The sequence below is a fragment of the Salipiger sp. 1_MG-2023 genome, from assembly GCF_030547555.1.
Classification (GTDB): Bacteria; Pseudomonadota; Alphaproteobacteria; order Rhodobacterales; family Rhodobacteraceae; genus Salipiger.
In genome coordinates, this window is the sequence record NZ_JAUOQN010000025.1 from 1 (window position 1) to 57297 (window position 57297).

Below are 57297 nucleotides of genomic sequence, written 5' to 3' on the forward strand. Positions count from 1 at the left end.
CCGCTGTTCTACAAAGACAACACACGCATGTTCTACGGCGACGCAAAAGCATCCCTCGGCGAACTGCTCAGCAGGATATCGTGACAGGGGCGGCGTTGCCGGTAACAATCGGCCGGCAAGACTGGCCTGCAACATTGGGAGGAGAGGCAGGACATGGAGTATCTCGTCTACGCGAGTCAGGCGGCGGTGCCGCCGGACGCAGAGGATCTATCGGCGCTGCTGTCTTACAGCCGTCTGCGCAACCTGCAGGAGGGCATCACGGGCATGCTGATCTATCGCTTCGTGCCCGAGGCCGGGCGTGGCACGTTCATGCAATTGCTCGAAGGCCCGCGCCCGGCGCTGGATGCGGTCTGGCAGCGGATCTCGTCGGACCGGCGGCACCATTCCATCGTGGTGATCGAAGAAGGCACGGCCCCCGAGCGGACCTTTCCCGACTGGTCGATGGGCTTTCGCAATGTCGACGAGGCGGCGCTGTCGGGGATCGAAGGCTTTGCCGATCTCGGCTCGGATGCCTTCTGGGATCGTGTCAACTTTCGCGTGCCGACCGGCGGGTTGCGGCTGTTGCGCAGTTTCTACGAGCCGGTTTGATACTGGTCGGTTTGATGCGGGTCGGTCTGAAACGTCCTGTCGCGTGATCTGCCAGCTGGGTCCGTCAGAGCCACGTCGACGGACCTGCTTGGCGTGCATGATCAGGCGCAGCACCATGACCGTCATGTGATAGCGTGGGGCGCGATTGCCACGTTTCAGGCACGGCGCGCCGCCGCCCAGAGGGTATGCTGATGTCCCCGAAGATGCCCCTTGCCCTCGCGAGCCTTGGTGCGGGCAAGCATCAGCATAGCTAGCGGATGCCACATTCGGCGCGGAAACTCCTGGTCTGATCATCCGCGCCATGCCTTTCGACATTTCAAAGAGCTGCTCGCATTAAGCGGGACGCTGGCCGCTAGATGGAATTTCCCAAGAGTCAGCGCGACGATCCGCAAGGATCGCGCCGTTCCGATCCTGCCCCGGCAATGCAGACGGTTCAAGGCAAGCCGGGCGTCACGGCATGGCAGGGCGGCGGGGATGCCCAGAGGCTAAGCTGACAAGCGAAATCATCCGAAACGTTGCGAAACACCCGTTCCCTTGCAACCGGCAGATCTCCGCATTCTTGTCGGGAAATGGGGGCGACATTGGAAACGACATCTGCTGGGGATCATAGGCGCAGGCGATCGACCAAGACCCGGCCCCGATCTCACCCAGTTTGCTCCGGACGTCGTAAATCATCCACCAGAGCCGCCACGCGTGTTGCGGCATTGCCTGCAGTCCGGCGCGGGCGCAGTGATCTGCTGGCAAATCCCCGCCGACAAGAGATGCGCGCGGATGATATATCGATACTCTCAATCATCAACCGACTGTGCCGAACGCGCAAGCAGCAGACTGTTTCCCTGCATGTCTTGCGGGGCGGTCTGCAGGCCGGGCGTCTCATCAACCGGACCGGATTTGGCAAGGCTGAGCGGCCGAATGGCGCGCTTCAACACCCTGCGCCCGACGACGCGAGCCTTGACGCGAGACAGACCGGACAAGCGGTATGCTAGCTGTCCGGATGACACTTGGCTGATCCACAAACCAGTCGGACAGAGCATGACCACTCTACTGCGCAAGCCCTGAACTCGGCGCGGTGGCTGACATTGTCGATCGGTTGGGGATGTGCGCGGGCTTAGAGGGCCGGTGGTCGAGGCCTGAGGCACCCGCAGGGTTTGTGGCGAAGCCTTCCTCGGGGCAGCCAATCGATGGCAGGGCTGGCGCGCGGCGATTGTCCCGGCCCCGCGCGCGCCCTGAGGGCTGCGTGATCGTGCCCGCGCGCCGGCACTGCGCCCCATTGCGCAAGCTGCGCCTTTCACCCCGTTCGAAACACCCGTCAAGACCCGCGCCATGATGTTGCAACTTGGGCTGACGGTCTGCGCCGAGGCAGTGCCGGGGCTGGATATGCCGCTGCTGGCGTCGAACCTGCTGGGGCAGGTGCTGCGCGATCATGGCTTGCCATTTTGTACGAGCGCTGTGCGAGACCCAGCCGTAGTGCCCCGGCCTCCCCGCCTCTGCGCTCAGCCACCGCTCCCATGCACACCGCGCTGCCTGCGGCGTTCTGGGTTATGTGCAAAACTGCTACGAGTCCCTCGGCTCGCTGGTGCTGGGCCTCGCTTCAAGCGATCTTCTGAACGGTGCGCTGAGGGTATGCCTTTGGCGGCTGGTCGCGCGGCGGCGATCTTCACGTAGCACAGGACGCTGGCCCCGCCTGTCGCGCCGCGCCCTGCGTTTCTTCTGGCCCCAAATATCCCCGCCGGAGGCATCCTGACCGTCAACCGGGCGCATCGCCCGCAATCACAGCCCGCAGGCGGACGTTTGTTGCCCATCACAGATCTGCGAGCTCACGTCTATTCCCAGGATGATTGCTCCGGGCATCCGAAAAATTCCTTCGCCACACACGAGTCATCGCAGCAGGCGCGCGCCCTGCTGGAGCCCCGCCAATATCCGCGAATCTCAGGCAGGCTTTGGAACGGCGGCTCTGCCTGCAGGGGCAGGGGCGCAGATAGGCCCAAGCCTGATCCTGCAAGTCTACCAGCAGACCCCCCAAAAAAAGCACGGTCCGGGCCTGCGCCAGCAGCGCCACCGGTCGGGGACTCGCAGGGTGTTGGGGCAGGGAATGAATACCAATCCGTTTTCGGCGGCCAGCGTCTCGATGCGCAGACTCGCCTGATCGCAGCGCCCCGGGCTTCCGCGCCGCCGACCCTACGCCCGGAGCGCCTGCCCCGTGCAATCTCTGCGACATTGCTTCGCGCGCGGCGTGGTTGGGGCGAGGCACAACAACGCCGCGCGCCTAACTGGGCCGATGCTAGGCCAGTCGCCGAGCGTGCCCTTACAGATCCGCTGACCCTGCAAGCCGGACCGAAGAGGATCAGGCCAGAAGATCCGCCTTCGCGGTCTCGAACGCATCGGACGGATAGACTTGGGCGTCGATCCCCAGCAGTCTGCGCCCGACCCGGGCGGCGAGCCGCATCCAGGCGGCATCGGCGACGATCGCCGCCCGGTCGATAAGCTGGCGATGATCGCGGATCATCCCCAGATGGGCGTCCAGCGCCGCAAGACCCTGCCAGCCATCGAAATCGCGCAGGTCGAGCAGCAGGCGGAAACGGTCGTTGCGGCGGATGAAGGCGTTCATATCCTCTGCCTCGCCGTCATAGGCCGCAGCGTCGAGCTTGCCCAGCAGCGAGACCTTGAGCACGCCGTCGCCCAGATCCTCCTGATGCAGCGCACCAAGAGATTCGCGCAGCCAGCGGCGGGCGTCGTCTTCCTCGCCGGGGGCGAAGATCGCAACCGGGCAGGGGTAAAGCGCCGAAAACCCCCGCACGAGCATATTGATGCTGCGCAGGCCGCAGACCATCGCCACGCGGTCGAACCCGTTCCAGTGGCGCAGCCCGAGCCGCGCGTCCTCGAGCATCGCGTCAAACTCGTAGCCCTCGAAATCATCGGCGATGATGGCCAGTATGCGCACCCTGTCATTGGCCTCGATCGCGGCGTCCAGCGCGGGGGTCAGCACGTCTTCGTAGTCGTCGTCGGTGATCTTGCCCGAAAGCCTGACCTCCATCGGTGTGGCACCCATCTGTGTCATGAGCTTGATCATGGTCTCTTCCTCCCTGTTTTATTTACATGGGGATGACCCTCGCGGGCGCCAAGGCCCTGCGACACCATCACGCGCCGCCCTTGTACTGTGTTTTTAGGGGTTGTCGGGCTGTGCCATCGCACTTGCACCTTTGGCCGACGGGCTGCGCTCATGCCGATAATTGGCGTGTGTTGTGCAGTGCCGTGGTGGGCGCCGTGCAGCCTGTTTGGGCGCAGACCGATCAAGCCCGCCCCGATTGTTGCGATGGGTGCTCGCGGGCTGTTCCCGCGTTAAGCTTGTTTTCACGCGCCCCGGTCTAGGCTTTGATCGTGAAGCGCGTGACACGAGGAGACCGCAAGAGCGATGCAGATTGCCGAATACGGGTGCCAGGGGGAGGAACACGGCGTTCCTCAGGCCCTGATCGTGGATGATGACGACGCCGACCGGTTCCGGCTTATCAGGATGTGCCGAAAGGCCGGTCTGGGATTTGACTTCCACGAGGCAGAGAGCCTGTCGAAGATGAGGGCGGCGATGGACACGCGCCGCTTTGACATCGCCTTTCTCGATTACCGGCTTGGAATCGACAGTGGGCAGGAGGCGCTTGCGGCGCTGCGCGCGCACCCACGGCAGCGCGCTGCGATTGCGATCATGGTCACCAGCGTCGATCACCACGACGTGGTGATCGAGGCGATGCGCAGCGGCTGTGACGATTATCTTGTCAAGGAAGAGCTGGGGCTCGATGCCATCCTCAAGGCGGTGGCGACCTCGTTCGAACGCCGGCTGATCCGCGTCAGGCGCAGCGAAAGCATCGCTCGGCGCGCCGACCTCGAAGAGCGGATCCGCCGCCTAGGCAGCGGCCTTGCCCCCGAGATGGAGGCGGTTCTGCAACGGCTGTTCGGTCGGGTCTCGACTGCGACGCTGCAAGAGGATGCCGGCCCATGGCGCCCCGATCATCACGACATGACCGAGATGTGCCTCAACGGGCTGACAGCCCTGTCCGAAATCGAGGAGGTCTGTCGCTCAATGAGCGGACCGGACGCCGCAAAGGCGCCGCCGATCGCAGAAGGCGCGGTCTGACCGGAACGCCCGTATTGAGCGAGGTGCCTTGCGCGGCTATCGTGACCGCGCAAGACGGAGACCGCCATGACCACGCGCATCGACCAGATCCTCGCACATATCGATGCGCTCTACGACGAGCTTGAAAACGAGATCGCGCAGCGCCGCGAGGCGTTTCGCTACCGGCTGGACAAGGGCCGCGTGCGCTTCGAGGCCGAGGCCCGCCGCGTCCAGCGGGACGCCCGCATCGGGCTTGCGACCTTTCTGGTCCGCGCGCCGCTCTGGCATATCCTCACCGCGCCGTTCATTTATGCGCTGATCGTGCCCTTCGTGCTGCTCGATGCCTTCGTGACGGTCTATCAGGCGGTGTGCTTTCGCGCCTACGGCATCCCGCGGGTGCGCCGGGGCGATCACATCCGCATCGACCGCCAGCATCTTGCCTATCTGAATGCCGTGCAGAAACTGAACTGCATGTTCTGCGGCTATTGCAACGGGCTGCTGTCCTATGTGACCGAGATCGCCTCGCGGACCGAGGCGTTCTGGTGCCCGATCAAGCACGCCGCGCGGGTACGCGCGCCGCATGCGCGCTATCCCCAGTTTCTCGATTATGGCGATGCCGAGGGGTTTCAGGCCGGGCTGGAGGCCGCGCGCGAGGCGATCAGAAAGCCCGATTAGAACGCCTTGAAGGTCAGCGTGGTCAGCGTGCGCTCGATGCCCGGCACGCCGGACACCAGCTCTTCGTTGATGAAATGGCCGATGTCCTGACCCCCAGGGATGTACAGCTTGACCAGCAGATCCCAGTCTCCCGACGTGGAATACAGCTCGGAATGGAGTTCCTTGAGCGCGATCTGTTCGGCGACCTGATAGGGCGTGCCCGGGGTGCAGCGGATCTGGACGAAAACGCAGGTGGTCATGGCAATCTCCTTTGCGGGCAAACTGGCACGGGGCGCTGGCCCCGGCAAGATGTCCTTGGCGGGGGCAGGGCGCGCGCCTATAAGCGGGCGCAAATCAGGCGGCGCGCCGACACAGGGGCGCGACAGATCAGGAGACCCGACATGCGCAAGGCCAGCATCGCCCGCAACACCGCCGAGACCGAGATCGAGGTCAGCGTCGATCTTGACGGCTCGGGCGCGTATGACATGCAGACCGGGGTCGGGTTTTTCGATCACATGCTCGACCAGCTGTCGCGGCATTCGCTGATCGATATGACGGTGCGCGCCAAGGGCGATACCCACATCGACGATCACCATACGGTCGAGGATACCGGCATCGCGCTGGGACAGGCGCTGAGCCGCGCGCTTGGCGACAAGCGTGGCATCCGGCGCTATGGCGCCTGTCTGCTGGCGATGGATGATGCGCAAATTCGCTGCGCGCTCGATCTGTCGGCGCGGCCGTTCTTCATCTGGAACGTCGAGATTCCAACCCAGAAGATCGGCACCTTCGACACCGAGCTGGCGCGGGAATTCTTTCAGGCGCTGTCGACCCATGGCGGCATCACGCTGCACATCGACATGCTGCACGGGTTCAATTCCCACCACATCGTCGAGGCGACGTTCAAAGCCGTCGCCCGCGCCTTGCGCGAGGCGGTGGAACCCGACCCGCGCAAGCTTGATGCGATCCCCTCGACCAAGGGTGCGCTTTAACGCATCGTACCAGTGTCGATGAAGCGCTGGTGCCAGCTCAGCGCCTCGCCCGGCAGCGAGGGCGCGTGTTTGCCAAAGCTGCCGCTCAGCGCGCGGGCGTAATAATCATGGAGCGCATCGCGGTACTCGGGGTGGGCGCAGCGCTCGATGATCAGCTGCGTGCGCTGCTTGGGCGCAAGGCCGCGCAGATCGGCCAGCCCCTGTTCGGTGACGATCACATGCACGTCCTGCGCGATGTGATCCACATGCGACGCCTGCGGCACGATGGCCGAGATATTGCCGCCCTTGGCAATCGACGGCGTCATGAAGATCGACACATAGGCGTTGCGGGCGAAATCCCCCGAGCCGCCGATGCCATTCTGGATGCGCGAGCCCATGACCTGGGTTGAATTGACGTTGCCGTAGATGTCGGCCTCGATCAGCCCGTTCATCGCGATGCAGCCCAGACGGCGCACCAGTTCGGGATGGTTGGAGATCTCTTGCGGGCGCAGGATCAGCTTGCTGGCATAGCGCGCGGCGTCATTGTTGAACCGCTCTGCCGCGTCGGGCGAGAGCGAAAACGCCGTGGCAGAGGCCATGCGCAGCTTGCCCGCATCCAGCAGGTCGAGCATGCCGTCCTGAATGACCTCGGTATAGGCGGTCATGTCGTGGTAAGGGGCGTCCATCAGCCCCGAGAGCACGGCGTTGGTCACATTGCCCACGCCCGATTGCAGCGGCAGCAGATTGGCGGGCAGACGGCCTTGTGCGACCTCGTGGGCGAAGAACTCCAGCAGGTGGCCGGCGATGGCATTGGCCACCGCGTCGGGCTTGGCGAAGGGCAGATTGCGGTCGGGCGCATCGGTTTCGACCACGGCGACCACCTTGGCCGGATCAACCATGAAATGCGGCTGGCCGATGCGATCATCAGGACGGATCAGCGGGATCGGCACCCGGTGCGGCGGCAACGCCGTGCCGTAGTAGATGTCGTGCATCCCGTTCAGCGCGCCAGATTGCCAGCGGTTGAGTTCAAGGATCACCTTGTCGGCCCGGTCGAGCCACGTCTTGTTATTGCCGATTGACGAGGATGGGATCAGCGCGCCCTCGGCGGTGATGCCGGAGATCTCGACAACCGCCACGTCGAGCGGGCCAAGAAAGCCCTGCCACGCCATCGGCGCGACCTGGCTTAGATGCATGTCGAAATAGTTCATCTCGCCAGAGTTGATCTTTTCGCGGGCGATCGGGTCTGAGTTATAGGGCAGGCGCAGTTCGATGCCGTCTGCCTTGGCCAGCGCGCCGTCCAGTTCCGGCCCGGTCGAGGCCCCCGTCCAGACCTTGACCCGGAAGGGATCGCCAGCGGCATGGGCAGCCTCGATCCGCGCGGCCAGCGCGGTGGGCACCGATTTGGGATAGCCCGAGCCGGTAAAGCCGCTCATGCCGACGGTCATGCCATTGTGGATCAGTGCAGCGGCGTCTTCGGCGCTCATGATCTTGCTGCGGAAGTCGGGGTTCTGGATGCGGGCGTGCAGGGTCATGGCTCCTCCGGGCTACGGCCTTGCGACATATTCTGTCGTGTCAAGGCCGGACTGCGCTCATATGCTGCGCAGTATTTACGCAGTTATGCCCAGCGGCGACCAGATGTCGATGGGACCAGCAGAACGGGTATTCCTAAAACGCATATCTTATCGCAAAAGCCTTGCGTAAGGCGCATATCAGGCCACGATGCGCTTTTCGAACCCCGCCGCCTGCGCGCGCACCGGTTGCGCCGCCTTGACCTCGCGGGTTTCGGCGTAAGCGTCGTGGTATTTCTCGAATTTGGACAAATCGTAAAGGTAGTTGACCATCACCCCGCCGGATTGCCTCAGCCCGTTTTCCGACAGATCCGCGCCCGGGTGCACCGCCTGAATCCGCGCGCCGTTGCCAAGGTGAAAGCGCGCGACCGGATCGACCGGTTGGCCGTCGGGGCGTTTGGCGTGCAGCAGGTAATGCGCGGCGAGCATTGCCATAACCCTGTCATCCTGCGCATCGCAGGCGATGGATTGCGCGGCGAGCCAGCGCATCAGCCCCGGGATCGGAGAGAGCGTGACAAAGGTCTTCAGCCCGGGCAGAGCGGCGCTGATATCGCCGACCACCTGCTTGATCAGCGAATTGCCGAACGAGATCCCCGCCAGCCCCGGCTGACAATTCGAGATCGAATAGAACACCGCGGTATCGGCGTCTTCGGGCGGCATCGGGGCGCGGTCTTCGGCCAATAGCCGCTGGATCGAGCCGGGAATGCCCTTGGTCAGCGCCACCTCGACAAAGATCAGCGGCTCGTCGGGCATCGCGGGGTGGAAAAACGCGAAACAGCGCCGGTCGGTCGGTTGCAGGCGGCGGCGCAGGTCGGACCAGCTGTGAATGGCGTGGACCGCCTCGTAGGCGATGATCTTTTCAAGGATATGCGCCGGGCTTTCCCAGCTGATCGGGCGCAGCACCAGAAAGCCGCGGTTGAACCAGCTGCGCAGCAGGTGGCGCATATCGACATCCAGTTGCTGAAGCGTCGCATCGCCCGCGCCCAGCCGCAGCAGGTCGGCGCGCATCCGCACCAGCATTTCGGTGGCGCCGGGCACGGCGTTGAAGCGGCGCATCAGCTCCATCCGGGGCGGCTCGCAGGCGGCGGTGACGGCGCGGTAGCTGCGGCCCGAGGGATCGGATTCGAACCCGTCCAGTGCAGCGCGCAGGGCAGGGATGTCCAGCGTGTAGGCCTCGGCGAGGTGGTGGAAAAACCCCAGCTTCGCGGCGTCGTCCATTTCGGCAAAGCGCTGCAGGATGCGCGTTGCAAGCCACAGTTGCGCGGTTTCCGAGGTGGCGGCGGCAAGGTCTCTGACCAGCGCCTCGGTGCTGCGCGGGTCGCGCCGCAGGATCGGCCCGATCAGGGCGCGGCGTTCAAAGACGGTGGACAGCAGATCGGCGAACAGCGACATTGGGGCCTCCGCAGGCAATGGCTGCCAAAAAGATCGGCTGTAGCGCGGCGCAAATCAACCCTGCGCTGCGCGCTGCTGCCAATGGTTGCGCTGTCAGGCGGCGATGATGCGCGCCGTGCCCGACAGGGCGGCCGCCAGCGACTTGGGGTAGCGGATGAACAGGATCGCCGGATTCTGCACGCCCTGTTCCGCGATGCTCTGCGACATCTGGCCCAGCGTGGTCTGCACATGCCGCTCGCTTGGCGTGCTGGCGCGCTCGACGATGTCGACGGGGCAGGCGGCGGGGGCCCCGGCGGCCAGCAGATCGGCCTGCACCTCGGCCGCGCGCTGCACCGCCATGTAGAACGCCATCGAGGTGCCCGGATAGGCCAGCCGCGCGCGGTCGGGCGCAGCATCGCCGGGGCGGGCGGTGCCGGTGGTCAGGATAAGGCTGTCGGTCTCGCCGCGTTCGGTCAGCGGCGTGGCGATCGAGGCGGCAGCGGCCGAGGCGGCGGTGACGCCGGGGACGATCTCGACCTCGATCCCGGCCGCGCGGGCGGCGGCGATCTCTTCGCAGGCGCGCCCGAACACCGACGGGTCTCCGGATTTCAGCCGCACCACGCGCAGGCCCAGTTTCGCCTTGGCAACGATCAGCCGGTCGATGCGCCCCTGCGGCCATGCGCAGCGCCCGACCTCCTTTCCGACATAAATCCGCTCGGCCCCGGTCCGGGCCAGATCGACGATCGCTGGATCGACAAGGCGGTCGTACAACACCACATCCGCATCCTTGAGGCGGCTATGGGCGCGCAGGGTCAGCAGATCGAGCGCGCCGGGTCCGGCGCCGACAAGGGCGATATGGCCAATCTTGCGAGTCATGATCATGGCTCCGATGCAGGGGTCCAAACACAAAAAAAGCCGCCGACACGTCGCGGTTTGGCGACGGATCGAGCAGCCTTGCTCATTTTCCCAAAGGTGGGTGTCCGGCGCCGTTGCCGGATAGCATTGATTTTGCCTTGGCCGGGGGCACGTCGGCAAGCTCTTTTGCGCGTCAACGGTGCAAATCGGGGCAACCGCGGCAAATCTTCGCCGCGGCTGCATGTTTGTTGGGCGATCAGCTTAGGGCGTCGTCGCAGCGTGCACAGGTCGCGGGGTGCGTGTGGCACCCCACATCCGGCAGGATCTTCCAGCAGCGCTGGCATTTCTGGCCGGTCGCTTTTTCGAACACCACACCGACGCCGGGAACTTCCGCCATGCGGAATGCCTCGGCCGGGGCGGGATCGGCGGTCAGGGTGATGGCCGAGGTGATGCACAGATCCTCGAAGGCACCCGATTTGAGCGCCTCGAGCATCGCGGCATCCTCGACATGCACCACCGGCGCCGCCTCGAGAGAGGCGCCGATGACCTTGTCCGTGCGCTGGATTTCCAGCGCGGCGGTGACGACGCGGCGGGCGGCGCGCACCTTGGTCCATTTGTCGGCCAGCGCCGGGTTCAGCCAGTCGCCCGGCGTTTCGGGGAAGTCCTGCAGATGCACCGAGCTGTCATCGCCGGGGAAGCGGTCGAGCCAGACGTCTTCCATGGTGAAGGGCAGCACCGGGGCAAGCCATGTGACAAGGCGGTGGAACAGCAGGTCCATCACCGTACGCGCGGCGCGGCGGCGCGCGGTGTCGCCATCGCAATAGAGCGCGTCCTTGCGGATGTCGAAATACACCGCCGACAGGTCGATGGTGCAGAAGTGGAACACCGCGCTGAACACCTTTTGGAAGTCGAAGCTGCGGTAGCCCTCGCGCACCTGCGTGTCGAGCTCGGCAAGCCGGTGCAGCACCCATTGTTCCAGCTCGGGCATGTCTTTCGCATCCACCCGGTCGGCTTCGGTGAAATGCCCCAGCGCGCCCAGCATGAAGCGCAGGGTGTTGCGCAGGCGGCGGTAACCGTCGGCGGTGCCCTTGAGGATTTCCGGCCCGATGCGCTGATCGGCGGTGTAATCGGCCTGCGCCACCCACAGGCGCAGGATGTCGGCGCCGTATTGCTTTACCACGTCCTCGGGGGCGATGGTGTTGCCGAGCGATTTGGACATCTTGTTGCCCTTCTCGTCCAGCGTGAAGCCATGCGTCACCACGTTGCGATAGGGCGCGCGGCCCATGGTGCCGCAGCCCTGAAGCATCGAGGAATGGAACCAGCCGCGATGCTGGTCGGTGCCTTCCATATAGACATCGGCGATGCCGTCCGCCGTGCCGTCGGGCCGGTCGCGCAGCACAAAGGCGTGGGTCGAACCGGAATCGAACCACACATCCAGCACGTCGAACACCTGATCGTAGTCGTCGGGGTTGGCGGCATCACCGATGAACCGTTCCTTGGCACCGTCCTTGTACCACGCATCCGCGCCTTCGGCCTCGAACGCCTCGGCGATGCGGGCGTTGACCGACGCATCGCGCAGCAGGAAATTGGGGTCGGTGGGCAGGGTGTCTTTCTTGACGAAACAGGTGAGCGGCACGCCCCACGCCCGCTGGCGCGACAGCACCCAGTCGGGACGGGTTTCGATCATCGAATACAGCCGGTTGCGCCCGGTCTGCGGTGTGAACTTTACCAGATTGTCGATGGAATGCAGCGCGCGTTCGCGGATGGTGGTGCCGTATTGATCCTGCCCGTCGCCCACGGCGCGGTCGATGCTGGCGAACCATTGCGGCGTGTTGCGGAAGATCACCGGCGCCTTGGAGCGCCACGAATGCGGGTAGGAATGTTTCACCCGCCCACGCGCGATGATGCCGCCCGCCTCGACCAGCTTGTTGATGACGGCGGGGTTGGCCTTGCCTTCCTTGCCCTTGCGGTCGAACACCTGAAGCCCGGCAAAGAACGGCACATGCGGCAGGAATTCGGACTCCTCGCCAACGTTGTGGGTCATCCGGTCGATCCAGTTGCGCTTGACGAAGCACTCGTAGTCATCGGCGCCGTGGCTGGGCGCGGTGTGCACAAAGCCGGTGCCCGCGTCGTCGGTGACATGATCGCCGTCGATCATCGGCACGTCGTAATCCCAGAAGCCGTCTGCGCCGTCGATCCCGTGGAAGGGATGCTTGAGCATCATGCCCTCGAACTCGCTGGCTGCGACGTCGCGCACGCGGGTCCACATGCTGTCTTCGAGGCGGGCCTTGGCAAAGGTGTCAGCGGCCAGCGTGTCGGCGAGAAGGTATTTGTCCCCCACCGAGACCCAGCTTTCCTCGGGCGTGCCGGTGACCTCATAAAGGCCGTAAGCGACCTTGGGGTTGTAGGCGACGGCCTTGTTGGACGGGATGGTCCAGGGGGTGGTGGTCCAGATCACCACGCGGGCAGAGGCTAGATCACCAGTGCCACCGACGGCGCTGAATGGCACCCAGATCGTGTGCGACTGGTGGTCGTGGTATTCGATCTCGGCCTCGGCCAGCGCGGTCTTTTCGACCGGCGACCACATCACGGGTTTCGATCCCTGATACAACGTGCCGGTCATCAGGAATTTCATGAATTCCTCGGCGATGACGCGCTCGGCGTGGAAGTTCATCGTCAGATAAGGATCGGCCCAGTTACCGGTGATGCCAAGGCGCTTGAACTCCTCGCGCTGGATGTCGATCCAGCCCTCGGCGAACTTGCGGCATTCCTGCCGGAAATCGACAACCGGAACGTCGTCCTTGTTCTTGCCCTTCTTGCGGTACTGCTCTTCGATCTTCCATTCGATGGGAAGACCGTGGCAATCCCAGCCCGGAACATAGCGCGCCTCGTGCCCCATCATCTGGTGGGAGCGCACGATCATGTCCTTGATCGTCTTGTTCAGCGCGTGGCCGATATGCAGGTGGCCATTCGCATAGGGCGGGCCGTCGTGCAGGGTGAACGGCGTGCGCCCGGCGGCTTTTTCGCGCAGGCGGTCGTAGATGCCGAGCTTCTCCCAGCGGGCAAGCCATTCCGGCTCGCGCTTGGGCAGGCCGGCGCGCATCGGAAAGTCGGTTTTCGGCAGGTTCAGCGTGTCTTTGTAGTCAGGCACGGCGGTGGTGTCGGTGGTGTCGGCGCACATGATTTGCGGTCCCGGGGTCTGGAAGTCTGCGATTGGGTGTGTGCGGCGCGCGGCTTGCATACGCCTTGTCCCGGCGGCTCGTGTGATCAGAGCGCCGGGCAGGTAATTCGAATGAGGATCTCGGTACGGCCCATCATGGGCGGCGTTATAGGCGCGGCGCAAAGATTGGTCCAGTGCCCGCGCCATCGGCGGAAAGGGCGCTTGATGGCGGTGGTTTGCGCAAGGTTTCGCCGGTTCCGCCCATGCCGCATCGCGGCGCGGCGGAGCGGCGCCCATCCGGCAGGGCGATTTGGGCGGGCGCTCGCCGGGCACGGTGGCCAGCGGCGATACAGGGATACCGACGGCGTCCTTCGTGGTTAGCTTTGTACAAGCGCCGGACACAGCCGGCACATCCAAGACCAACCTGACAAGAGGAGAAACGACATGGCCTATTTCGATGAACGCAAGAACGTTTCCGATGCCTATCGCGCACAGGTCGAAAATGACACGCCCGCCCGCCCGCCCGAAGCCCGCAAGGGTCGGGGTGGGGTGGTCGGCTGGATCGTGGCCGCCCTTGTGGTGGCAGGGCTTGCCATCGGCATCGGCAGCCTTGGCGACGATGACGCCGGCGGCGCGCCGCCTGCTATGGCACCGGCCGACAACAGCGTCGTGCCCGATGCTCCGCCCGTGACCGCACCCACCGAGTAATGACACACCCCGCCGCGACGTCCCCGCCGAAAGATCGGCAGCCACTCACGGGAAAACAGGCCAGCGCGGCGGCCGCCGGGGGCGCATCGGCGCCTCCGGCAGGCGGGGTTTCCGGCCCGGATGTGGCATATTTCGTTCAGCATGGGCAGAATGCTGCGCATGTTGTGTCTCTCTTCAAAATTCTGAAAGACAATAGCATCGGAAAGGCGCATCACATCCGTGTTGCGCCAAGTACCTGTCTTCACAGTCCAGCATCGAGCTGCCAGATGTCCCCGAATACCCAAGACCTCCCCCATGGTGCCATGCCCTGCCAGGCCAACACCGTGACGCCCGAAAGGGCGCCAAGCGACCAGTTTTCCACGGAAAACGCCACGATCAGCGACCTAAGCCGCCTTGATCGAGTGGCGGGCATCGTGTTCGCAGTTCTGCTCGCCCTTGCCGGGCTGGTGCTGACCGACATGCTGACCTCGTCCGATGAACTGGCCGACGATCCGCCGCCAGAGAACATTGCCAGCCAATAGGCCGGGCCTGCGGTCTTGCGCAGGCAAACGCCGCGACTCCTTTCGGAGGCGCGGCGCTGTCGCGTCGTCTGGCTCAGGCCCTCAGCGTCTCGGTTGACGAGAAGAACATCGCCTGACTGACCGCCGAGCGGACCTGATCTTCGGAATAGGGCTTGGAGATCAGGAAGGCCGGTTCCGGGCGCTCGCCGGTCAGCAGCCGTTCGGGGAAGGCGGTGATGAAGATCACCGGACGGTCGCCAAGCGCCTTGAGGATGTCGTTCACCGCGTCGATGCCCGAGGAATTGTCTGCCAGCTGAATGTCGGCGAGAACAAGATCGGGGGTTTCCTTGGCCGCAAGCTCGACCGCGGCGGCGCGGGTGCGGGCAACGCCGGTCACCTTGTGGCCCAGTTCGGAGACGATGCTTTCAAGGTCCATGGCGATGATCGCCTCGTCCTCGATGATCAGCACGCGCCCGGTCACGGCATCGGCCATTTCCTGACGGGCAAGCGTCACCAGCTGTTCGGCTTCGGCAGTGTCGATCTGCATGATTTCGCCCACTTCGGGCAGCTCGAATTCCTCGATCGAATGCAGCAGCAGCGCTTCGCGGCTGTTGGTGGTCAGCTTTGACAGACGCGCCTGCGCCTTGGCGGCGGCGGCCTCGTTCTCATCCACCACCGGCGCCCCGGTGCTGACCCATATGCCGTGGAAAACCTTGAACATCCCGACCTTTGGTGAGGACGCTTCGGAGGCAGCGCTGCGGTCGGCGAGGATCGCCTCCAGCGTGGCGGCCGCGTAGTTGTCGCCGGTGCTTTGGCTGCCAGTCAGCGCCCGCGCGTACCGACGAAGATAAGGAAGCGCTGTCCCAATGGCCTGACTCAGGTCACCCGTTGCCATGTCTCAATCCTTTTTCGATTTTTTCGGGAACCAAACGCTCCCATGGTGCATTTGTTCCCGCATGAGGTCAAAATAGTGCCAGATCGCAGCGGAAAAAAGAGCAAGGAACGAAATGGGTCATAAGCGGAGCAAAGACAATGGATCCGAGGTCATCGACGAAAACCTGAAGCGCGTCTACCAGGACATGCTTGATGAGAAGGTGCCTGACCGTTTCCTCGATCTGATTGCACAATTGAAATCGCTGGACGATGCGCCGAGCGAGGACACAGCCAAATGAGTGCTGATCCCCGTGACGAGATCGTACAGCATCTTCCGGCCCTGCGCGCCTTTGCGCTGTCGTTGACGCGCAACGGCGCGGTGGCAGATGACATGGTGCAAGACACGCTGGTCAAGGCGTGGTCGAAGATTGCCAGTTTCGAGCCCGGCACCAACATGCGCGCCTGGCTGTTTACCATCTTGCGCAACACCTATTATTCGAACCGCCGCAAGGCGGGGCGCGAAGTGTCGGACGCCGAGGGGATCTTTACCGAGAGCCTGTCGGAAAAGCCTGCGCATGACGGGCGTCTGCAACTGGCCGACTTCCGCCGTGCCTTTGTGAAACTGACCGATGAACAGCGCGAAGCGCTTATCCTTGTTGGCGCGCAGGGGTTTTCGTATGAAGAAGCCGCCGAGACCTGCGGCGTTGCGGTGGGCACCATCAAGAGCCGGGTCAACAGGGCCCGTGCGCGACTTGCAGAGTTGCTCCAGCTTGACGATCACGACAAGCTCGAGATGACGGATCAGGCGACCATGGCCGTTGTGTCGGGATCACGACCGACGGCACGATAGCCGCCCCCTGCTTCGCACGCACCGAAGCAGGGCAAAGCACAGGCGCCGCAAGATTTGGCGCAACATATGGATTACGACGACCGTGCCCGAAGCATCCGGGATCGGCAGAAAATTACGGGCAGGTGAAGATGACCGATACTGTGCCGCGCATGCGTCCGCTTGGCCTCGCAGCGCGGATGATCCTGTTCCTGACGCTTGCGCTTGTGCCGATCGGGGTTGTCGCATGGTTTCAGACCACGAAGCTGCAGGAGGAAACGCGGCTGCGCTCGCAACTGTCGCTGGTGGCGCTGACCGAGGCTGCGGCGCTGGACGAGCGCGAAACCGTGCTGCGCGCGCAGGGCGGAGCGCAGGCGCTTGGCGCGACGCTTGGGCTTGATCTGTTCGGCCCGAATGGCGCGGATAACGCCGAAACCTGCTCAAGCCGGCTTGCATCCTATCTTGCCGCCTCGCCGGGATATTCCTTTGCCGGCTTGCTGACCGTCGATGGCCGCATTCCTTGCACCTCGATCGGCACCGCGCTGGATCTGGCGGATTTCCCGCGCCTGCAAGAGCTTATGGAAAATCCCGGCGCCGCAGCGTGGCTGAACCGGAACGGGCCGATCAGCCAGCGCTCGGTGATCGTCGTGGCCGAGCCTTTCTATGTCGAAGACGAACTGGCCGGACATGTGCTGCTGTCGGTGCCGTCGGCCTTGCTGCCGCTTGCCGCTGATGCGGACGGCATCGCGCCCCCTTATGTCGACATTGTCACCATCAATGCGAAGGGCCATATCCTGTCGTCGCGCCGCGGGGTCAATCAGGTCGAAGGGCTGCTTCCGGCGGATCTCGACCTTGCCAGCCTCATCGGCGCCAAACCGCAGAGCTTTGCGGCGCGCAGTCAGGACGGCGCGACGCGGGTCTATGCCGCCGCGCCGCTGGTGCCCGGCATGGTCAGCGCCATCGGCATCTGGAGTCAGGACAACGACGAGGCGCAGGCGATTTCCGTCAGCGGCTTTGCCCGCGCGCTGCCGCTGCTGATGTGGGGCGCATCGGTGATCGTGGCCTTCCTTGCGGTGAACCGGCTGGTGATCCGGCACATCAAGGTGCTCTCGCGTCGGATGCGCATCTTCGCCCGCACCCGCCGCGTGCCCGAAACCCGCGCCAGCCGCGAGATGCCATCGGAACTGGCCGACATGGAGGATGATTTCCTCGACATGGCCGATGCAATCCTGCGCGACGAGGCCCAGCAGGAAAACGCCCTGCGGGAAAAGACCATCCTGCTCAAGGAAGTGCACCACCGGGTCAAGAACAACCTTCAGCTGATCTCATCGATCATGAACATGCAGATCCGCGGCTCGCGCGAGCCCGAGACGCGCTTTGTGTTGCAGCGTTTGCAGGACCGCATCCGCAGTCTGGCGACGATCCACCGCAATCTCTATCAGACCGAGGATCTGGGCCATGTCGATGCTGGCACGCTGCTGGCGGATCTGGTCGAGCAGATGACCCAGCTGGCCGAGATCAACGGCGCGCCGGTGAGTGTCGACACCGAGTTGCAACAGATCGAGGCGGTGCCGGATCAGGCAGTGCCCCTGTCGCTGCTGACCGCCGAGGCGCTGACCAATGCGCTGAAATATGGCGCACCGGAGCAGGGGGCAGAGCACGCCCGCGTGCTGGTGCGTTTCAGCCGCGACGGCAGCGGGCGCGCCGTGCTGGAAATCGCCAATACCACGCTGCCCGAAGGCACGCCCCAGCCCGAAAAGGTTGCAGGGGAACCGACGGGGCTGGGGACGCGTTTGATCCATGCCTTCGCGACCCAGATCGGCGGGGCGCTGGAGGAGGGGCACGAAGACGGTCTTTTCGTGGTGCGCGTGCGCTTTCAGCTCAAAGCGTTTGAACATGACGAAACCACTCCGACACGGGTGCCCGATGTCCCGAACTTCTGAACCACCGGCCCTGAAGGCCTTGCCAAGCCCGCTGAACGCCGATGGCGTCCGGCGCAAGGTCGGGATCGAGGTCGAATTTTCGGGTCTCGATGAGGATCGCGTGGCGCAGATCCTGTGCGAGGTTCTGGGCGGCACGCCACGGCAGGAACACCGAGGCCGCTGGGAAGCGCAGGGCACGGCGCTTGGCGATTTCGAGGTCTATCTCGACAGCCGTCCGCTCAACAAGCTCGACGACAATATGCTGACACGCCAGCTGCGCGACGCGGCGCGATCGGTGGTGCCGGTCGAGATCGTCAGCGCCCCGATCGATGTCGAGCAGATCGCCGATCTTGACCGTGCCTTGCTGGCCTTGGCCGAGGCGGGGGCAACCGGGACCAGCAGCGGCGTGCTGCTGGGCTTTGGCGTGCATTTCAACCCCGAAGCGGTGTCGCTGACATTTGGGGATATCGCGCCGGTGCTCACGTCTTATGCGCTGATCGAAGATCACATCCGCCGGGTGGCTGGGATCGACCTGTCGCGCCGCTTGCTGCCATGGGTCGATCCGTACCCACGGGCGCTGATCGACAAGCTGGCCTCGCACCGCGCGCCCAAGCATATGCACGAGCTGATCGAGACCTATCTCGAACTGTCGCCGTCGCGCAATCACGGGCTCGACATGCTGCCGCTGTTCACCATGATCGACAAGGCGCGCGTGGCGCAGGCGATGGACATGGAACAGATCGGCAAGCGCCCGACCTATCACTGGCGCCTGCCGGATTGCCGCATCGACGAGGGCGACTGGTCGCTGGCGCGCGAATGGAACCGCTGGGTGCTGGTCGAACAGGTGGCCGCCGACACCAGCCTGCTGCGCCGGTTGCGCGCGGCTTGGCGCGATCATCGTGCCTCGCTGACCTCTCTGCGCCATGACTGGGCCGGAACGGTGGCACGGATGCTGCGCGAGGCGGGCCTGTGACGTCACGGCCACTGATCGGGGTGACCGTGTCGCGCAAATCCGGCTGGCGGGTGTTTCCACTGATGAAGCTGGCGATCTGGCTTGCAGGTGGGCGGGCGCTGCGCTGGCAGGCCGGGTATCGCACCGTCGATCTTGACGCGGTGGATGGCGTGGTGATCGGCGGCGGCGACGATATTGCGCCCACCTTATATGGCGGAGAGCTGCGCGTTGACGTCCGGCTGGACCCGGCCCGCGATGCGTTGGAACAATCGGTGCTGCGCGGGGCGTTTGATCGTGGCCTGCCGATCCTCGGGATCTGCCGAGGCTCGCAGATGCTGAACGTGGTGCTGGGCGGCACGCTGCATCAGGATGCCTACGAGGTCTATCAGGGCAGCCGTTATGTGCGCACCGTGCTGCCGCGCAAACGGGTACTGATCGAGGGCGAATCGTTGCTATCGCGCTCGGCCAAGGCATCGTGCATCTACGTCAACGCGCTGCATTCGCAGGCGGTGGATGTTCTGGGGCAGGGGCTGCGCGTGGCGGCCCGCGACGAAGGCGGCATGGTGCAGGCAATCGAGCGGATGTCCGATCCGTTTGCGCTTGGGGTGCAGTGGCACCCGGAACATCTTGTCTACCGGCGGGCGCATCGACGCCTGTTCCGCTCGCTGGTGGCGGCAGCGCGGGCCGAGCGCAGCGCGGGCGGTGACGCCCAGCTTGACGCGGCGCGCCAAGAGGCCCGCGAAGACGATGCGCGGCGCGAAAGACTGTGGGGCTGACGCGGGACTTGGATTGCGTGATGTGCGCAGCCCCGTCCCCAGTGGTGGGCAGTTCCCAACCCGCCAAGCGGGCCTACCATGGCTGTGCATCCCACGGCACGGGGGGCGATGGCAGCCATCCTTACAACAGCGTATCGACCCAGCGTGGCACCACCTTGCTGGCCGGTCCGATCAGGTGATCTTCGAAGGCGTAGCTGCTGTCGCTGTCGCGCAGGTTCATCTCGATCGTCCGGGCACCCGCGTAGCGCGCCTGTTGCACAAAGCCCGCAGCCGGGTAGACCTGCCCCGAGGTGCCGATGGCGGCGAAGAGATCGCAGCCCAGCAGGTGATCTTCGATCTGCTCCATGAAATAGGGCATCTCGCCGAACCAGACGATATCCGGACGCCCGGCGCCAGCGCCGCAGGCGGGGCAAGGCTCACCTGTGGCCATCACCAGCGGCGCCGCCCAGCGATGCCCACAGGCGGCGCAAAGCGCCGAGGCCAGCGCCCCGTGCATATGGATCACCTCTGCCCTCGCCGCCTCGTGCAGCGCGTCGACGTTTTGGGTGACGATGACCACCTCGCCAGAGTACTCCCGCTGCAACCGCGCCAGCGCCAGATGCGCCGCATTCGGTTGCGCCTTGGCCGCCTCGGCGCGGCGCATGTTGTAAAAGCGATGCACCAGCGCCGGGTCTTTGGCAAAGCCTTCGGGCGTGGCCACGTCTTCGATGCGGTGCTGCGCCCAAAGTCCGCCTTCGTCGCGAAACGTGCCCAGCCCGCTCTCCGCTGAAATGCCTGCCCCGGTCAGGATCACGATCTTTTCGGCCATGCTTTTCTCCGTAGCGACGACAGGTTAGGCTGGCACTCAGGGAGGCCCGCCATGGCACAGAGTATCCTTTTCGTCTGTCTCGGCAATATCTGCCGCTCGCCCTCGGCCGAGGCGGTGTTGCGGCACATGGCGCAGGCGCGCGGCCTTGATCTGACCATCGACAGCGCCGGGACCGGCGATTGGCATGTCGGAGAGCCGCCCTATGGCCCGATGCAGGCCGCCGCCGCCGCGCGCGGCTACGATCTGTCGGGGTTGCGGGCGCGGCAGGTGTCGCCGCAGGATTTTCACAGCTTCGATCTGGTGATCGCGATGGACGCCAGCAATATGTCGAACCTGCGCCGTATCCAGCCGCAAGGGGCGCGGGCCATATTGCGGTTGTTCACCGATTTTGCCCCGCACAGTGGCCAGTCCGAGGTGCCAGACCCCTATTTCACCCGCGATTTCGACGGCGCGCTGGATCTGGTCGAAGAGGCGGCGCAGGGGCTTCTGGCCCAGCTCCAATAGGCCGCGCGCGTCCCATCCTATGCGCTGCGTCAGCCGACTTGATCGGTGGCGGGAACCGGGACTTGAAGGCAAAGCGGTTGGGCGGCAATGTGGGTGTATTCAATCACCCATTATCAACCTGCGGAATATTGCCATGACACGTTTCCAGCTTTTTGGGCTGATACCCGCTGTGCTTTGTGCCGCAAGCGCCTGCGCCCCGACGCAGCAGGCGATCGATGATGTCGACGCGCTGTCGCAGATCACCTGTGCCACGCATCGCGCCAACTGCGCCTATCTGGGCAGCCCGGTCAAGGTGAGCGGCGCGCCAATCACCCTGCCAAGCCGTCCCTACAAGTTCTTCCGCATGAGCGCGCCGATGCAATTTCGCGATGCGCGGGGGCGCACATGGGTCGCGCCTTCGGGCACGCTGACCGACGGTGCGTCGATCCCGCCGATCTTCGTGTCGATCGTCGGCGAACCGAGAGCGCCGGAATATGCCAATGCCGGTGCTCTGCACGATGCCTATTGCGGCATCGGAAATGAAGGCGGGCTGATGTATCACGAGGCCCGCTGGCAGGATGTGCACCGCATGTTCTTTGACGGGCTGATTGCCTCGGGCACGCCCGAGCGGCGCGCCATGGTGATGTTTGCGGCGGTCTGGCTGGGCGGGCCGCGCTGGCAGTATCGCGACGATCTGGCGCGTATGCCGGTGCCGGTGATGCAACGGGCCATGCGCGATGCCCGCGATTACATCGAGCGCGACGAGCCGTCCTTTGCCGAGCTGATGCGCTATCTGCGCTGGCTGGAAAACCGGGTCCTGCGCCAGAACGCCGAATATGCTCGTGAGCGGTTTGGCGACGACCATCGCATCGTGCCTAGGGATCGGCCCGAGGACGAAGAGCCGGGCAGCATACCCGAAGAAAACAGCCCGGACATCACGGCCGAAGACGACCCGCCCTCTGACACATTCGAAACCGATGGCGAGACCACCGACCAGTTCGCGCCGGGTTAGGGCAAAGATCCTGCCGCGCAAAACGCAAACGGCGCGGCCCTGTGCAAGGCCGCGCCGTCGTTACGCTGCGGGGGGGGGGCTCAGACCAGCCGCGACACCTCTTTGGCCGCGCGCACGAAGTCACGGAACAGCGGGTGCGGGGCAAAGGGCTTGGATTTAAGCTCGGGGTGGAACTGCACGCCGATGAACCACGGATGATCGGGCCATTCCACGATCTCGGGCAGGCGACCGTCGGGCGACATGCCCGAGAAACGCAGCCCGCATTCCTCAAGCGCCTTGCGGTACTTGATGTCGACCTCATAGCGGTGACGGTGGCGCTCGTCGATGGTTTTGCGGCCGTAGACCGACGCCACCTTCGATCCTTCGGTCAGCACCGCGTCATAGGCGCCAAGGCGCATGGTGCCGCCCTTGTCATCAGCGACCGAGCGGTTGACCCGCTGGTTGCCCTGTACCCATTCCTTGAGATGGTAAACCACCGGCTCGAAGCGCTTTTCGCCCTTTTCATGGTCGAATTCCTCGGATCCGGCCTTGGCGACGCCAGCGACGTTGCGCGCCGCCTCGATCACCGCCATCTGCATGCCAAGGCAGATGCCCAGATAAGGGATCTTGTGTTCGCGCGCGTATTGCGCCGCCTTGATCTTGCCCTCGGTGCCGCGCTCGCCAAAGCCGCCGGGCACGAGGATCGCATCGTATTTTTCCAGATAGGGCGCGGGGTCTTCGCGTTCGAACAGCTCGGCGTCGACCCATTTGAGCTTGACCTTGACCCGGTTCGCCATGCCGCCATGGGTCAGCGCCTCGGCGATCGATTTATAGGCATCTTCGAGCTGGGTGTACTTGCCGACGATGGCGACGTTGACCTCGCCCTCGGGGTTGTGGATGCGCTCGGAGACATCTTCCCACTTGGCAAGATTGGGGCGCGGGGCGGGGTGGATCTGGAACGCGTCCAGCACCGCCTGGTCCAGCCCTTCGCGGTGATAGGCCAGCGGCGCGTCGTAGATCGAGCTCAGATCCTGCGCGGCGACCACGCAATCGGGGCGCACGTTGCAGAACAGCGCCAGCTTTTCGCGTTCCTTCTGCGGGATCGGCCCTTCGGAGCGGCACACGAGGATATCGGGCGCAAGGCCGATGCTGCGCAGTTCCTTGACGCTATGTTGCGTCGGCTTGGTCTTCAGCTCGCCCGACGCCTTGATGAAGGGCAACAGGGTCAGGTGCATGAACAGGCACTGGCCGCGCGGGCGATCCTGTGCGAACTGGCGGATGGCCTCGAAAAACGGCAGGCCCTCGATGTCGCCGACGGTGCCGCCGATCTCGCAGAGCATGAAATCGACCTCGTCATCGCCGATCGACAGGAAATCCTTGATCTCGTTGGTGACGTGCGGAATCACCTGAATCGTCTTGCCAAGGTAATCGCCGCGCCGCTCTTTCTCGAGCACGTTGGTATAGATCCGCCCCGACGAGATGGAATCGGTCTTGCGCGCCGACACACCGGTGAAGCGTTCGTAATGGCCAAGATCAAGGTCGGTTTCCGCGCCGTCGTCGGTCACGAAGACCTCGCCATGCTCGAAGGGCGACATCGTGCCCGGATCGACGTTGAGATAAGGGTCGAGCTTGCGCAGGCGCACCGAATATCCACGCGCCTGAAGCAGCGCGCCAAGCGCGGCGGATGCAAGACCCTTGCCGAGCGAAGAAACGACGCCGCCGGTGATGAAGATGTAACGTGCCATGTCAGGCCGACCCCGTGAATATCTGCATTGGATGAACACCCGCAGCCCGATAAGGCCGCAGTATCACGGGAGTCCACGTATAAGAGATTCGCAACGCAAAGTCCATACGACCGCAAGATACTGTTGCGGCGCGGCGCGCGGCCCTCAAGCTGTTGTATTGATGGTGTAGCGCGCCTTAGTCGGCGCGCGGAACCAGCGGTGCGTCGGCATCTGCGCCACTCGCGGAGGGCGGCGGCAGAAGCGCGTCAGTGTCAAGCGTGCCGTCTGCGGCGGGCTCTTGCGTGCTCGCGCCGCCGGTCAGCCGGTCCATGACCGAGATGCCGGAGGCTTCCTGTGCGGCAAGCACGGTCAGCGTCAGGGAGGTCACGATGAAGGCTGCCGCAAGGATCCAGGTCACCTTGCCCATGGCGGTCGCCGCGGCGCGCTGGCTCATGGCGCCGCCGCCGCCACCCATGCCGAGCCCGCCCCCTTCGGAGCGCTGAAGCAGCACCACGCCGATCAGAGACAGCGAGAGGATGAGATGGACGATAAGGATGACGTTTTGCATGGATGGTCCCGAAGCCTGCGGTCTTGGCGGGCTGTCTAGTGTAAGCGGGGCAGGGGCGCAACCCGGCGATTGCGGGTCAATGACGGTAACGATGCCGCCCGCAGGTCGCGCCCGGGTTTTGCATCAGCCCATGTCGCATTGCCAGTTAGCGGCGCTTTGGCACGGCAAGTGACGCCAAGGCGCGTCAATGTCGCGGCAAAGTTGTCTCATGTTTATCGGTGTTTGCCTCTGGTAGCGTATTGCCCGCTTTGCGGGTGCTGGCTAGCTTCGGCGCATGAAACAGGACAATCCGCTTCTTGGCATGACCCTGATGCTTGGGTTCTGCATCCTCGCCCCGCTCGCGGATGCCATTGCAAAGCTTCTTGGCGACTCTGTTCCGATCGCAGAGCTGGTCTTCTTTCGCTTCGCGGTGCAGGTCATCCTGCTGGTGCCGCTGATGCTGTTGACCGGGCGCAATTTCTACATGTCACGCGATGTGTTCCTGCTCGCAGGTCTGCGCACGCTGATGCATATCGGTGGAATCGCCATGATGGTGACAGCGGTGCGCTACCTGCCGCTGGCCGATGCGGTGGCGATCGCCTTTGTCATGCCGTTTCTGATGCTGATCCTCGGCAAGGCGCTGCTGAACGAAGAGGTGGGGCCGGTGCGTCTGGCGGCCTGCGCCGTCGGGTTCGTCGGCACGATGATGGTGGTGCAGCCCGCGTTTCAGACCTTTGGCTGGCCGGCACTGCTGCCGCTGGGCGTGGCGGTGAACTTCTCGCTGTTCATGGTGGCGACGCGGCGGATGGCGCGGGATATCGACGCAATTTCGCTTCAGGCCACGTCGGGGCTGATGGCGGTGGTGCTGGTGGGGCCGATGCTGCTGCTGATGCCGGCCGGAATTGCGCCGGAACTGTCCTGGGTCGGTTTTCCCGAAGGCACCTTCGGCCTGCTGATCGGCATCGGGTTTGTCGGCACGGTGGCACATCTTCTGATGACTTGGTCGCTGCGCTTTGCCCCCGGCGCGACGCTGGCGCCGATGCAGTATCTCGAGCTGCCCTTCGCCACCGCGCTTGGCTTTGCGCTCTTCGGAGAGCTGCCCAACCAGCTCGCCAGCACCGGCATTCTGGTGATCATGGCAGCGGGGCTGTTCATCTTCCTGCGCGAGCGGGCCAGCCACCGGGCGCGTCTAGCAGCGCCTGCGCAAGTGCCCGGCGCCATTCAAGCGGCAGAATGATCAGCATTAGCGGGGCGTCCATCTCCAGCGTCACCCGCGCGGCGCAGCTCTCGTTCGAGGTGCCGACGCGGGTGCCTGGTGACATCGTGATGCCGTCGATTGGCCAGCGCAGCCCGGTGCTGCGCCCGCACGCCTCGCCAAGCGGATAAAGCGACAGGCGCACGCCTTCCTTCAGATCCAGCGTCAGGCTGGGGGGCAGCAGGGCGATGCAGTCTTCGGGCCCAAGCAGGATACAGCGCCGGTCGGCGCGTCCGGCCAGCACCGTCAGCGCGGCCAGCTCGTGGTCGATGCGACCACCCAGAAACCCCATGCCCCAGACCAGCGGCGCGTCGATGTTGCGCAGGCATTTGTCGAAATCGGTGCTATCCTGTTCGGGGATATGATGGATGCGCTCCGCGGGCACTGTGGCGCGCGCCTGATCCGAGATCGAATCAAGATCCCCGATCACCGCGTCCGGCATCACGCCGCGCGCCAGCAATCTGTCGACGCCGCCATCCGCCGCGACTCGCAGCGCGCATTCCGATGCAAGGCAATCCAGCGCTGAGGGGGCGGACTGCCCACCGCCGACCAGAAGAATAGGATTTTCAGAGCATAGGACAGGGTGATTCATGTCGAATTAATGGCCTTTTGCGAAACAGACCACAATGACGCCATGAAATGATACCATAGTTGCCTGAAATTCGGTCGGCTTTGGTCCCAGCACAGATGGTAAACAGACTGTTGCACAGCGATGGAAAGTGAGCAGTATATGGTGAGTTCGAGCAAGATCCTGACGGTCTCCTACGGCACATTCTCCTGTACGGCAGAGGGGTTCGAAGACCCGCTTGGCGTGGTGAAGGAGACAACGCATTTCTTTCGCGGCGTGGTTCGGGATGATCGGTTCTTCGGAGCCGAACCGCCGCAATTCGACCCTGAAATGGCGTCCGAGATCCTGTCCGCGCAACTCGCGCCTCGCCATGGCGAGGGGCAACTGACGCTTGGCACTGGCGATGCCTCTGCCAATGCCATGGGCACAGCGCTTCAGCGCCCGGTTGCCGAGCCCGAGCCAACTGCCGCAGAGATGCCCGAACCGGACGTGGCAGAGGACCCCCCGATCATCGAGGATGTCACCTCCGAAGTGCTGTCCGCCCTCGCCGAGCAGGACGCCCAAGTCGCGCCTGCCAGCGACGCGCCGACCCCGACCGCCGAGGACAGCATCGCATCGCTGCTGAGTTCCGAGGCGATGTCGACGCCCGAGATGCCCGACATCCTGCCCGTGTCCGCCGGGGCAGCCCCTGTTGCGCCGCCGACGGGGTTGAGCGATCCCGATGCGATCACTGCAAAGCTGCAGCGCATCCGCGCAGTGGTTGCTCAGGGCGCGGTGGCCTCACCCGAACCGGTGCCGGATCTGACCCTGTCGCATGACGAGCCAGAGAGCGCAGTCGCCGACGACGAAGCGCTTGCCCAGGAAGATCTGGCTGAGGAAGATTTGGCTGAGGAAGACGCCTTCGACCAGACCGATCTTCACGGCGCTGCGTTCGACGCGGGCGAAACCGGCGACAACCGCGCGGCCCCCGACCTTCTTGGCGAGCCAAGCCATGCCGAGCCTGCGCCACTGACTGCTCAGGCCGCCATGGCAGCGCAGCCGTTGGTCCCGCCCGTCGAAGATGCCGCGTCGGCGCAGCCCCCGCGTGCGCGGGTGGTCAAGGTCAAGCGCAGCACCTTTGATGCGGCGGCGGACCGCGGCCTGACCTCCGCCGAGGATACGATCAGCAGCCTCAGCGCCGAAGACGAAGATGACCTTGCCCGCGAACTCGAGGCGGTGCGTGCCGAGCTGCAGGCGGGTTTTGCGCAGGCATGGGCCGATGACGAAGACGAGGCAGAAGACGACGAGATCGTCGCCGCTCCGACATCGAGCGCAGCGCCGCTGCGCCGGGCCGAAGCGCCCGGGGGCGATGATGAATGGCTGCTTGGCGAGGGCTGGGAAAACGATCTCGACGACGAGGATGATGAAGACGCCGCCCCCGATCCGCATCAGGCCGCTGCAATGATGCAGGACCAAGGCCCGGTACCGCGCCCTGCGCCGACGCAGGAGGCGGAACCTGTCGACCTGCTTGCGGATGACGACGACGAGTTCGACGACGCGCAGCACCGCGGCCTTGACGACAAAACCGATGCGCCCGAGGCAGAGACGCCCGCGCCGGCCGAAGAAGACCGTACGTTGTCTGTGACGGCGCATCTTGCCCGCATGGCGCAGGAAGAGGTCCGCAAGGCGATCAAGATGTCCAGTCCGGGCCGGGTCATGCTGACCGAGACAAGCGTCGAGGACAACGACGCCTCGCGCATTCTCGATGTAACCAATTCGCAACTGCGCGAGCCAGAGGGCAACCGCCGCCGCAGCGCCATCGCGCATCTGCGCGCGGCAGTTGCGGCAACCCGTGCCGATCGCAAGCTCGGGCGCAAGAAAGACCTCGAAAAGGCCTCGGAACCCTACCGCGAAGATCTGGCCGATGTTGTTCGCCCGCGCCGTCCCGATGCACCGGTGGTCCAGACCGAACGCCCGGTCGAGGCCACCCGCCCGGCACCGCTCAAGCTGGTGGCAGAACAGCGGGTCGATGCAGAGCGGGTTCCGACCAGACCGCGCCGGGTGCGTGTCGCGGATTTCGAGGAAGAGTCCGCTGCAACCGACGAAGGCTTTGCGGACTATGCCGAAAGTGTCGGCGCGCGGGAACTGCCCGAGCTGCTCGAGGCGGCGGCGGCCTACATGTCGTTCGTCGAGTGCCGCGAGCAGTTCTCGCGCCCGCAGCTGATGACCAAGGTGCGGCAGGTCGAGCAGCACGAATCCAGCCGTGAAGACCGGCTGCGCTCGTTCGGCCAGCTTCTGCGTGAAGGCAAGATCGAGAAGACCCGTGGCGGTCGCTTCACCGCATCCGAGCGGATCAGCTTCAAACCGGATGCGCGCGCCGTCGGCTGAGCCAGATCGCGAGCGGCGTCATTGCGGCGGGGGCCCGGGCCTTCGCCGTTTTGCGTTGCGGGCCAGTCTGTTTGCGGCGACGCGTCATCAACCGCTGAGCGGCGTCGGTCAAGCTTTGTCGTCAGATGGATCAGGCTTTCCGAACTGCCCTGGCCGCGCGTTTCGGCAAGACGGTCGCGACAGGCATCAAGCGCTTCGGTCGATCCGGCGTACAGGACCGTCATCAGGTCGAGCCGCCCCGAGGTGGTGTGCACGGTTTCGACCGTGGTCAGCGGGCATAGCCGGGCCAGAACCTAGGTCTGGGCGCTTGGCTCGATGCAGACAAGCGCCATGGCACGCACAGTCTCTTTCATCATCGCGCCGCGCCGGATGGTAAAGCCAGCGATGGCGCCCCGCGCCACCAACCGTCCGATCCGAGCCTGCACCGTGGTCCGGGTTAGGCCCCGCCGCCGTGCAAGATCGGCCACCGACTTCCGGGAATTGCCGAACGCTTTCAGAGCGGTTTTCCGGGCCTTGTGAGCTATGTGATCAAGGGCAACCCGGCGCCCGAGATACCTGAAGGGCTGGCGATGCCCGGGATGCGCGCTTTTGACGAGGCCTCGCCAGTGGAAACGGATCTCGTGCGCGCCCATCTGCCGGGCGCGGCGCTGCATTACCACAAGCCGCTGCGCTTGCGGGTCGAGTTCGTGGTGGGCGCGGTGCCTCTTGGTCCGTCGATCGGCTCGGCGAGCTCGAAAAGCTAGCCGATCTGCTGAAGGGCCGCGAAACAATGGAGCGGCTGAACCTGCCCGTCGCCGCGGCATATGATTTCGGGGGCAAGTTCGGCGCGAATCCCGCGCGGGTTTGGCCACCCCGCCTCAGCTGGTCGGCGAGCCGGGGTGGGCGCTGTGTGCCGAGGCGGTCCACCTCGTGCTGCGTGTCAAGGCGGTCGAAGACGGGGCGATCGTTGTCTACGGCGGCAGCTGCGGCGGTATTGCGGAATGGCGCGCTCTTGCCGCCATGGCGCGCCACCGGGTCGAGATACCAACGGGCCGCGCCGTAGCTGGACGCAGCGCGGCCTTGTTGTGTCCGGCCCGACCTGCGACTGCCTTGACCGGCTGCCGGGCACGGCGCTGTTGCTGCAGACCTTCGCCGCGGGCGTATATTTCGTGTTCGAAGATATGGGCGCCTGTTCGCGCGCCTTGTGGACCGGATTCAACGGCTACGGAGCGCGCAGGAACTTGCGCCATTGCGCGGAGGTCTGAAGAAAACGCTGCGCTCGACTGGACAGTGCGGTGGGGGCGATCCAATCTCCGGCCAGCAGACATGCCAGACGAGGGACCCCCAATGGAAAAATTCGGCAAGAGCCAGTCGATGAAACGTAGCGAAGACATTCGGTTCCTGACCGGGCATGGCCGCTATATCGACGACATAGCGCCCGAGGGGGCTCTGCATGCGGTCTTGCTGCGTGCCCCGGTCGCGCATGCAACGATCACCGCGTTGGACGTAAGCGCCGCGCGCGACTCCGATGGCGTGGCGCTGGTGCTGACGGTGGATGACCTGCTGGCGGCGGATATGCAGATCAACATGCCGGGCGCTGTGGTCGACAACCGAGATGGCAGCAAGGGGGCGCAGCCCGAGCGCCCGCTGCTGGCACGTGGCAAGCTGCGCCATGTCGGCGAGCCGGTGGCGCTGATCGTCGCCGAAACGCTGCATCAGGCGCGCGATGCGGCCGAGCTGATCGAGCTGGAATACGACGAACTGCCGGCCCACATGGGGCTGCACACCGGCGGCGAGGCGATCCACGCCGAGGCTCCGGACAACCGCGCATTTGACTGGGGCATGGGCGATGAGGCCGCGACCAATGCCGCCTTCGAGACGGCGGCGCGGGTGGTTCGGCTTGAGGTTGGCGACAACCGGGTGATCGTCAACGCCATGGAAGGGCGCGGCTGTTTCGCCGAATGGGACGGAACGCGGATGCATGTCGCGTTCAACGGTCAGGGCGTCTGGGGCATCAAGGGCGAGATGGCACAGGCACTGGGTCTGGCGGAAGAAAATGTGCGCATCACCAACCCTGATGTTGGCGGTGGTTTCGGAATGAAAGCAGCGTCTTACAACGAATACTTCGTGGTTGCTCAGGCGGCGAGGCTGCTTGGTAAGCCGGTGCGCTGGATCTCGGAGCGCACCGAAGGCATGCTGTCGGATCACGCCGGGCGCGATCTGGTAACCATGGCCGAACTTGCCTTCGATCAGAACAACAGGATCCTTGGCTATCGTATTCATACTGCTTGCAATCTTGGCGCCTATAACTCCGGGTTCGGGCAGCCGATCCAGACATTGCTGTTCTCTAAGGTACTGACCGGAACCTACGATATTCCCGCCGCCTACATGCGGGTCGAAGGCTTTTACACCAACACCACGCAGGTCGACGCCTATCGCGGCGCGGGCCGCCCCGAGGCAATCTATGTGCTCGAACGCGTCATCGACCGGGCGGCGCGCGAGCTGGGGCTTGATCCGATCGAGCTGCGCAAGATTAACTTCATCAAGGAATTTCCGTATCTTACGCCAACAGGTGAAACCTATGACGTCGGAGATTTTCCGCGCGTTCTGGATCATGCTATTGCCGATGCCGATGTGGCGGGCTTTGCCGCGCGGCGGGAGAAATCCGAGGCAGAGGGCAAGCTGCGCGGCCTTGGCCTGTGCTTTTACATCGAGTCGATCCTTGGCGATCCGTCCGAGGATGTGAAGGTTGAATTCACCCCCGAGGGCGGCGCGACGATCTATGTCGGCACCCAATCCAATGGGCAGGGCCACGAGACGGTCATTGCCAAGTTCCTGTCGGATCAGACCGGCATTCCCTTCGAAAAGATCGCGTTCGTTCAGGGCGATAGCGACCTGATCCCGACGGGCGGCGGCACCGGTGGTTCGCGCTCGGTCACGACGCAGGCCAATGTGACGCTGGCGGCGGTGTCGAAGATGATCGCAGGGTTCAGCGCTTTTTTCGCCGAGGAAGCCGGGGTGGCACCCGAGCAGGTCAGCTTTGATGACGAACGCTTCCGCGCCGAAGGCTCGAACCTGACGCCAACCTTGCTGGATCTAGCCGAGATGGCCCGCGCCAAGGGCCGCGATGACCTGCTGACTTGGAAGGTTCGCGACAAGATCGCCGCCCGCAGCTACCCCAATGGCGCGCATTTCGCGGAAGTCGAGATCGAACGTGACACCGGCGTTGCCAAGGTGGTGAAATACACCGTGGTTGATGATTTTGGAAATCTTATCAATCCGATGCTGGCCGAAGGTCAGGTGCACGGCGGGGTCGCACAGGGCCTTGGGCAAGCATTGTGCGAGAATGTTGTCTTTGATGAAGATGGCCAGCTGCTGTCGGCGAGTTTCATGGATTACGCTCTGCCACGCGCGGACGATATGCCGTTCATTCGGTTTGATGTCGAACCGGTGCCCTCAATCGGAAACCCCATGGGCATGAAGGGCTGCGGAGAGGCTGGCACGGTCGGCGCGCTCGCCGCGGTGTCGAATGCCGTGCAGGATGCGCTTTGGCCGCTGGGCATCCGGCAGGTCGACATGCCGTTCACGCCGATGCGGCTCTGGTCGTTGATGGGCGGCGCGAAACTGGCGGCGGAATAGGGCGAGCCCTGACAAGGGGTGAAATGTCAAAGCCTTTTGTCACGGTTTCGCGACTGGCCTTTCAATCGTGACATTCATGCCCATATCACGATCAGGACGCGAGATTGGAACTCTCGCGAAACCTTCACTGTCCCTCGTTCCGCACTGGCGCCCAAGTTTTACTTGGGCGCCTTTTTCTTTTCCTACCAAAGGTTTCTTCAGTCGCGCGGCAACGGGCGCCGCAGTGGTGCGCCTTGGTTGCGGCCAAATGTCCCGCCTTTTCTGCCCATGATGCGAGGTCCGTCGCTTGACAGGACTCGGGGCAGGTAGGAACACGAAACCGGGAGGAGCCTGCAACCGCAAGGACGGAAGGGGCCGGAATCGTGACTTTTATCATAGACTTCCTGACTACTCGCATGGGCGAGGTGGCGCTGACGATGATGGCGGTGTCGCTGGCCGCTGTGCTCGGGTTGCTGTTTGGCCGGCTGAGCTTTCGCGGCATCGGGCTTGGCATCGGCGGCGTGCTGTTCGCGGGCATCGCGGTGGGCGATCTGAGCGCACGGGCGGGCATTCATTTCAGCGCCGAGATGTTCGAGTTCATCCGGGAATTCGGGCTGATCCTGTTTGTCTTCACCATCGGTGTGCAGGTGGGGCCGGGCTTTTTCGCCTCGTTGCGCAAGGCGGGGTTGCAGTTCAACCTCGCAGCGGCGTCGATTGTCTGCCTTGGGGTGCTGGTGACGGTGGCGATCGGGATCATTTTCGATGTGCCGGTGCCGCAGCTTGTGGGTCTGATGTCGGGGGCGGTGACCAACACGCCCGGCCTTGGCGCGGCGGTTCAGGCACTGAGCGACGCTGGCGCGAGCGCCGAAGATATCGCCGCGCCGCCGCTGGGCTATGCCGTGGCCTATCCGTTCGGAATCGTGGGCATTCTGCTGTCGATGCTGCTGGTGCGCTTCGCGCTGAAGGTCGACATCAAGGCCGAGGCCGACCGCTTTGACGTGGAGCGTCGCAAGGGGGCGAGCGCCAGCCTGCCGACCATGAATGTCGCGGTTCACAACGGCAATTTCGAAGGCCACAAGCTGGCCGAAGTTCCGGGGCTGTTCGATGACGGGCTGGTGGCGTCGCGGATGAAGACCGAGGCTGGGCTGATCGTGCCGCGCCGCGATACGATCCTGCACATGGGCGACGTGCTGCATCTTGTGGGGCCGCAGGACAAGATCCACGCCATGCAGATGATTTTGGGCGAGGTGGTGGACACGCCGCTGTCGACCAAGGGCACCGATCTGCGCTGGGGCCGGATGGTGGTGACCGACAAGCACGCCACGTCGCACCGGTTGCGGACACTGGCGCTCGACGAGGCTTATGGCGTGACCATCAGCCGGATCATGCGGGCGGGGGTCGAGCTGTCTCCGCGCGGGGACAGCACGCTGCAGTTCGGCGATATCGTGACCGTGGTGGGTGCCAAGGACGCGATCGAGACGGTGCGCGGCGTGCTGGGCGACCAAAGCTCGAAGCTGGAGATGGTGGATTTTCCGGGGCTGTTCATCGGCATCATGTTCGGGGTGCTGCTGGGCTCGATCCCGCTGGCGCTGCCGGGATTGCCGGCGCCGCTGAAGCTGGGGCTGGCAGGCGGGCCGCTGGTGGCGGCAATCCTGCTGGGGCGCCTTGGCAGCTGGGGGCCGTTCACATGGGCGATGCCTCCGGTGGCGAACCATGCGCTGCGCGAATTCGGAATCGTGCTGTTTCTGGCGGTGGTGGGGCTCAAGGCCGGGAGCCGGTTTCTGGATACACTGCTGAACGGCGACGGGCTGTCATGGATCCTGTACGGCGCGCTCATTACGCTGATTCCGCTGGTGATCGTTGGGCTGGTGGCGCGGGCACTGTTCGGGTTCAACTACCTGTCGCTGTGCGGGGTGCTTGCCGGGTCGATGACCGATCCGCCGGCGCTGGCCTTTGCCAATGCGCAAAGCCCGGCACCGGCGGCGGCCATCGCCTATGCCAGCGTCTATCCGCTGGTGATGGGGTTGCGGATCTTTGCGCCGCAGCTGCTGGTGTTGCTGCTGATGTAGGGGCTTGTCTTGGCCCTGCGCGCATGCGTTAGATCGGTGCATGAACGATGCTGACCTGAAAACCATCCTTGATCGAACCCGCGTGATCGCGGTTGTGGGCGCATCGCTGAACCCGGTGCGCCCGAGCTATTACGTGGCGCGCTACCTGTCGTTGCGCGGCTACCGGGTGATCGGGGTCAACCCCGGCCATGCGGGGGCGATGTTGTTTGGCGAAGAGGTGCGGGGGGCGATTTCAGATCTGCCGCCCGAGGTCGACATGATCGATATCTTCCGCCGCTCCGAGGCGGTTGCGCCGATTGTCGATGCGGCGCTGGCGCATATGCCGGGCCTGAAGACGGTGTGGATGCAGATCGGGGTCGAGAACGCGGCGGCGGCGCAGGCGGCGCGGGCGCGGGGCGTCGACGTGGTGATGAACCGCTGCCCCAAGATCGAGCACCAGCGGCTGAATGGTGAGCTGCGCAAGGCCGGGTTCAACACCGGGGTCATTTCTTCCAAGCTGTGACGGGGATGGCGCTGTTTGCCTGCGGCAAAGGCGCCCCACCCGCCGTCCCGCTGCGCTTAGCCCTTGCGGGCGGCTTTTTCGGCGATGCCGGAGCGGCCCTGACGGTCGGCGAGCACGGTCATCACGTCTGACAGCGGCACATCGCGGGCCTTGAGCATCACCAGCAGATGGAACAGCACGTCGGCGGTTTCCGAGGCCAGCTTTTCGCGGTCGCCCTTGACGGCTTCGATGATCGCTTCGATGGCCTCTTCGCCGAATTTCTCGGCGCATTTTTCCGGGCCCTTGGCGAGCAGCTTGGCGGTCCAGCTCTCATCCGGGGAAGCTTCGCTCCGGCGGGCGACGATCTGTTCGAGGTCTTCGAGGGTCATGCTTGTCTCACCGGGATACCGGCGCTGGCCATATGGGCCTTGGCTTCGGCGATGGTATAGGTTCCGAAATGGAAGATCGAGGCCGCGAGCACCGCCGAGGCATGGCCTTCGGTGACGCCCTCGACAAGGTGATCGAGCGTGCCGACGCCGCCAGAAGCGATGACGGGGATGTCGACTGCATCGGCGATGGTGCGGGTCAGGGGCAGGTTGAAACCCGCCTTGGTGCCATCGCGGTCCATCGAGGTGAGCAGGATCTCTCCGGCGCCTTTTGCCGCCACCGTCCGGGCGAATTCCACCGCGTCGATGCCGGTGGGCTTGCGCCCGCCATGGGTGAAGATTTCCCAGCGACCGGGGGCGACGGTCTTGGCGTCGATGGCAACGACGATGCATTGCGAGCCGAAGTGATCCGCCGCTTCGGCCACCACATCGGGGTTGGCCACGGCGGCGGAGTTGAAGCTGACCTTGTCCGCGCCCGCGAGCAGGAGGGCGCGGACATCGGCCACCGTACGCACGCCGCCACCCACTGTAAGCGGGATGAAGCATTGCTCGGCGGTACGCGTCACCACGTCGAACATGGTGCCGCGATTTTCATGCGTCGCGTGAATGTCGAGAAAGGTGATCTCGTCGGCGCCGGCGGCATCATAGGCGCGGGCGGCATCGACCGGATCGCCCGCATCGCGCAGATCGACGAAGTTGACGCCCTTGACCACACGGCCATCGGCGACATCGAGACAGGGGATGATGCGGGTCTTGAGCATGGCGGCGTTATGGCGCGGAAGGCGGGCGGGGGGAAGGGGGCAATGCGGGGCTGCGTGCCTTTGGCGCAACGAGGTGTATGATCTTGGCCACAGCCGCACGGTGGTGGGGGCGCTGCCCCCGTCGCCTGAGTGGCGACTCCCCCGGAGTTTATCCGGCAAGATGAAGGCGCGGGGCGGGCGCAGGGGGGCAGCCTGCGCCCGGTGTTGGCGGTGTCAGCGCCAGCTGAGCGCCGGGGCGACGTGTTTGAGGATCGATTCGATCACATGCACATTGTAATCGACGCCGAGCATGTTGGGCACGGTCAGCAGCAGCGTGTCGGCTTCGGCGATGGCTTCATCCCCCTTGAGCGCCTCGATCAGCCGGTCCGGCTCGTCGGCATAGCCGCGCCCGAAGATCGCGCGGGTCTCTTCGATGATGCCGATCTGATCGCTTTCCTTGCCACGCCCGAAGTAATAGCGGTCCTGGTCGTTGGTCAGCGCGAAGATCGACCGGCTGACCGAGACACGCGGGCTGCGGGCGTGGCCTGCGTCTTTCCATGCGTCGCGGTAGGCGCGGATCTGATTGGCTTGCTGAACGTGGAACGGCTCGCCGGTTTCGTCGATCTTCAGGGTCGAGCTTTGCAGATTCATGCCCAGCGTCGCGGCCCAGCGGGCAGTGGCGTTCGAGGCAGCGCCCCACCAGATCCGCTCGCGCAGCCCGTCCGGAACCGGTTCAAGCCGCAGCAGGCCCGGCGGATTGGGGAACATCGGCTGCGGGTTTGGCTGGGCAAAGCCCTTGCCTTCGAGCAGATCGAGGAAGACCTCGGCGTGGCGGCGGGCCATGTCGGCGTGGGTTTCGCCTGGCTCTGGCGCGTATCCGAAATGCCGCCAGCCGTCGATGACCTGTTCGGGCGAGCCGCGCGAGAGGCCAAGTTGCAGCCGCCCGCCGGAGATGAGATCGGCGGAGCCGGCGTCTTCGAGCATGTAGAACGGGTTTTCGTAGCGCATGTCGATGACGCCGGTGCCGATCTCGATGGATTTGGTGCGCGCGCCCACCGCCGCCAGCAGCGGGAAGGGCGAGGCGAGCTGGCGCGCGAAGTGATGCACGCGGAAATACGCCCCGTTGAGGCCGAGCTCTTCGGCGGCCACGGTCAGATCGATGCTTTGCAGCAGCACGTCAGAGGCGCTTTTGACCGCCGAGCCCTGCGTGGGCGACCAATGTCCGAAGGACAGAAATCCGATGCTTTTCATTGGGCCTGTCTCCTTTGTGTCTGTTGCCTGTCAGATAGGGGGCGCAGGCGGGGGGCATCAATCCGCCCCGCGCGCACCGCATCTGTGCAAAGCTGCGCGCACGCGTTATTGGCTGAGCGATGGATGACAGATTCGAGATTTTCCTGGCCTGCGCGCCGGGGCTGGAGGCTTCGCTGGTAAGCGAGGCCAAGGGGCAGGGCTTTGGGCCGCTGCGGCCGATGGCGGGCGGGGTGGCCTTTGACGGCGGCTGGCGCGATGTGTGGCGGGCCAATCTGCTGCTGCGCGGCGCGGCGCGGGTGCTGGCGCGCATCGGCGGCTTTCCGGCGGTGCATTTGGCGCAGCTCGACAAGCGGGCGCGACGCTTTGGCTGGGGCGAGATCCTGCGCGCTGACGTGCCGGTGCGGGTCGAGGCGACTTGCTATCGCTCCAAGCTTTACCACGAGGGCGCGGTCAAGGGCCGTGTCGAGCGGGCCATCACCGAAGAGCTGGGCGCGCCCATCGCCGATGATGGTGTGCGCCTGCTGGCCCGGATCGAGGAAAACCTCGTGAGCTTTTCCATCGACACCTCGGGCGGGCCGTTGCACCGTCGCGGGTTCAAAGTGGCGGTTGGCAAGGCGCCAATGCGCGAGACGCTTGCGGCGCTGTTCCTGCGCGAATGCGGCTATACCGGCACCGAGCCTGTTCTGGACCCGATGTGCGGCTCGGGCACCTTTCCCATCGAGGCGGCCGAGATCGCCTGCGGCCTTGCGCCGGGCCGGGCGCGGCGGTTCGATTTCGAACGGCTGGCATCGTTCGTCCCGCAAGCCTGGGCGCAGATGAAGGTCGATGCCGCGCCGCGCCCGATCGCGCTGCGGTTTTACGGCTCGGATCGCGACGAGGGCGCGGTGCGCATGGCGGGCGAGAACGCCGCGCGGGCCGGGGTCGAGCAGCTGGTGCGGTTCGACTGCCGCTCGGCCACCGCGATCGAGCGGCCCGACGGCCCGCCCGGTCTGGTGATGATCAACCCGCCTTACGGCGAGCGCATCGGCAAGCCGGGGCCTCTGCACGGGCTGCACCGCGATGTCGGGGCGGCATTGATGGAGCGCTTTCGGGGCTGGCGCGTCGGCATCATCACCACAGATCCGGGCCTTGCCAAGGCGACGGGCCTGCCGTTCCAGCCGCCGGGGCCGCATGTGGCGCATGGCTCGCTCAAGGTGCGGCTGTGGCGAACCGGGCCGCTCTGACCCTTATCAAGCCGGCTGGCAGTGCTATATTGCAGAGCATGACACGTTTTTCTGCCTTGCTTGTCGCCTCGCTGATCGCCTCTCCTGCGCTTGCGCAGGACGAGGGCCGCTCGCTCATGGACGAAGGGGCGCGGATGTTTCTCGACGGGTTGCGCAACGAGCTTGACCCGGCGATGCGCGGCCTGCGCGAGCGCGCCGAAAGCGCCGGGCCGGCGATCGAAGAGTTTCTGGGCAGTATCGGCCCCGGCTTTCGCGATCTGATGGGCGAGGTCGAGGACTGGTCGGTCTATGAGGCCCCGGAGACCTTACCCAACGGCGACATTCTCATTCGCCGTAAACCGGACACAGAGGAGGACGCGCCGCAACAGGCGCAGCCCGCGTTGCCGGATATCCCCGACATGCCTGCCATGCCGCAGGATCGCCCGCTGGAGCCGCGCGAGCGCAAGGGGCTGCCGCCGCTCGACGGCAACCGCATCGATCTATAACGCGCCGATCTTTGTGCTCAGCTCCTGCGCGCCGAATGCGCGGCCAAGCGCGTTGAACCGGGCTTCGGCCACCTCGCCGAACAGCGGGGCGCTATCCTGCGTCAGCTTCAGCAGCAAGCGGCCCGAGTCCGCATCCCATTCCAACGCGGCGGCGGCGCGTTCGTCATCATGCGGCATCCATAGCATCGCGCCAAAGCGCATGGCCTTGCCGAGGATCTCTGCCCGGCGCTGGTCCTCGGCGCTGATCAGCGCGAACAGCGGTTCGAAATCCAGCCCGTCGCGCTTGTTCTTGTAACGGTGCAGCAGCGCCAGGCCGAGGAACACCCGTTCGGGATGGTTCAGCCCGCTCAGTTCCGCCTGCGTGACGTTGTGAAAGCAGGTCTGCGCGCGGTAATCGGGATGGTCGCGCCAGCTGACATCGTGCAGCAGGCAGGCGGCTTTGACCAGCCGCAGCCGCATAGGCGTTGCATCCTGAAACAGCGGCAGCACGAAATTGTACAGCGTCTTGCCAAAGCCGGGGCGGCGCGCATCCTTGGCTTCGGAAAAGCGGCAGGCTTCGATCAGCGGATCGCGGTCGCGCAGCCTTTGCGGCATCTGCTCGTACAGCAGCCCTTCGCGGATGCCATAGGAGGAAATCGCGATGTCCTTGGGCTTGAAGGCCGAGATCAGCTCGGCCAGCACTTCGGCGGCATAGGGCACAAGGCTCATCCGCGCCGACGAGATCGAACAGGTTGATCGCAGCGCTTCGAGATCCGCTTTCTCGATGAATTTCAGCGTTTCCAGCACGTCTTCGCAGGTCATGCGGTATTCGTGCTGAACGTGCAGCGGGTAGGCGCGGCGTTCCATGTCCAGCCGGGCAATGGCCCGCCATGAGCCTCCGACCAGATAGATCCGCTCGCCGTTCCATTGCATCTTTTCGGCAAGGGCGGCGATGTGCTTGTGCACGTGCCGCTCGCGCGCCTTGCGCCCGCCGTCCAGATCCTTGAAGCGCAGCGGCCCCAGCGGCGAGGTATGCCGCTTGCCGACCTGACCGCCCGAGAGTTCGGCCAGCTCCATCGACGAGCCGCCGATGTCGCAGACCATGCCGCTGGCACCGGGCCAGCCAAGCAGAACGCCCTGTGCCGACAGGCGCGCCTCTTCTTCGCCGTCGATCACCCAGATCTTGATGCCGGTCTCGCGCTCGATCTGGGCGCGGAAGGCGGGGCCGTCGCTGGCATCGCGCATGGCAGCGGTGGCAACGGCGGTCAGCGGCGGCAGGCCCATCCCGATCGCCAGCGCCTTGAAACGCGCCATGGCGGAGAGGCAGCGCTCTTTGCCCTGCACGTTGAGATGGCCGGTTTCGGTCAACCCCGCGCCAAGGCCGCACATCACCTTTTCATTGTAAAAATACGCCGGGCTGCGGGCTGCGCCGTCAAACACCACGAGGCGAACCGAATTCGACCCGATGTCGACAACGCCAACGCGGGCGAGGCGGCGCGCCTTGGGGTCATCGAAGAGCGGACGGCCGAAAGGCCCCCAGTCACCCCGGTTTTCGCCCTGAGCGGAATCGGATTGCCCGTCCATGTCGTTCTCCGGCTGTCTCTGGTCCGTTCCCTAGCATGTATCGCGCGCTAGGCGAAAGGGGTTCGCAGGGGGGAACCTGTGTCAGCGCTGAAGGGTTCCCTGCGGGTCGATGATTTAGGGGCGATCAGCGGAACAGGCTCAGAATGTTCGACGGGGCGCTGTTGGCGATCGCCAGCGCCTGCGCGGCAAGCTGTTGCTGCACCTGCAAGGCCTGAAGCCGGGCCGAGGCCTGTTCGAGATTGGCATCGACCAATGTGCCGATGCCACTCCTCATCGCGTCGACCAGCGTGTCGTTGAAGGCGCTCTGCGTGGCAAGGCGGTTCTGCGCCGAACCGAACCCGGCGGCTGCCGAGATCGACACCTCAATCAGGGAGTCGAGGTTGCTGAGCGCAAGTCCGGCGCCAGCCTCGCTTGTCACATCAAGGCCTGCGAGCAGTTCCAGCCCGCCGCCGATGGTGTTGCCCGCATCGGCGCTGAGCGAGGTCAGCGACACGGCGATCTGATCGGCGGCGCTGGTCACAGAACTGGTCAGGTTCAGCGACCGGCCCGAGGCGGTGATGCTCAGCACATTGCGCTCGATGCCCTTGCTGGTGGCATAGCCGGTGAAGCGGCTGGCGAGCGCGCGCATCACGTCGCTGGCGGTGTCACCGTCGCGCGCCACGTAGGAGATTTCCGAGGCCGCCATTTCGCTCTGGGTCTGGCTGGCGGCGGCGCTGGTGCGCAGATCGGCCTGAGCAAACCCGGAGCCATCGGCATCTGTGCCGAAAACATTGAGCGAAAACGCCTGTCCGGCCACCACGCTGACGGCAGAGGCATCAATGGTGGCGGTCTTCGTCGCGCCGACGGTGGCGCTGGCAACGCTGTTGGAAAACGTGCCCCCGGTGGCGGAAACCGCGCTGGCCCCGGTGCCCAGATCCTGCCGCGCCACATGGATATCGACCTCGCGCACCCCGGCGGCGTCGCGTTGCAGAAAGCCAAGAATGGCCTCGCGGCCCGATCCAACGGTGGTATCGGTGTTGGTCAGCAGATCCAGACCGTTGAACTGGGCCATCTCGACCACCACGCCGATCTGCTCGCGCAGCGCATCGATATTGGACTGGATCTTGGTACGATCGACATTCTGTTCCTGTGCGGCGATGACCTTGCCCTTGATGTCGGTCAGCAGCTCGGTGATGGTCTCGGTGGCGGAGCGCGCCACCGCCACGGTTGCGCTGCCAAGCGCGAGGCTGGCCGAGATCTTGGCATAGCCCGCCACGTCGGCTTCCATCCGCGTTGCGATCGCCCAGACGGCGGCATTGTCCTCTGATCCCGAAACCTTGCGCCCGGTCGATAGCTCTGCCTGAACGGTCGAGATTTCGCTGGTGATCGACTTGAGTGTTTGCAGCGCGACCGACGCGCCGCTGTTGGTAAGCAAACTGGACATGGGCCCCGCCTTGTCTGACCGGCGCATTTCGCGCAGAGCTGGCCCCCTGTTCATGAGCCGTCCTGTCCGACTCATTCGGCCGGAAACGCGCCCTGCCGACATGCCATCGACCACACGTGCCACCTGTCCTCAGGCGCGAGATCAGCCTCGCAAGGCCAGCTTACCCGCAACTTAAGCGTTCACGGTATCAAGGTGCTGATTCTATGGCCGGAATATGTCGGCGACCCGTGCGCGGATCGCCGCATTTTCGTGGCCTCAGTCGTCGTGGGTGAGCGAGGGCACGTCCTTGGCCCCGGCAGAGCCGCGCCCAGAAAGCGACGGGTTCTCCATGAAAAACCGGTGGCAGGAGAACAGCGGCGCACCTTCGGGCACCGGGTGGCGCAGGAAGGTGCCATCCGGTTCCATCACCCAGCTTTGTGCGGTGTCGGCAAGGTTCGCGGCCATGATCTGGCTGACGATCTGCGCCTTGACCGTGGCGTTCATGATCTCGACCCCGGTTTCGACCCGCCGGTTGAGATTGCGCCCCATCCAGTCGGCAGACGAGATGAACACCCGCGATTTCGCATGCGGCAGGCCGTGACCGTTGCCAAAGCAGGCGATGCGCGAATGTTCCAGAAACCGCCCGATGATCGATTTGACGCGGATGTTGTCCGACAGGCCCTTGATGCCCGGCTTCAGCCCGCAGATGCCGCGGATCACGCAATCGATCTTTACCCCGGCCTGACTGGCGGCATAGAGCGCGTCGATCATGTTCGGCTCGATCAGCGAGTTCATCTTGATCCAGATCCGCGCGGGTCGGCCCTGCCGCGCGTGTTCGGCTTCGGCGGCGATCAGTTCCAGCATGCGCGGCTTGAGCGCACTGGGAGAGATCACCACGTTCTCCATCCCCTCGGGGCGGGCATAGCCGCTGAGGTAGTTAAAGACCTTGGCCGCATCGCGCCCCAGCGCCGCATCGCAGGTAAAGAACGACAGGTCGGTGTAGATCTTGGCGGTGATCGGGTGATAGTTGCCGGTGCCCCAATGGGTGTAGGTCACCAGCCGGTCGCCCTCGCGGCGCACCACCTGACTGATCTTGGCGTGGGTCTTCCAGTCGAGAAAGCCGTAGACCACATGCGCGCCCGAGCGTTCCAGTCGGCGTGACTGGCGAATGTTGGCGGCCTCGTCGAAACGGGCCTTGAGCTCGACCAGCGCGGTGACGGATTTGCCTTCCTCGGCGGCCTCGCACAGCGCGGCCACGATGGGCGAATTGTGCGATGTGCGGTAGAGGGTCTGCTTGATCGCCACCACATTGGGGTCCAGCGCCGCCTGATTGAGAAAGCGCACCACCATGTCGAAAGTTTCGTAAGGGTGGTGCAGCAGCATGTCCTTTTGCGCGATGGCCGCGAACATGTCGCCGTCGTGATCCTGCACCCGTTCCGGCACGCGGGGGGTAAAGGTTGGCCACAGCAGGTCGGGGCGGGCATCCAGAACCAGCTCCTTGAGGTCGGCGATGCCGATCATGCCGTCCAGCTCGATCACCTCGTCGTCCTGCACATGCAATTCGCGCTGAAGTGCGCGGCGCTGGGTTTCAGAGGTTCCGGCGGTAATGGTCAGGCGCACCACCTCGCCCCGGCGGCGCCGTTTCAGCGCCACCTCGAATTCACGGACCAGATCCTCGGCTTCTTCCTCGACTTCCAGATCGCTGTCGCGCAGCACGCGGAAGCCGAAATGTTCTTTCACCCGGTAGCCGGGGAACAGGCTTTCGATGTGCAGCAGCAGCACGTCTTCAAGATAGATGAACCGGAACTGCCCGTCGTCAGAGGGCAGGCGCATGAACCGGTCGATCTGATGCGGGATCGGCAGCAGGGCCGAGCGCACCCGGCGGTCGCGCTTGCGCTCTAGCTGGATGGCAAGGCAAAAGCCCATGTTGGCGATGAAGGGAAACGGGTGCGCCGGGTCGATCGCCAGCGGCGAGAGCACCGGGAACACCTGCGTCAGGAACTGCTCTTCAAGATGGGTGCGGTCGGCATCGGTCAGCTCGTGCAGGCGCACGATGTCGATGCCCTGTTCGGCCAGCTCGGCTTCGAGCTGGTGCAGCACCTTTTGCTGATGCATCATCAGCGCGCGCGCGATCTCGTTGATCTTGACCAGCTGCTGCGCCGGGCTCAGCCCGTCGGCGGCGGGATTGGTGTTGCCAGCATGGGCGAGTTCGCGCAGGCCAGCGACGCGTACGGTGTAGAACTCGTCAAGGTTGGTGGCCGAGATCGACAGGAACCGTAGCCGTTCCAGCAGCGGCACGCGCGGGTTCTCGGCTTCTTCCAGCACACGCCAGTTGAAGCCCAGCCAGCTGAGTTCACGATTGTAAAACCGCTCGGGGCCGGTGATGTCCATCTCGGGCATTTCGGTGGCGGGCGGGATGGGGGCGGTGAGGAAATCTGCGATGTTCATGGAACCGCTTATGTCTTAGAAATTGCAACAGGAACGTGACGGATCATGCGCGTTGCGAGCGGCAGGGTCAATCGTCTGCGCCCGGCAGGCCGGTCATCCGTACCAGCACGTCGCGGGCAAGGGCGCGGGTGATGCCCTTGGGCCGTCCCATCGCCTGTGAATCCAGCGCATCGACCAGAGCCAGCGCGCTTGAAAAACTGCGCGGCATATGGCGCACCAGATAGGGGATGACCTCGGGCGCGGGCAGGCAGCCGCGATCATTCAGGGTCTTGGCAATGACCGCGCTCAGCAGGTTGTCGTCGGGATCGGGCAGGGTGGCGGTCTGGCTCGCCTCCATCCGGCTGCGCAGGTCGGGCAGGGTCAGCCCCCAGCCGCGCGGCGGCGCCGAGGCGGTCAGTAGCAAGGCACGCCCTTCGGCCAGCGCAAGGTTGTGCAGGTGGAACAGCGCCTCTTCGGCGGGGCGCATACCGGCGATGCGGTCGGCATCCTCGACGCAGACGGGGCGGCGCACAAGGGCGGGGATATCCGCGCCGGGCAAATCGGCGGCGGGGATGATGGTGGCGCCGGTCTCTTTGGCCCAGACGTGGGCCAGATGGGTCTTGCCCGCGCCGCGCGGCCCGACAAGGATCATCTTGCCATTGGGCCATCCCGCCCAGTCATCCAGCAGTGCCAGCGCCAGCCCGTTCGAGCGCGAGACATAATAATCCTCGCGCCCCAGTGCTTCGCGCACGGGAAGGGGAAGGGTAAGCTGGCGCGGCGGCGGTTGCATGGGCTGGGTCACTGGTCCGGGTCGCTGGAAAGGCCGGTATATAGACGGCTCGATCGGTACTGGTCTACCACGAAACGCATGATGACCCCCAGCGCCGCGGCCAGCGGCACCGCCACCAACATCCCGATGAAGCCGAACAGCGAGCCGAACACCGACAGCGCAAGGATCAGCCACACCGGGTGCAACCCGACAGATTCTCCGACCAGCTTGGGCGTCAGGAAATTGCCTTCGAGAAACTGGCCAATGAAGAAAATCCCCGCTACCGCGGCGATCCACACCCAGTCTCCCCAGAACTGGAACAGCGCCAGCCCGATGGCCAGCGCGCCGCCGACAATGGCCCCGACATAGGGAATGAAGGTCAGCAGCCCTGCGACCACACCCACCACGAGGCCAAAATTCAGCCCCACCGCCCAGAGCGCCACCGCGTAATAGCAGCCCAGAATCAGGCAAACCGAGCCCATGCCGCGCAGGAACCCGGCCAGCGTGTCATCGACGTCGCTGGCGATGCGGCGGATCACCGGCGCATGATCGCGCGGCAGCAGCTCGTCGACGCGGGCGACCATGTTGTCCCAGTCCAGCAGCATGTAGACCGCCACCACCGGCACGATGACGAACAGCATCAGGATGTTGATCACCGAGGCCGCAGAGCTGAGCACGGTATTGATCAGCTCGCCGCCGCGCTCCTTGACGGTGTCGCCCAGCGACACCAGTGTTTCGCGCACCGGGTTTCCCTCGGTCATCATCTCGGGGAAATGCGTGGTCAGAAAGGTTTGCAGGTTGCGGAACAGCTGCGGCGCGGTGTCGACCAGCTGCGTCGTCTGCTTGACCAGCGCCGGCACCACCGCCAGCGCCAGAATGACGAAGATCAGGATCGCGGCAACGGTGATCGTCGCGGTGGCCCCGGCACGGCTCAGCCCTGCGCGTTCCAGCCGGTCGGCCACCGGGTCGAGGAAATAGGCGATGGCGCTGCCCAGCACAAAGGGCAGCAGCACGTCGCCAAGGAACCACAGGATCACCGCCAGCACGATGGCGGCGATGCCCCAGTATTTCAGTTGCATCCTGACGGGCAGGGCCATGTCGCGCCTCGTTGAGTAGGTCCTGACCCTACATCGCGATTTGCGGGGCAGGTTGCAAGGGCGCTGGCCGGGCGCGGCCATAGGCTGCTTGCGTCAATGGTCTGATCTTGCCGGGGTCTGCAAGCGCTGCCCCCTTGCCTGAACGCGGCCTTTGGCATACCCCGACGCGGACCCCTGAATTCAGTTTGAGGCCCGCACCCCATGCGCCTATCCCGCTACTTTCTGCCCGTCCTGAAGGAAACGCCCGCCGAGGCGCAGATCGTTTCCCACCGCTACATGCTGCGCGCTGGCATGATCAAGCAGGCGAGCGCCGGAATTTATTCCTGGCTGCCGCTCGGCTTCAAGGTGCTGCGCAAGATCGAGGACATCATCCATCAGGAACAGGCGCGCGCCGGGCATATCCCGATGCTGATGCCGACCATTCAGTCTGCGGATCTGTGGCGCGAGTCGGGCCGCTATGACGCTTACGGCGCCGAGATGCTGCGCATCACCGACCGGCACGACCGGGACATGCTGTTCACGCCCACCGCCGAAGAGCTGATCACCGACATCTTCCGCGCCAACGTGTCGTCCTACAAGGATCTGCCGCTGACGCTTTACCAGATCCAGTGGAAATTCCGCGACGAAATCCGCCCGCGCTTTGGCGTGATGCGGGGTCGTGAATTCTATATGAAGGACGGCTACAACTTCGATCTGACGAAAGAAGACGCGCTGCACGCCTACAACCGCCACCTCGTGAGCTACCTGCGCACCTATGAGCGCATGGGCCTTCAGGCGATTCCGATGCGCGCGGATTCCGGCCCGATCGGCGGCGAGGACACCCATGAATTCCTCGTGCTGGCCGAGACCGGCGAATCCGAGGTGTTCTACGATTCGCAGATCACCGATCTGAAATTCGGCGAGCGCGCCATCGATTTTGACAGCGTGGAACAGTGTCAGGCGGTGATGGAGGAATTCACCTCGCGCTACGCCCGCACCGATGAAACTCATGTGCAGGCGGAGTTCGAAGCGCAGGTTCCCGAGGAACGCCGCCGCACCGCGCGCGGCATCGAGGTCGGGCAGATCTTTTACTTCGGCACCAAATATTCCGACGCGCTGAACGCCACCGTCAATGACGGGCAGGGCAAGGATGTGGCGGTGCATATGGGCAGCCACGGCATCGGCGTGTCGCGCCTGCTGGGAGCGATCATCGAGGCAAGCCACGACGACAAGGGCATCATCTGGCACGAAGGCGTGACGCCGTTCCATTGCGGCATCGTCAATCTCAAGCAAGGCGATGACGAGGCGGATGCAGCTTGCGATGCGCTGCATTCGGCGCTTGTCGCGCTGGGGCTCGACCCGCTGTATGATGATCGCAAGGAACGCGCTGGCGCGAAATTCGCGACAATGGATCTGATCGGCCTGCCGTGGCGCATCACCGTCGGCCCGCGCGGGCTGAAGAATGGCGTGGTCGAGCTGACCTCGCGCCGCACCGGCGAGAGCGAAGAGCTGCCGCCCGAGGCCGCCGTGGCCAAGGTCGCGGCGATCTACGGTGTGTCTGCCGCCTGATCTGATGGATTGAGCCTGCACGGGGCCCGCTGACACGGCGGGCCCTTCTGCGCTATGATCGCGCCCAGAGACCCCGCCAGAGGGTCAGGAGGCAGAGATGATCACACGCGCATTTGCCATGATCGCCGGGATGACCGGGGCGGTCGGGCTGTCACAGTTTCCCGAATATTCGCAGCAATATACCCAGCGTCTTGGCGGCGCGGTCGATGAGCTGAGTGCCGTTGTCGCCCAGTTCGACCACGATGCGGCGGGGGTGGGGCTGGATCGCGGCGAAGCGCTGCGACAGCTTGCGACGGCGGGTGAATTTGGCGCGGCGCGGGCGGAGTCGATGCGCCAGACCATCGCGCGGCAGCAACGGCTGGCCGGGGATCTGGCGGCGCTGGACGGGGCGGGGCCTTTCATGCGGGCGCGGCTTGCGGGGCATCTGGGCGATCCGGACATTGCCGCGCGGGCCTGGCAGGCGTTTCGCCCGGCGCTGCCCGTCAGTTTCGAGGGCGTGACCTATGCTGCCGCCGGGTTCGGCGCGGGCTGGCTGGCGCTGGCACTTGTGGCGGGGTTGGCTCGCCGGATGTTGCGCCGCAGACCGCGGGTTGTGCGCGGGTGACAGGGCGGCTTGCCCGGAGGGTCGCGCCCCGGGTTGAGGGCAGAGGGAGGCCAGCCCCCCGCGCTGCGCGCCCCCCTCCCGGGATATTTATGGCCAGAAGAAGCCGGGGGTCGGCGCGGTTGATCAGACGGCGGCTTCGATTTCGGCGACGATGGTGTTGACCAGTTGCGTGAGCAGGGCGTCGTCTTCGCATTCCGCCATGACGCGGATCAGCGGCTCGGTGCCCGATTTGCGGATCAGCAGGCGGCCCTTGCCGACCAGCTGCGCCTCGGCATGTTTGATGGCGCTGTGCACCGAGGCTGCGTCTAGCGGTTTCTGCCCGGCAGTGAAGCGGACGTTTTTCAGTAGCTGCGGCACCGGATCGAAGCGACGTGCGAGCGCCGAGGCTGGCTGGCCGGTCTGGACCATTTCGGCGAGGAATTGCAGGCCCGCCAGCAGACCGTCGCCGGTGGTGGCGTAATCGGTCATCACGATATGGCCCGACTGTTCGCCGCCAAGGTTCCAGCCATTGGCACGCATCGCCTCGACCACGTAGCGATCGCCGACGCGGGTGCGTTCGAGCCGCAGGCCCTTGCCGCCGAGATAGCGTTCAAGCCCGAGGTTGGACATCACCGTGGCGACAAGCACGCCGTCCTTGAGACGGTCTTCGGCGGCCCAACGCGAGGCCATCAGCGCCATCAGCTGATCGCCGTCTGCGATGCTGCCGGTCTCGTCGATGAGGATGATGCGGTCGGCGTCGCCGTCAAGACAGATGCCGACATCCGCGCCATGGGCCACCACCGCCTCGGCGGCGGCGTGCGGTTTGGTCGAGCCGCAGTTGTCGTTGATGTTGCGCCCGTTCGGCGCGGTGCCGAGCGGGATCACCTCGGCGCCCAGTTCCCAAAGCACCTCGGGGGCGGTGCGATAGGCCGCGCCATTGGCGCAGTCGATCACCACTTTCATGCCTTCGAGGCTGAGCCCGTGCGGCAGCGAGCCCTTGATGCGCTCCTGATAGCGGAAGCGCCCGTCGTCGATGCGTTTGGCGCGACCAATGTTGCCGGCCTGCGCCGGGGCGACGCCGGCCAGAACCATCGCCTCGATCTCGGATTCAGCCTCGTCGGAGAGCTTGAACCCGTCGGGGCCGAAGAACTTGATGCCGTTGTCGTCGGCGGGGTTGTGACTGGCGGAAATCATGATGCCGAGGTCGGCGCGCATCGATGGCGTCAGCAGCCCCACCGCCGGGGTCGGCACCGGGCCGAGCAGCAGCACGTTCATCCCGGTCGAGGTCAGCCCCGCCGTCAGCGCGTTTTCGAACATGTAGCCTGACAGGCGGGTATCCTTGCCGATCACCACGCGGTGCACGCCGCCCGCTTCGCGGCGGAAATAGCGCCCGGCGGCAGCGCCGATGCGCAGCGCCATTTCGGCGGTCATCGGATGCAGGTTGGCGGTGCCGCGCACGCCGTCGGTGCCGAAAAGATCACGCGTCATGGGGGGCTCCTGTTTCTACGGCCTGCCAGAGCGCCAGCGCCTGACGGGTTTGCGCAACGTCGTGAACGCGCAGGATCTGCGCGCCTTGCGCCACGCCGGCAAGCGCCACGGCGATCGAGCCGGGGGCGCGCTGCGTTGGCTCGGGTGCATTGCCGATGCGTCCGATGAAGCCCTTGCGCGATACGCCAAGCAGGATCGGGCAGCCAAGCCCGTGCAGCAGTGACAGCCCGTTCAGCAGCGCAAGGTTGTGGGCCTGCGACTTGCCAAAGCCGATGCCGGGATCGACGATGATCTTGGCGCGGTCAAGCCCGTTTGCCAGCAGCATCTCGACCTGGGTTTCCAGAAAATCATAGACGTCGAGCAGCACGTTTTCATATTCCGGCGCGTCCTGCATGGTTTGCGGATCGCCCTTGGAGTGCATCACGCAGACCGGCAGCGCGTTGTCGATGCAATAGCGCGCCAGATCCGGATCGAAGGTCAGCCCGGACACGTCGTTGACCATCGAGGCCCCGGCGCGGATCGCGGCGCGTGCCACCGCCAGCTTGCGCGTGTCGATCGAGATCGGGACCCCGGCCAGCGCGCGGATCACCGGTTCGGTGCGGGCGACTTCTTCGCCGGTGCTGATCTCGGTGGCACCGGGGCGGGTGCTTTCACCGCCGATGTCCAGCAGGTCGGCGCCGTCCTGCATCAGCCGGCGGCCGCGCAGCGCCGCCTCGGGGGCGGATCTGTCACGACCGCCGTCGGAAAAGCTGTCGGGGGTGACGTTGAGAATCCCCATGATCTGCGGGCGATCCATACGCAGGCCCATCACCGTGCCGCGCGGCGCTGTCAGCCGGTCGCGGACCGGATCCGGCAGGGCGCTGGCGGGCAGGCGGGTGACGCTGCCGTCGCGTCGGTGGCGGGCGACATGGGTGAACCAACGCGGGCCGCCCGCAAGCGGCAGGGCATCGCTTGGGCGCGGGGCATCGGTACGGACGAGGGGTCGGAAATAGTCACGCATGGGCGCTCTTGTGCCCCCGGGCGCGGGCATTGGCAAGCGCCCGCCCGGCGCGATGTTTCAAAGCGTGACAACCCGCGCGGGCAGCGTGATCGCCTCGGGCAGAGGGGCGCCGATGGTGACCAGTTCGCAAGCGTCGATCTGCGCCGCGAACCAGCCCGCCAGCGCCACGCTGTCGGCTTGCTGCGAGGCCGGACCCTGCGTCGCGTCGAGCACGATCTTCGATGGAGCCCAGATGCAGATCTGCCCGTTCTTCATCGCCCAGTCGAGTTCGGTGCGGGTGGCGACCACCTTGCAGCGCGGATCGCGCGCCGCCAGCACCCAGCCGTTCTGTTCGATGGCCAGCAGGTCTATGCGCCGCTGCGCCAGCGGGTGGCTGGCGTGCGGGCGGGGCAGATCGGGCAGGCCGACGCAGAGGATCAGCGGCTCGGGCAGCGCCGCCAGCGCGTCGATTCGCGCCGTCAGACTGCCCGAGGCGATGGCCTCGTTCGACAGGTATACAAGGCGCGGATGCGGGCGCAGGCGGGCGACTTCGGCGAGGTGACGGCCATAATCGCTGCGCGCACGCACGATCTCGACCCCCAGCGCACCGGGGCCGCGATCAAGCTTTTCGATGCGCAGGAACACCCGCATTGCCTGCGGTTCAAGCAGGATGCGTTCCGCGATGCGCTCGGCCAGCGTTTCCAGCAGGTTGACCCGTTCGGCGTCCAGCTCGGTGCTGATCGCCTCGGTGACGCGGTCGTAGCTGAGAATGCGGTCGACATCATCGTCAAGCGGCCCGCCGGTGGGCGTGACCTCGACCACCACATCGAAGCGGATGCGCTGGGTGTGGCCGCGTTCGGCCTGAAAGGCGCCGATCTCGACCTCGCGCACATGCTCGCGCAGCGAGATGCGGTCGCGCGGCGCCGTGCCTTCGGTGGAAATCGCCCGTTCCGACGGGTGGGCAAAGGCAAGGCGGATCTCGTCGGCCATGGCGGGGGCTCCGGGTTGTGGTCCTTGCCGCGACCTTTAGCGCAGGCCGCGCGCGGGCGCGAGGCCCGGAGGCGGCATTTGACCGCCCACCTGCGTCAGTTGCTGCTGACGCGGTAGCCGGCGCGATAGAATTGATGATCGCCAATCGACGTGGTCTTGGTGAAGCTCTTGGCCCAGTAGGGGTTCACGGCGTGGGTGTGATAGAAGGTGGCGCCTTCGGTCAGGGCCCGCGGCGCACCGTCAAGCATCTGGCGGGCGATCTTGCCGGCCCTGTCCCAGGCCAACGGCTCGGAGATCGTCTCGGGCACACCATCGCAAGTAAAGGTGAACTGGCAGGCATGCTTGCGCCCGGTTCCCTGATTCACCACGCCGCAGACCGTGGCGGGGAAACGCGGCGAGTCGACACGGTTGAGGATCACCTCGGCCACCGCGAACTGCCCCTTGACGCTTTCACCGCGTGCCTCGAAATACAGCGCTTCGGCGAGGCATTCCCATTGCGAGCCGCCCTTGGCGACCGGCTGGCTTGACAGCCATTCCCGGTTGTATGAGATGGGGGTGATCGCCCCGCTTGCATCCAGCGCGAGCAGCGATCTGAGATGCGATGGCTTCGCGCTGCTCAGCCCTTTTTGTTCCAGATTCACCAAGTGGCGAAGATTATCCTGCTTCACTTCGGCAGCAGCAGGCTGGGCCGCGGCAAACGCAGCCAGCGCAAACATCGTTGCTTTGATCATCAGTCCCTCGTTACGTCCCGGTGCGGCTCCCCATAGCCGCCGTTCGTCCGGGGGGTGAGCTATTGAATTTGTTCCGTCGCGTCTACCCGCAGGGCGGCAGATCGGCGGATTTTGGCCAAAAGCTTTTGTTAAGATGATGTATTCATTAGATAAAATTCCCGCGACTACGAGATCTTGTCTCTGATCGCAAGCTGAGCGGCAGCCAGCCGGGCGACCGGAACCCGGAACGGAGAGCAGCTGACATAATCGATTCCGGCGCTTCGGCAGAAGGCAATCGATTCGGGATTGCCGCCATGTTCGCCGCAGACCGACAGCATAACGCCGCCATTCGCCCGCCGCCCGCGTTCGACCCCGATGCGAATCAATTCGCCCACACCCTCGGCATCGAGCCGATGGAACGGGTCTTCGGGAAAGACGCCCTGCTGCACGTAATGCGACATGAACCGCCCCGCATCGTCGCGGGACAACCCGTAGGTCATCTGCGTCAGGTCATTGGTGCCGAAGGACAGGAAATGCGCGTGCTGCGCGATTTCGTCGGCGCGCAGGCAGGCGCGGGGCGTTTCCACCATGACGCCAAGCGAGTAGTCGAAATCGCGCCCGCGCTCGTTGCGCACTGCCGAGGCGACGGCGTCGATGCGATTGCGCACCAGTTCGACCTCGCGGCAGGCCGAGACCAGCGGCAGCATGATTTCGGGCACCACCGGCGCGCCGATGCGGCTGGCATCCAGCGTCGCCTCGAAAATGGCGCGGGCCTGCATGTCGTAGATCTCGGGCACCGTAATGCCAAGCCGCACGCCGCGCATCCCCAGCATCGGGTTGTATTCCCCCATGCTTGCAACGCGGCGGGTCACCTCGGACACCGGGCGGTCGACCGCTTCGGCCAGCGCGCGCAGCCCGGCGCGATCATTGGGCAGGAATTCGTGCAGCGGCGGGTCGAACAGGCGGATGCAGACCGGCATGCCTTCCATGATGCGGAAAAGCTCGGTGAAATCCTTGCGCTGCATTGGCAACAGTCGCGCCAGCGCCGCCTCGCGGTCCTTGGGGCTGTCGGCAAAGATCATCTCGCGCATCGGGGTGATGCGGTCTTCTTCGAAGAACATGTGTTCGGTGCGGCACAGGCCGATGCCCTGCGCCATGAAGTTGCGCGCAGTGGCCGCGTCTTGCGGGGTGTCGGCGTTGGCGCGCACGCCGATGTCACGTTCCGCGTCGGCCCAGGACATAAAGACATGGAACACGTCGTCCAGCGCCGCCTCGATCATCTTTGGCGCGCCGGCTAGAACCTGCCCGGCGCTGCCATCGACGGTGATGATGTCGCCTTCGCGAAAGCGGCGGCCATCCTCGGCCAGCAACACCTTGTCATCGTGGCGGAATCCCATGCGCACCGCGCCCACCACGCAGGGCAGGCCGATGCCGCGCCCGATCACCGCCGCGTGGCTGGTCATGCCGCCGCGTTCGGTCAGAACCGCAGCGGAGCAATGCATGCCGCGCACATCCTCGGGCGAGGTTTCGCGCCGCACCAGTACGCAGGGTTCGCCTCGCGCCGCCGAGGCCTGCGCCTCGTTCGAACTGAACACGATCCGCCCGGTGGCGGCGCCGGGCGAGGCGGCAACCCCGCGCCCGATGAAATCGCGCTTCGCTTCGGGGTCGACCTGCCGGTGCAGCAATTCGGTCAGCGCGTGCGGTTCGACCCGCATCACCGCTTCCTGTCTGGAGATGATGCCGTCTTCGGCCAGCCGCACCGCAATGCGCAGCGCCGCGCGCGAGCTGCGCTTGACCCGCACCCCGTCGAGAATATGCACCTGCCCGTTCTCGATGGTGAATTCGATCTGCATTTCGGCGCGCAGCTTCTGGCGCATGAAGGCGGCGTATTCCTTCAGTTCCTGAAAGGCGGCTGGCTCCAGCTCTTCGAGCGAGGGGCCGCGCGGATCGCGCGCCAGATAAAGCGAGGCCGTGCCGTGCAGCGCTTCGCGCCCTTGGCTCTGGCTCAGGTAGCGGCCAGTCACCTGCGGTAGGCCGGTGTCGGAATCGACCAGTTGCAACACCCCCGAGCCGCATTCGCCGATGCCCAGCCCCAGCGCCATTTCCTGCACGATCAGCCCCAGGCCGGCATCGACCGGCGCGCCGCGCGCCTGGCGCAGCAACCGGGCGGTGGTGCCTTCCCATGCCCGCGCCATCGAGCGCAGCACCTCGGCCAGCTGGCGTTCGACGCATTGGGGAAACGGCTCTTCGGCCTCTTCCTCATACGCTTTGAGCGCGGCTGACAGCCCCTCTTGGCCGACGCAGCCGATGTCTTCGAACACATCGGGATCAAGCCGGGCGACATGGATGGCAAAGGCCATGACAAAGCGCTGATACAGCGCGCTGGCGGCTTCCTTGCCGATCTCGTCGCACAGGGCCACATAGGTCGCGTCGTTCATCCCGATGTTGAGCACCGAACCGGGGCCGCCCCAATCCATGTCTTCGGAGGAGTGGCGCACGCAAAGCAGCGCGCCTTCGGCAAAGCGCGACAGAATCGCGCTGATATCTGGCAGATCGCCCTGCGCGATGCGGTGCACCGTGTCAAAGCTGAGCGCAACGGTCCGGGGCACCGGCAGATCGAGCCGCACAAGCCGTTGAAGACACTTGGCCCGCCCGCCATGGGTCGGCACCGAAATCGGCGCCGATGACGTGATCAGCGTCACGTCGGGGTCGTGATCTTCGGGGCGAAGCGTATCGGGCACAAGGGCGTCCATCTGAAGTTTCTGCGTCGCAGCATAACCCGAAAACGGGTTTTTACACTATCACGTTTGGTAGCAAAGATGACGTTAATCCGCGTGGGCCTCGGGGGCAACAATGGTATACACGGCTGCCCCTGCCGAAGGTCGCTTTGCAACCTTCAGGCACCATTTGTGAAATCGGCTTCGCGTCAGCCTTCGAGCCGGGTCAGATCGGCGACCTGAAGGCACGTCGTGCGAATGCGCGACAGAAGGTTGAGCCGGTTGCGGCGCACCACCTGATTGTCGGAATTGACCTGCACGGCATCGAAAAACGCATCTATCGGCGCGCGCAAATTGGCCATGGATGACATGGCCTTGCCGAAATCCTCGGCCAGCATGGCGGGCTTGATGGTCGCATCGGCCGCATCGAGTGCCGTAAAAAGCGCCGTTTCCTCGTCGGTTTCGGCGAATTTCACGTCAGCGCCAAAGCTGTATTCAACGCCGTCCTTCTCCTCGGCCTGAGTGAGGATGTTGTTGGCCCGCTTGAACCCCTGCACGAGATTTGCGCCGTCTTCGGTGCTCAGCGTCTCGGACAGCGACCGCGCGCGCGCCACCACCAGGGACAGGTCATCGCTGCCGGGCATCGCCAGCACGGCGTCGATCACGTCATGGCGAATGCCTTCATCCTTGAGATGGACCTTGAGGCGGTCGTGGAAGAAGGAGAGGAGATCGTCGGCAGGGGCGTTCTCGCCATGTGCGGTGAATGCTTTGCCGAGCGTCGTCACAAGGCTGGCCTTCAGCCCATTCACCAGCACCAGCCGGATCACCCCCAGCGCGGCGCGGCGCAGGGCGAAGGGGTCTTTCGAGCCGGTCGGCTTTTCGTTGATGGCCCAGAACCCGGTCAACGTGTCGAGCTTGTCGGCCAGCGACACGGCGACCGAGACCGGCGCGGTGGGCACGTCGTCGGACGGGCCAAGGGGCGAGTAATGCTCTTGGCAGGCCGCCGCGACCTCGGTGGGCAGGCCCGCCGCGTCGGCGTAATAGCGGCCCATCAACCCCTGAAGTTCGGGGAATTCAAACACCATTTCCGAGGACAGGTCCGCCTTGGAGACCCGTGCCGCCTGTTCGGCGAGATCGGCATCGGCGCCGACCATCGGCGCGATCTCACGGGCGAGGGCGGCGATGCGCTCGATCCGGTCCTTCTGGCTCCCGAGCTTGTTGTGGAAGGTCACGTTCGACAGGCGATCCGTCCACGCCTCCAGCCCGTCGGTCTTGGCGACGCGCAGATCGTTTTCCCAGAAGAACCGCGCATCCGACAGGCGCGCCGACAGCACCTTGTTGTTGCCCGCAAGGATGGTCACGCCGTCATCGCTGGTCTCGATGTTGGCGACGGTCACAAAGCCTTCGATCCGGCCAGTGGCGGGGTTTTTCACCGAAAAGAACTTCTGATGCTCTTTCATCGAGGTTTGCAGCACCTCGGGCGGTAGGCCAAGGAAGGGCGCGCCGATCTTGCCCATCAGCACCACCGGCCATTCCACGAGGCCGGCGACCTCGGTCAGCAGGCCAGCATCTTCGACCACCTCGAGCCCTTGCGCAAAGGCGGCGGTGGTGGCGTCGTGCCAGATGGTATCGGCGCGCTCTCGCGCCGACAGGATCACCTTGGACCGCTTGAGCTTGGCCTCGTAATCATCAAAGCCAGAAACATCGAAGGCGCCATTGCCCATGAAACGGTGGCCCTGCGTACTGCGCCCGGCGGTGATGCCATCGACGCTTAGCGGTACGATTTCGCTGCCGCCTTCATCGCTGAGCAGGCACAGGATCGATTGCAGCGGGCGCACCCAGCGCAGGCTGCCCGCGCCCCAGCGCATGGATTTCGGCCAAGGGAAATTGCGGATGGTCTTTTCAAGCACCTCGGCAACGATCTCGGCGGCGGGGCGGCCCGGCTTTTCGATGATGGCGAACAGCACCGTGCCCTTCTTGTCGGTGCGCTCCTCGCATTGCTCGCGGCTCACGCCCGCGCCGCGCAAGAAGCCTTCGATGGCCTTCGCAGGGGCGTCGACCTTGGGGCCACGGCGTTCTTCGCGGATCGCCGGGGATGCCGCGAGCAGACCGGACACCGTCAGTGTCAGGCGGCGCGGCGTGGAAAAGGCGGCGGCACCGGCATAGGTCAGACCGGTCTCGGCCAGCCCATCGGTGACGAGCTTCTTGAGATCCTCGGCGGCA

48 protein-coding genes and 1 pseudogene (1 of these 49 only partly in view) are annotated in these 57297 nt (G+C 65.0%); 23 read left to right on the forward strand and 26 right to left on the reverse strand.

All coding sequences use genetic code 11. From position 1 onward, the window contains the following. Positions 1 to 153: 153 nt before the first annotated feature. Entirely contained in the window at positions 154 to 588 is a 435-nt protein-coding gene (locus Q4543_RS13100) for a BLUF domain-containing protein (protein WP_303438918.1), read from the forward strand. 2344 nt (positions 589 to 2932) lie between these two features. Here Q4543_RS13100 and Q4543_RS13105 read toward each other — a convergent pair. Beyond that, positions 2933 to 3658, reverse strand: coding sequence for an STAS/SEC14 domain-containing protein (locus Q4543_RS13105; protein WP_303438920.1), 726 nt, complete (start codon positions 3656 to 3658; stop codon positions 2933 to 2935). A 342-nt stretch (positions 3659 to 4000) separates the two neighbouring features. On the opposite strand from Q4543_RS13105, the gene Q4543_RS13110 reads away from it, so the two are divergent. Further along, entirely contained in the window at positions 4001 to 4714 is a 714-nt protein-coding gene (locus tag Q4543_RS13110; protein WP_303438922.1) for a response regulator, read from the forward strand. A gap of 66 nt (positions 4715 to 4780) precedes the next feature. Continuing rightward, entirely contained in the window at positions 4781 to 5368 is a 588-nt protein-coding gene (locus Q4543_RS13115; protein WP_303438924.1) for a hypothetical protein, read from the forward strand. On the opposite strand, the gene Q4543_RS13120 is transcribed toward Q4543_RS13115, so the two are convergent. Continuing rightward, the gene (locus Q4543_RS13120) at positions 5365 to 5607 is read right to left on the reverse strand and encodes an Lrp/AsnC family transcriptional regulator (protein WP_303438926.1); all 243 of its coding nucleotides are present in this window, start codon (positions 5605 to 5607) and stop codon (positions 5365 to 5367) included. The genes Q4543_RS13115 and Q4543_RS13120 overlap by 4 nt on opposite strands. 141 nt (positions 5608 to 5748) lie before the next feature. Between Q4543_RS13120 and hisB the strand changes: the two genes are divergently transcribed. Further along, positions 5749 to 6336: an imidazoleglycerol-phosphate dehydratase HisB gene (gene hisB, locus Q4543_RS13125; RefSeq protein WP_216005433.1), complete on the forward strand. Its 588-nt coding sequence runs from the start codon at positions 5749 to 5751 to the stop codon at positions 6334 to 6336. Here hisB and Q4543_RS13130 read toward each other — a convergent pair. From Q4543_RS13130 to ileS, 4 genes are all read right to left on the reverse strand, one after another. Beyond that, entirely contained in the window at positions 6333 to 7847 is a 1515-nt protein-coding gene (locus Q4543_RS13130; RefSeq protein WP_303438932.1) for an acetyl-CoA hydrolase/transferase family protein, read from the reverse strand. The genes hisB and Q4543_RS13130 overlap by 4 nt on opposite strands. Positions 7848 to 8024: 177 nt before the next feature. Beyond that, positions 8025 to 9275 (reverse strand): malonyl-CoA decarboxylase, encoded by a 1251-nt coding sequence (locus tag Q4543_RS13135; protein WP_303438934.1) that lies wholly within the window; start codon positions 9273 to 9275, stop codon positions 8025 to 8027. Positions 9276 to 9368: 93 nt separating this feature from the next. Next, positions 9369 to 10130 carry a uroporphyrinogen-III C-methyltransferase gene (gene cobA / locus Q4543_RS13140; RefSeq protein ID WP_303438936.1) on the reverse strand — a complete coding sequence of 254 codons (762 nt, stop codon included), beginning with the start codon at positions 10128 to 10130 and terminating at the stop codon, positions 9369 to 9371. Between the two features lie 235 nt (positions 10131 to 10365). After that, positions 10366 to 13290: an isoleucine--tRNA ligase gene (gene ileS, locus Q4543_RS13145; protein ID WP_303438939.1), complete on the reverse strand. Its 2925-nt coding sequence runs from the start codon at positions 13288 to 13290 to the stop codon at positions 10366 to 10368. Positions 13291 to 13713: 423 nt separating this feature from the next. Here ileS and Q4543_RS13150 point away from each other — a divergent pair, with 423 nt between their 5' ends. Both Q4543_RS13150 and Q4543_RS13155 read left to right on the forward strand, forming a co-directional pair. Beyond that, entirely contained in the window at positions 13714 to 13977 is a 264-nt protein-coding gene (locus tag Q4543_RS13150) for a hypothetical protein (RefSeq protein ID WP_216005438.1), read from the forward strand. Between the two features lie 323 nt (positions 13978 to 14300). Then, positions 14301 to 14498: a hypothetical protein gene (locus tag Q4543_RS13155; RefSeq protein ID WP_303438941.1), complete on the forward strand. Its 198-nt coding sequence runs from the start codon at positions 14301 to 14303 to the stop codon at positions 14496 to 14498. A 73-nt stretch (positions 14499 to 14571) separates the two neighbouring features. Here the strand turns inward: Q4543_RS13155 and Q4543_RS13160 are convergent, their stop codons facing one another. Next, entirely contained in the window at positions 14572 to 15372 is an 801-nt protein-coding gene (locus Q4543_RS13160; protein WP_216005440.1) for a response regulator, read from the reverse strand. A 112-nt stretch (positions 15373 to 15484) separates the two neighbouring features. Here Q4543_RS13160 and Q4543_RS13165 point away from each other — a divergent pair, with 112 nt between their 5' ends. The 5 genes from Q4543_RS13165 to Q4543_RS13185 all read left to right on the forward strand — a co-directional run bounded on the left by Q4543_RS13165 (position 15485) and on the right by Q4543_RS13185 (position 19826). Next, positions 15485 to 15649, forward strand: a complete 165-nt coding sequence (locus tag Q4543_RS13165; protein ID WP_216005441.1) for a NepR family anti-sigma factor — start codon at positions 15485 to 15487, stop codon at positions 15647 to 15649. Continuing rightward, positions 15646 to 16200 carry an RNA polymerase sigma factor gene (locus Q4543_RS13170; RefSeq protein ID WP_303438944.1) on the forward strand — a complete coding sequence of 185 codons (555 nt, stop codon included), beginning with the start codon at positions 15646 to 15648 and terminating at the stop codon, positions 16198 to 16200. The genes Q4543_RS13165 and Q4543_RS13170 overlap by 4 nt, the downstream gene beginning before the upstream one ends. Before the next feature lie 128 nt (positions 16201 to 16328). Then, positions 16329 to 18119 carry a sensor histidine kinase gene (locus Q4543_RS13175; protein ID WP_303438946.1) on the forward strand — a complete coding sequence of 597 codons (1791 nt, stop codon included), beginning with the start codon at positions 16329 to 16331 and terminating at the stop codon, positions 18117 to 18119. Further along, positions 18103 to 19071 carry an amidoligase family protein gene (locus Q4543_RS13180; protein WP_303438948.1) on the forward strand — a complete coding sequence of 323 codons (969 nt, stop codon included), beginning with the start codon at positions 18103 to 18105 and terminating at the stop codon, positions 19069 to 19071. The genes Q4543_RS13175 and Q4543_RS13180 overlap by 17 nt, the downstream gene beginning before the upstream one ends. After that, complete coding sequence (locus Q4543_RS13185) at positions 19068 to 19826, forward strand: gamma-glutamyl-gamma-aminobutyrate hydrolase family protein (RefSeq protein WP_303438950.1); 759 nt, start codon at positions 19068 to 19070, stop codon at positions 19824 to 19826. Before Q4543_RS13180 ends, Q4543_RS13185 begins: the two co-directional genes overlap by 4 nt. A 121-nt stretch (positions 19827 to 19947) precedes the next feature. Here the strand turns inward: Q4543_RS13185 and Q4543_RS13190 are convergent, their stop codons facing one another. Beyond that, the gene (locus tag Q4543_RS13190) at positions 19948 to 20634 is read right to left on the reverse strand and encodes an NAD-dependent deacylase (RefSeq protein WP_303438951.1); all 687 of its coding nucleotides are present in this window, start codon (positions 20632 to 20634) and stop codon (positions 19948 to 19950) included. A 51-nt stretch (positions 20635 to 20685) separates the two neighbouring features. Between Q4543_RS13190 and Q4543_RS13195 the strand changes: the two genes are divergently transcribed. Both Q4543_RS13195 and Q4543_RS13200 read left to right on the forward strand, forming a co-directional pair. Beyond that, complete coding sequence (locus Q4543_RS13195; RefSeq protein WP_303438953.1) at positions 20686 to 21138, forward strand: low molecular weight protein-tyrosine-phosphatase; 453 nt, start codon at positions 20686 to 20688, stop codon at positions 21136 to 21138. Between the two features lie 133 nt (positions 21139 to 21271). Then, on the forward strand, positions 21272 to 22129 hold the full coding sequence (locus Q4543_RS13200; RefSeq protein ID WP_303438955.1) for a DUF1353 domain-containing protein: 858 nt from the start codon (positions 21272 to 21274) through the stop codon (positions 22127 to 22129). 80 nt (positions 22130 to 22209) lie between these two features. On the opposite strand, the gene Q4543_RS13205 is transcribed toward Q4543_RS13200, so the two are convergent. Beyond that, positions 22210 to 23853 (reverse strand): CTP synthase, encoded by a 1644-nt coding sequence (locus Q4543_RS13205; RefSeq protein ID WP_216005448.1) that lies wholly within the window; start codon positions 23851 to 23853, stop codon positions 22210 to 22212. Between the two features lie 175 nt (positions 23854 to 24028). Next, positions 24029 to 24400 carry a preprotein translocase subunit SecG gene (gene secG / locus Q4543_RS13210; protein WP_216005449.1) on the reverse strand — a complete coding sequence of 124 codons (372 nt, stop codon included), beginning with the start codon at positions 24398 to 24400 and terminating at the stop codon, positions 24029 to 24031. A 301-nt stretch (positions 24401 to 24701) separates the two neighbouring features. Between secG and Q4543_RS13215 the strand changes: the two genes are divergently transcribed. Beyond that, positions 24702 to 25616, forward strand: coding sequence for a DMT family transporter (locus tag Q4543_RS13215; protein WP_303438957.1), 915 nt, complete (start codon positions 24702 to 24704; stop codon positions 25614 to 25616). Here Q4543_RS13215 and Q4543_RS13220 read toward each other — a convergent pair. Beyond that, positions 25531 to 26226, reverse strand: a complete 696-nt coding sequence (locus tag Q4543_RS13220) for a thiamine diphosphokinase (RefSeq protein WP_303438958.1) — start codon at positions 26224 to 26226, stop codon at positions 25531 to 25533. The genes Q4543_RS13215 and Q4543_RS13220 overlap by 86 nt on opposite strands. A 138-nt stretch (positions 26227 to 26364) precedes the next feature. Between Q4543_RS13220 and Q4543_RS13225 the strand changes: the two genes are divergently transcribed. After that, complete coding sequence (locus tag Q4543_RS13225) at positions 26365 to 28569, forward strand: hypothetical protein (protein ID WP_303438959.1); 2205 nt, start codon at positions 26365 to 26367, stop codon at positions 28567 to 28569. Positions 28570 to 28670: 101 nt separating this feature from the next. On the opposite strand, the pseudogene Q4543_RS13230 reads toward Q4543_RS13225, so the two are convergent. Beyond that, positions 28671 to 29093 (reverse strand): annotated as a pseudogene (locus tag Q4543_RS13230) (Lrp/AsnC family transcriptional regulator); the annotation flags it as partial. Between Q4543_RS13230 and Q4543_RS13235 the strand changes: the two are divergent. The 4 genes from Q4543_RS13235 to Q4543_RS13250 all read left to right on the forward strand — a co-directional run bounded on the left by Q4543_RS13235 (position 29085) and on the right by Q4543_RS13250 (position 34737). Then, a complete protein-coding gene (locus Q4543_RS13235) occupies positions 29085 to 29312 on the forward strand; it encodes a hypothetical protein (RefSeq protein ID WP_303438982.1) in 228 nt (75 codons plus the stop codon). The pseudogene Q4543_RS13230 and the gene Q4543_RS13235 sit on opposite strands and share 9 nt — an antisense overlap. 583 nt (positions 29313 to 29895) lie before the next feature. Next, on the forward strand, positions 29896 to 32187 hold the full coding sequence (locus Q4543_RS13240; RefSeq protein WP_303438960.1) for a xanthine dehydrogenase family protein molybdopterin-binding subunit: 2292 nt from the start codon (positions 29896 to 29898) through the stop codon (positions 32185 to 32187). A 362-nt stretch (positions 32188 to 32549) separates the two neighbouring features. Then, a complete protein-coding gene (locus Q4543_RS13245; protein WP_303438961.1) occupies positions 32550 to 34235 on the forward strand; it encodes a putative transporter in 1686 nt (561 codons plus the stop codon). A gap of 40 nt (positions 34236 to 34275) precedes the next feature. Continuing rightward, positions 34276 to 34737 carry a CoA-binding protein gene (locus tag Q4543_RS13250; protein ID WP_303438962.1) on the forward strand — a complete coding sequence of 154 codons (462 nt, stop codon included), beginning with the start codon at positions 34276 to 34278 and terminating at the stop codon, positions 34735 to 34737. Between the two features lie 56 nt (positions 34738 to 34793). Here Q4543_RS13250 and Q4543_RS13255 read toward each other — a convergent pair whose 3' ends face one another. The 3 genes from Q4543_RS13255 to Q4543_RS13265 all read right to left on the reverse strand — a co-directional run bounded on the left by Q4543_RS13255 (position 34794) and on the right by Q4543_RS13265 (position 37093). Further along, complete coding sequence (locus Q4543_RS13255; protein ID WP_303438963.1) at positions 34794 to 35105, reverse strand: phosphoribosyl-ATP diphosphatase; 312 nt, start codon at positions 35103 to 35105, stop codon at positions 34794 to 34796. Further along, a complete protein-coding gene (gene hisF, locus Q4543_RS13260) occupies positions 35102 to 35863 on the reverse strand; it encodes an imidazole glycerol phosphate synthase subunit HisF (protein WP_216005457.1) in 762 nt (253 codons plus the stop codon). Before hisF ends, Q4543_RS13255 begins: the two co-directional genes overlap by 4 nt. Before the next feature lie 213 nt (positions 35864 to 36076). After that, positions 36077 to 37093 (reverse strand): LLM class flavin-dependent oxidoreductase, encoded by a 1017-nt coding sequence (locus tag Q4543_RS13265; protein WP_303438964.1) that lies wholly within the window; start codon positions 37091 to 37093, stop codon positions 36077 to 36079. Between the two features lie 119 nt (positions 37094 to 37212). Here Q4543_RS13265 and Q4543_RS13270 point away from each other — a divergent pair, with 119 nt between their 5' ends. Beyond that, positions 37213 to 38316: a class I SAM-dependent RNA methyltransferase gene (locus Q4543_RS13270; RefSeq protein ID WP_303438965.1), complete on the forward strand. Its 1104-nt coding sequence runs from the start codon at positions 37213 to 37215 to the stop codon at positions 38314 to 38316. A gap of 38 nt (positions 38317 to 38354) precedes the next feature. Beyond that, positions 38355 to 38801, forward strand: coding sequence for a hypothetical protein (locus Q4543_RS13275; protein ID WP_303438966.1), 447 nt, complete (start codon positions 38355 to 38357; stop codon positions 38799 to 38801). Here the strand turns inward: Q4543_RS13275 and Q4543_RS13280 are convergent. From Q4543_RS13280 to Q4543_RS13300, 5 genes are all read right to left on the reverse strand, one after another. Next, the gene (locus Q4543_RS13280; RefSeq protein WP_303438967.1) at positions 38796 to 40364 is read right to left on the reverse strand and encodes a Ppx/GppA family phosphatase; all 1569 of its coding nucleotides are present in this window, start codon (positions 40362 to 40364) and stop codon (positions 38796 to 38798) included. The genes Q4543_RS13275 and Q4543_RS13280 overlap by 6 nt on opposite strands. A gap of 124 nt (positions 40365 to 40488) precedes the next feature. After that, complete coding sequence (locus Q4543_RS13285) at positions 40489 to 41787, reverse strand: flagellin (protein WP_303438968.1); 1299 nt, start codon at positions 41785 to 41787, stop codon at positions 40489 to 40491. Between the two features lie 255 nt (positions 41788 to 42042). Continuing rightward, positions 42043 to 44214, reverse strand: a complete 2172-nt coding sequence (locus Q4543_RS13290) for an RNA degradosome polyphosphate kinase (protein WP_303438969.1) — start codon at positions 44212 to 44214, stop codon at positions 42043 to 42045. A gap of 67 nt (positions 44215 to 44281) precedes the next feature. Next, complete coding sequence (locus Q4543_RS13295; protein WP_303438970.1) at positions 44282 to 44983, reverse strand: chromosomal replication initiator DnaA; 702 nt, start codon at positions 44981 to 44983, stop codon at positions 44282 to 44284. 8 nt (positions 44984 to 44991) lie between these two features. Further along, the gene (locus Q4543_RS13300; RefSeq protein WP_216005465.1) at positions 44992 to 46059 is read right to left on the reverse strand and encodes an AI-2E family transporter; all 1068 of its coding nucleotides are present in this window, start codon (positions 46057 to 46059) and stop codon (positions 44992 to 44994) included. A gap of 201 nt (positions 46060 to 46260) precedes the next feature. Here Q4543_RS13300 and proS point away from each other — a divergent pair, with 201 nt between their 5' ends. Both proS and Q4543_RS13310 read left to right on the forward strand, forming a co-directional pair. Further along, a complete protein-coding gene (proS, locus tag Q4543_RS13305; protein WP_303438971.1) occupies positions 46261 to 47607 on the forward strand; it encodes a proline--tRNA ligase in 1347 nt (448 codons plus the stop codon). Positions 47608 to 47704: 97 nt separating this feature from the next. Then, complete coding sequence (locus Q4543_RS13310) at positions 47705 to 48211, forward strand: DUF2937 family protein (RefSeq protein ID WP_303438972.1); 507 nt, start codon at positions 47705 to 47707, stop codon at positions 48209 to 48211. A gap of 123 nt (positions 48212 to 48334) precedes the next feature. On the opposite strand, the gene glmM is transcribed toward Q4543_RS13310, so the two are convergent. The 6 genes from glmM to glyS form a co-directional block, all read right to left on the reverse strand. Then, positions 48335 to 49678, reverse strand: a complete 1344-nt coding sequence (glmM, locus tag Q4543_RS13315) for a phosphoglucosamine mutase (RefSeq protein WP_303438973.1) — start codon at positions 49676 to 49678, stop codon at positions 48335 to 48337. Further along, on the reverse strand, positions 49668 to 50678 hold the full coding sequence (gene folP, locus Q4543_RS13320; protein WP_303438974.1) for a dihydropteroate synthase: 1011 nt from the start codon (positions 50676 to 50678) through the stop codon (positions 49668 to 49670). The genes glmM and folP overlap by 11 nt, the downstream gene beginning before the upstream one ends. Before the next feature lie 57 nt (positions 50679 to 50735). After that, positions 50736 to 51647 (reverse strand): dihydroneopterin aldolase, encoded by a 912-nt coding sequence (locus Q4543_RS13325; protein ID WP_303438975.1) that lies wholly within the window; start codon positions 51645 to 51647, stop codon positions 50736 to 50738. A 95-nt stretch (positions 51648 to 51742) separates the two neighbouring features. Next, entirely contained in the window at positions 51743 to 52378 is a 636-nt protein-coding gene (locus tag Q4543_RS13330) for a cell wall hydrolase (RefSeq protein ID WP_216005471.1), read from the reverse strand. A 164-nt stretch (positions 52379 to 52542) separates the two neighbouring features. Beyond that, the gene (locus Q4543_RS13335) at positions 52543 to 55110 is read right to left on the reverse strand and encodes a putative PEP-binding protein (RefSeq protein ID WP_303438976.1); all 2568 of its coding nucleotides are present in this window, start codon (positions 55108 to 55110) and stop codon (positions 52543 to 52545) included. A gap of 173 nt (positions 55111 to 55283) precedes the next feature. Further along, a protein-coding gene (gene glyS, locus Q4543_RS13340) for a glycine--tRNA ligase subunit beta (protein ID WP_303438977.1) crosses the window boundary here: on the reverse strand, positions 55284 to 57297 show its 3' portion. Its footprint extends 59 nt past the window's final position; only the last 2014 of its 2073 coding nucleotides appear in the window; its start codon lies off the right edge, out of view — the gene reads right to left on this strand; its stop codon occupies positions 55284 to 55286.

Coding starts and splice junctions, on each gene's coding strand:
- Q4543_RS13100 (WP_303438918.1), top strand. CDS start 154: ATGGAGTATCTCGTCTACGCGAGTCAGGCGGCGGTGCCGCCGGACGCA.
- Q4543_RS13105 (WP_303438920.1), bottom strand. CDS start 3,658: ATGATCAAGCTCATGACACAGATGGGTGCCACACCGATGGAGGTCAGG.
- Q4543_RS13110 (WP_303438922.1), top strand. CDS start 4,001: ATGCAGATTGCCGAATACGGGTGCCAGGGGGAGGAACACGGCGTTCCT.
- Q4543_RS13115 (WP_303438924.1), top strand. CDS start 4,781: ATGACCACGCGCATCGACCAGATCCTCGCACATATCGATGCGCTCTAC.
- Q4543_RS13120 (WP_303438926.1), bottom strand. CDS start 5,607: ATGACCACCTGCGTTTTCGTCCAGATCCGCTGCACCCCGGGCACGCCC.
- hisB (WP_216005433.1), top strand. CDS start 5,749: ATGCGCAAGGCCAGCATCGCCCGCAACACCGCCGAGACCGAGATCGAG.
- Q4543_RS13130 (WP_303438932.1), bottom strand. CDS start 7,847: ATGACCCTGCACGCCCGCATCCAGAACCCCGACTTCCGCAGCAAGATC.
- Q4543_RS13135 (WP_303438934.1), bottom strand. CDS start 9,275: ATGTCGCTGTTCGCCGATCTGCTGTCCACCGTCTTTGAACGCCGCGCC.
- cobA (WP_303438936.1), bottom strand. CDS start 10,130: ATGACTCGCAAGATTGGCCATATCGCCCTTGTCGGCGCCGGACCCGGC.
- ileS (WP_303438939.1), bottom strand. CDS start 13,290: ATGTGCGCCGACACCACCGACACCACCGCCGTGCCTGACTACAAAGAC.
- Q4543_RS13150 (WP_216005438.1), top strand. CDS start 13,714: ATGGCCTATTTCGATGAACGCAAGAACGTTTCCGATGCCTATCGCGCA.
- Q4543_RS13160 (WP_216005440.1), bottom strand. CDS start 15,372: ATGGCAACGGGTGACCTGAGTCAGGCCATTGGGACAGCGCTTCCTTAT.
- Q4543_RS13165 (WP_216005441.1), top strand. CDS start 15,485: ATGGGTCATAAGCGGAGCAAAGACAATGGATCCGAGGTCATCGACGAA.
- Q4543_RS13170 (WP_303438944.1), top strand. CDS start 15,646: ATGAGTGCTGATCCCCGTGACGAGATCGTACAGCATCTTCCGGCCCTG.
- Q4543_RS13175 (WP_303438946.1), top strand. CDS start 16,329: ATGACCGATACTGTGCCGCGCATGCGTCCGCTTGGCCTCGCAGCGCGG.
- Q4543_RS13180 (WP_303438948.1), top strand. CDS start 18,103: ATGTCCCGAACTTCTGAACCACCGGCCCTGAAGGCCTTGCCAAGCCCG.
- Q4543_RS13190 (WP_303438951.1), bottom strand. CDS start 20,634: ATGGCCGAAAAGATCGTGATCCTGACCGGGGCAGGCATTTCAGCGGAG.
- Q4543_RS13195 (WP_303438953.1), top strand. CDS start 20,686: ATGGCACAGAGTATCCTTTTCGTCTGTCTCGGCAATATCTGCCGCTCG.
- Q4543_RS13200 (WP_303438955.1), top strand. CDS start 21,272: ATGACACGTTTCCAGCTTTTTGGGCTGATACCCGCTGTGCTTTGTGCC.
- Q4543_RS13205 (WP_216005448.1), bottom strand. CDS start 23,853: ATGGCACGTTACATCTTCATCACCGGCGGCGTCGTTTCTTCGCTCGGC.
- secG (WP_216005449.1), bottom strand. CDS start 24,400: ATGCAAAACGTCATCCTTATCGTCCATCTCATCCTCTCGCTGTCTCTG.
- Q4543_RS13215 (WP_303438957.1), top strand. CDS start 24,702: ATGACCCTGATGCTTGGGTTCTGCATCCTCGCCCCGCTCGCGGATGCC.
- Q4543_RS13220 (WP_303438958.1), bottom strand. CDS start 26,226: ATGAATCACCCTGTCCTATGCTCTGAAAATCCTATTCTTCTGGTCGGC.
- Q4543_RS13225 (WP_303438959.1), top strand. CDS start 26,365: ATGGTGAGTTCGAGCAAGATCCTGACGGTCTCCTACGGCACATTCTCC.
- Q4543_RS13240 (WP_303438960.1), top strand. CDS start 29,896: ATGGAAAAATTCGGCAAGAGCCAGTCGATGAAACGTAGCGAAGACATT.
- Q4543_RS13250 (WP_303438962.1), top strand. CDS start 34,276: ATGAACGATGCTGACCTGAAAACCATCCTTGATCGAACCCGCGTGATC.
- Q4543_RS13255 (WP_303438963.1), bottom strand. CDS start 35,105: ATGACCCTCGAAGACCTCGAACAGATCGTCGCCCGCCGGAGCGAAGCT.
- hisF (WP_216005457.1), bottom strand. CDS start 35,863: ATGCTCAAGACCCGCATCATCCCCTGTCTCGATGTCGCCGATGGCCGT.
- Q4543_RS13265 (WP_303438964.1), bottom strand. CDS start 37,093: ATGAAAAGCATCGGATTTCTGTCCTTCGGACATTGGTCGCCCACGCAG.
- Q4543_RS13270 (WP_303438965.1), top strand. CDS start 37,213: ATGGATGACAGATTCGAGATTTTCCTGGCCTGCGCGCCGGGGCTGGAG.
- Q4543_RS13275 (WP_303438966.1), top strand. CDS start 38,355: ATGACACGTTTTTCTGCCTTGCTTGTCGCCTCGCTGATCGCCTCTCCT.
- Q4543_RS13280 (WP_303438967.1), bottom strand. CDS start 40,364: ATGGACGGGCAATCCGATTCCGCTCAGGGCGAAAACCGGGGTGACTGG.
- Q4543_RS13285 (WP_303438968.1), bottom strand. CDS start 41,787: ATGTCCAGTTTGCTTACCAACAGCGGCGCGTCGGTCGCGCTGCAAACA.
- Q4543_RS13290 (WP_303438969.1), bottom strand. CDS start 44,214: ATGAACATCGCAGATTTCCTCACCGCCCCCATCCCGCCCGCCACCGAA.
- Q4543_RS13295 (WP_303438970.1), bottom strand. CDS start 44,983: ATGCAACCGCCGCCGCGCCAGCTTACCCTTCCCCTTCCCGTGCGCGAA.
- Q4543_RS13300 (WP_216005465.1), bottom strand. CDS start 46,059: ATGGCCCTGCCCGTCAGGATGCAACTGAAATACTGGGGCATCGCCGCC.
- proS (WP_303438971.1), top strand. CDS start 46,261: ATGCGCCTATCCCGCTACTTTCTGCCCGTCCTGAAGGAAACGCCCGCC.
- Q4543_RS13310 (WP_303438972.1), top strand. CDS start 47,705: ATGATCACACGCGCATTTGCCATGATCGCCGGGATGACCGGGGCGGTC.
- glmM (WP_303438973.1), bottom strand. CDS start 49,678: ATGACGCGTGATCTTTTCGGCACCGACGGCGTGCGCGGCACCGCCAAC.
- folP (WP_303438974.1), bottom strand. CDS start 50,678: ATGCGTGACTATTTCCGACCCCTCGTCCGTACCGATGCCCCGCGCCCA.
- Q4543_RS13325 (WP_303438975.1), bottom strand. CDS start 51,647: ATGGCCGACGAGATCCGCCTTGCCTTTGCCCACCCGTCGGAACGGGCG.
- Q4543_RS13330 (WP_216005471.1), bottom strand. CDS start 52,378: ATGATCAAAGCAACGATGTTTGCGCTGGCTGCGTTTGCCGCGGCCCAG.
- Q4543_RS13335 (WP_303438976.1), bottom strand. CDS start 55,110: ATGGACGCCCTTGTGCCCGATACGCTTCGCCCCGAAGATCACGACCCC.